Origin of the sequence: Psychrilyobacter piezotolerans (genome assembly GCF_003391055.1) — a bacterium.
GTDB lineage: Bacteria > Fusobacteriota > Fusobacteriia > Fusobacteriales > Fusobacteriaceae > Psychrilyobacter > Psychrilyobacter piezotolerans.
This window is the reverse complement of the sequence record NZ_QUAJ01000017.1, coordinates 1-57,671: the sequence shown is the minus strand read 5'-3', so window position 1 is coordinate 57,671 and position 57,671 is coordinate 1. Positions and strand designations below refer to the sequence as shown.

51 protein-coding genes and 1 riboswitch (1 of these 52 running past the window's edge) are annotated in these 57,671 nt (G+C 34.0%); of the genes, 13 read left to right on the top strand and 38 right to left on the bottom strand.

The features are described from left to right. The 5 genes from DYH56_RS10215 to DYH56_RS10195 form a co-directional block, all read right to left on the bottom strand. A protein-coding gene (locus tag DYH56_RS10215) for a glycoside hydrolase family 130 protein (RefSeq protein WP_114642768.1) crosses the window boundary here: on the bottom strand, positions 1–889 show its 5' portion. Its footprint begins 44 nt before the window's first position; 889 of the gene's 933 nt are visible here — the first part of the coding sequence; its start codon is at positions 887–889; the stop codon falls past the left edge of the window. Then, entirely contained in the window at positions 886–1,953 is a 1,068-nt protein-coding gene (locus DYH56_RS10210) for a glycosyltransferase family 4 protein (RefSeq protein ID WP_199533015.1), read from the bottom strand. The genes DYH56_RS10215 and DYH56_RS10210 overlap by 4 nt, the downstream gene beginning before the upstream one ends. Positions 1,954–2,112: 159 nt before the next feature. Beyond that, the gene (locus DYH56_RS10205; protein ID WP_114642767.1) at positions 2,113–2,619 is read right to left on the bottom strand and encodes a hypothetical protein; all 507 of its coding nucleotides are present in this window, start codon (positions 2,617–2,619) and stop codon (positions 2,113–2,115) included. A gap of 11 nt (positions 2,620–2,630) precedes the next feature. After that, the gene (locus DYH56_RS10200; RefSeq protein WP_114642766.1) at positions 2,631–3,764 is read right to left on the bottom strand and encodes an aldo/keto reductase; all 1,134 of its coding nucleotides are present in this window, start codon (positions 3,762–3,764) and stop codon (positions 2,631–2,633) included. Beyond that, on the bottom strand, positions 3,764–4,189 hold the full coding sequence (locus tag DYH56_RS10195) for a DUF1893 domain-containing protein (RefSeq protein WP_114642765.1): 426 nt from the start codon (positions 4,187–4,189) through the stop codon (positions 3,764–3,766). The genes DYH56_RS10200 and DYH56_RS10195 overlap by 1 nt, the downstream gene beginning before the upstream one ends. Before the next feature lie 232 nt (positions 4,190–4,421). Between DYH56_RS10195 and DYH56_RS10190 the strand changes: the two genes are divergently transcribed. Then, positions 4,422–7,832 (top strand): DUF748 domain-containing protein, encoded by a 3,411-nt coding sequence (locus tag DYH56_RS10190; protein WP_114642764.1) that lies wholly within the window; start codon positions 4,422–4,424, stop codon positions 7,830–7,832. Positions 7,833–7,915: 83 nt separating this feature from the next. Here the strand turns inward: DYH56_RS10190 and DYH56_RS10185 are convergent, their stop codons facing one another. The 3 genes from DYH56_RS10185 to DYH56_RS10175 form a co-directional block, all read right to left on the bottom strand. After that, on the bottom strand, positions 7,916–9,454 hold the full coding sequence (locus DYH56_RS10185) for an alanine/glycine:cation symporter family protein (protein ID WP_114642763.1): 1,539 nt from the start codon (positions 9,452–9,454) through the stop codon (positions 7,916–7,918). Positions 9,455–10,250: 796 nt separating this feature from the next. Then, positions 10,251–11,213, bottom strand: a complete 963-nt coding sequence (locus DYH56_RS10180; RefSeq protein WP_158539119.1) for a toxin-antitoxin system YwqK family antitoxin — start codon at positions 11,211–11,213, stop codon at positions 10,251–10,253. 223 nt (positions 11,214–11,436) lie between these two features. Next, complete coding sequence (locus DYH56_RS10175) at positions 11,437–11,751, bottom strand: nucleoside triphosphate pyrophosphohydrolase (protein ID WP_114642761.1); 315 nt, start codon at positions 11,749–11,751, stop codon at positions 11,437–11,439. 461 nt (positions 11,752–12,212) lie between these two features. Between DYH56_RS10175 and DYH56_RS10170 the strand changes: the two genes are divergently transcribed. Next, positions 12,213–12,401 (top strand): hypothetical protein, encoded by a 189-nt coding sequence (locus DYH56_RS10170; protein ID WP_114642760.1) that lies wholly within the window; start codon positions 12,213–12,215, stop codon positions 12,399–12,401. Positions 12,402–12,526: 125 nt separating this feature from the next. Here the strand turns inward: DYH56_RS10170 and cas5 are convergent, their stop codons facing one another. Genes cas5 through cas6 form a run of 4 tightly spaced genes read right to left on the bottom strand, consistent with a single transcriptional unit; the run spans position 12,527 to position 16,570 of the window. Next, on the bottom strand, positions 12,527–13,615 hold the full coding sequence (gene cas5 / locus DYH56_RS10165; protein WP_114642759.1) for a CRISPR-associated protein Cas5: 1,089 nt from the start codon (positions 13,613–13,615) through the stop codon (positions 12,527–12,529). A 2-nt stretch (positions 13,616–13,617) separates the two neighbouring features. Then, a complete protein-coding gene (cas7i, locus tag DYH56_RS10160) occupies positions 13,618–14,517 on the bottom strand; it encodes a type I-B CRISPR-associated protein Cas7/Cst2/DevR (protein ID WP_199533016.1) in 900 nt (299 codons plus the stop codon). Beyond that, positions 14,514–15,854, bottom strand: a complete 1,341-nt coding sequence (gene cas8a1, locus DYH56_RS10155) for a type I CRISPR-associated protein Cas8a1/Csx8 (protein ID WP_114642757.1) — start codon at positions 15,852–15,854, stop codon at positions 14,514–14,516. Before cas8a1 ends, cas7i begins: the two co-directional genes overlap by 4 nt. An 8-nt stretch (positions 15,855–15,862) precedes the next feature. Then, positions 15,863–16,570, bottom strand: a complete 708-nt coding sequence (gene cas6, locus DYH56_RS10150) for a CRISPR-associated endoribonuclease Cas6 (protein WP_114642756.1) — start codon at positions 16,568–16,570, stop codon at positions 15,863–15,865. Between the two features lie 1,189 nt (positions 16,571–17,759). Between cas6 and DYH56_RS10145 the strand changes: the two genes are divergently transcribed. Then, positions 17,760–18,416: an MBL fold metallo-hydrolase gene (locus DYH56_RS10145; RefSeq protein WP_199533014.1), complete on the top strand. Its 657-nt coding sequence runs from the start codon at positions 17,760–17,762 to the stop codon at positions 18,414–18,416. Between the two features lie 141 nt (positions 18,417–18,557). Here the strand turns inward: DYH56_RS10145 and DYH56_RS10140 are convergent, their stop codons facing one another. The 6 genes from DYH56_RS10140 to DYH56_RS10115 all read right to left on the bottom strand — a co-directional run bounded on the left by DYH56_RS10140 (position 18,558) and on the right by DYH56_RS10115 (position 20,875). Continuing rightward, on the bottom strand, positions 18,558–18,749 hold the full coding sequence (locus DYH56_RS10140) for a hypothetical protein (protein ID WP_114642755.1): 192 nt from the start codon (positions 18,747–18,749) through the stop codon (positions 18,558–18,560). A 115-nt stretch (positions 18,750–18,864) separates the two neighbouring features. After that, entirely contained in the window at positions 18,865–19,056 is a 192-nt protein-coding gene (locus DYH56_RS10135; protein ID WP_114642754.1) for a hypothetical protein, read from the bottom strand. Between the two features lie 113 nt (positions 19,057–19,169). Beyond that, positions 19,170–19,361 carry a hypothetical protein gene (locus tag DYH56_RS10130; RefSeq protein WP_114642753.1) on the bottom strand — a complete coding sequence of 64 codons (192 nt, stop codon included), beginning with the start codon at positions 19,359–19,361 and terminating at the stop codon, positions 19,170–19,172. 113 nt (positions 19,362–19,474) lie between these two features. After that, positions 19,475–19,783 carry a hypothetical protein gene (locus DYH56_RS10125; protein ID WP_114642752.1) on the bottom strand — a complete coding sequence of 103 codons (309 nt, stop codon included), beginning with the start codon at positions 19,781–19,783 and terminating at the stop codon, positions 19,475–19,477. 212 nt (positions 19,784–19,995) lie between these two features. Continuing rightward, positions 19,996–20,433, bottom strand: coding sequence for a MarR family winged helix-turn-helix transcriptional regulator (locus DYH56_RS10120; RefSeq protein WP_114642751.1), 438 nt, complete (start codon positions 20,431–20,433; stop codon positions 19,996–19,998). Between the two features lie 232 nt (positions 20,434–20,665). Beyond that, positions 20,666–20,875, bottom strand: coding sequence for a hypothetical protein (locus DYH56_RS10115; protein WP_114642750.1), 210 nt, complete (start codon positions 20,873–20,875; stop codon positions 20,666–20,668). Positions 20,876–21,118: 243 nt separating this feature from the next. Here DYH56_RS10115 and DYH56_RS10110 point away from each other — a divergent pair, with 243 nt between their 5' ends. Then, complete coding sequence (locus DYH56_RS10110) at positions 21,119–21,358, top strand: hypothetical protein (protein ID WP_114642749.1); 240 nt, start codon at positions 21,119–21,121, stop codon at positions 21,356–21,358. A gap of 143 nt (positions 21,359–21,501) precedes the next feature. Here DYH56_RS10110 and DYH56_RS10105 read toward each other — a convergent pair whose 3' ends face one another. Beyond that, a complete protein-coding gene (locus tag DYH56_RS10105; RefSeq protein WP_114642748.1) occupies positions 21,502–21,699 on the bottom strand; it encodes a hypothetical protein in 198 nt (65 codons plus the stop codon). A gap of 382 nt (positions 21,700–22,081) precedes the next feature. On the opposite strand from DYH56_RS10105, the gene DYH56_RS10100 reads away from it, so the two are divergent. The 4 genes from DYH56_RS10100 to DYH56_RS10085 all read left to right on the top strand — a co-directional run bounded on the left by DYH56_RS10100 (position 22,082) and on the right by DYH56_RS10085 (position 25,882). Further along, positions 22,082–22,495, top strand: a complete 414-nt coding sequence (locus DYH56_RS10100; protein ID WP_114642747.1) for an ankyrin repeat domain-containing protein — start codon at positions 22,082–22,084, stop codon at positions 22,493–22,495. Positions 22,496–22,688: 193 nt separating this feature from the next. Beyond that, positions 22,689–22,973 carry a hypothetical protein gene (locus DYH56_RS10095; protein WP_114642746.1) on the top strand — a complete coding sequence of 95 codons (285 nt, stop codon included), beginning with the start codon at positions 22,689–22,691 and terminating at the stop codon, positions 22,971–22,973. Between the two features lie 157 nt (positions 22,974–23,130). Beyond that, positions 23,131–23,709: a glutamine amidotransferase-related protein gene (locus DYH56_RS10090; RefSeq protein WP_114642745.1), complete on the top strand. Its 579-nt coding sequence runs from the start codon at positions 23,131–23,133 to the stop codon at positions 23,707–23,709. A gap of 16 nt (positions 23,710–23,725) precedes the next feature. Then, positions 23,726–25,882 carry a M20/M25/M40 family metallo-hydrolase gene (locus DYH56_RS10085; RefSeq protein WP_114642744.1) on the top strand — a complete coding sequence of 719 codons (2,157 nt, stop codon included), beginning with the start codon at positions 23,726–23,728 and terminating at the stop codon, positions 25,880–25,882. A gap of 96 nt (positions 25,883–25,978) precedes the next feature. Here the strand turns inward: DYH56_RS10085 and DYH56_RS10080 are convergent, their stop codons facing one another. The 8 genes from DYH56_RS10080 to DYH56_RS10045 form a co-directional block, all read right to left on the bottom strand. Further along, complete coding sequence (locus tag DYH56_RS10080) at positions 25,979–27,745, bottom strand: NADH-dependent [FeFe] hydrogenase, group A6 (RefSeq protein ID WP_114642743.1); 1,767 nt, start codon at positions 27,743–27,745, stop codon at positions 25,979–25,981. Between the two features lie 8 nt (positions 27,746–27,753). Further along, positions 27,754–29,553 (bottom strand): NADH-ubiquinone oxidoreductase-F iron-sulfur binding region domain-containing protein, encoded by a 1,800-nt coding sequence (locus DYH56_RS10075; protein WP_114642742.1) that lies wholly within the window; start codon positions 29,551–29,553, stop codon positions 27,754–27,756. Between the two features lie 12 nt (positions 29,554–29,565). Next, positions 29,566–30,045 carry an NADH-quinone oxidoreductase subunit NuoE family protein gene (locus tag DYH56_RS10070; protein WP_114642741.1) on the bottom strand — a complete coding sequence of 160 codons (480 nt, stop codon included), beginning with the start codon at positions 30,043–30,045 and terminating at the stop codon, positions 29,566–29,568. A 293-nt stretch (positions 30,046–30,338) separates the two neighbouring features. Beyond that, entirely contained in the window at positions 30,339–31,505 is a 1,167-nt protein-coding gene (iadA, locus tag DYH56_RS10065; RefSeq protein WP_114642740.1) for a beta-aspartyl-peptidase, read from the bottom strand. Between the two features lie 87 nt (positions 31,506–31,592). Further along, positions 31,593–33,077, bottom strand: coding sequence for a YfcC family protein (locus DYH56_RS10060; RefSeq protein WP_114642739.1), 1,485 nt, complete (start codon positions 33,075–33,077; stop codon positions 31,593–31,595). Between the two features lie 90 nt (positions 33,078–33,167). Then, complete coding sequence (gene cuyB, locus DYH56_RS10055; RefSeq protein ID WP_114642738.1) at positions 33,168–33,857, bottom strand: cysteate racemase; 690 nt, start codon at positions 33,855–33,857, stop codon at positions 33,168–33,170. A gap of 21 nt (positions 33,858–33,878) precedes the next feature. Beyond that, a complete protein-coding gene (locus DYH56_RS10050) occupies positions 33,879–35,297 on the bottom strand; it encodes an aspartate ammonia-lyase (RefSeq protein WP_114642737.1) in 1,419 nt (472 codons plus the stop codon). An 88-nt stretch (positions 35,298–35,385) separates the two neighbouring features. Further along, entirely contained in the window at positions 35,386–36,576 is a 1,191-nt protein-coding gene (locus DYH56_RS10045) for an NAD(P)-dependent malic enzyme (RefSeq protein WP_114642736.1), read from the bottom strand. Positions 36,577–36,772: 196 nt separating this feature from the next. On the opposite strand from DYH56_RS10045, the gene DYH56_RS10040 reads away from it, so the two are divergent. Continuing rightward, positions 36,773–37,411, top strand: coding sequence for a GntR family transcriptional regulator (locus DYH56_RS10040; protein WP_114642735.1), 639 nt, complete (start codon positions 36,773–36,775; stop codon positions 37,409–37,411). Positions 37,412–37,687: 276 nt separating this feature from the next. On the opposite strand, the gene lipB is transcribed toward DYH56_RS10040, so the two are convergent. The 8 genes from lipB to arsB form a co-directional block, all read right to left on the bottom strand. Continuing rightward, positions 37,688–38,338: a lipoyl(octanoyl) transferase LipB gene (gene lipB / locus DYH56_RS10035; RefSeq protein WP_114642734.1), complete on the bottom strand. Its 651-nt coding sequence runs from the start codon at positions 38,336–38,338 to the stop codon at positions 37,688–37,690. Continuing rightward, positions 38,338–38,475, bottom strand: coding sequence for a hypothetical protein (locus tag DYH56_RS15985; RefSeq protein WP_158539118.1), 138 nt, complete (start codon positions 38,473–38,475; stop codon positions 38,338–38,340). Before DYH56_RS15985 ends, lipB begins: the two co-directional genes overlap by 1 nt. 344 nt (positions 38,476–38,819) lie before the next feature. Further along, entirely contained in the window at positions 38,820–40,268 is a 1,449-nt protein-coding gene (gcvPB, locus tag DYH56_RS10030) for an aminomethyl-transferring glycine dehydrogenase subunit GcvPB (protein WP_114642733.1), read from the bottom strand. Continuing rightward, positions 40,269–41,603 (bottom strand): aminomethyl-transferring glycine dehydrogenase subunit GcvPA, encoded by a 1,335-nt coding sequence (gcvPA, locus tag DYH56_RS10025; protein ID WP_114642732.1) that lies wholly within the window; start codon positions 41,601–41,603, stop codon positions 40,269–40,271. Continuing rightward, positions 41,603–41,977: a glycine cleavage system protein GcvH gene (gene gcvH, locus DYH56_RS10020; RefSeq protein ID WP_114642731.1), complete on the bottom strand. Its 375-nt coding sequence runs from the start codon at positions 41,975–41,977 to the stop codon at positions 41,603–41,605. Before gcvH ends, gcvPA begins: the two co-directional genes overlap by 1 nt. Before the next feature lie 27 nt (positions 41,978–42,004). Then, complete coding sequence (gene gcvT, locus DYH56_RS10015) at positions 42,005–43,105, bottom strand: glycine cleavage system aminomethyltransferase GcvT (RefSeq protein ID WP_114642730.1); 1,101 nt, start codon at positions 43,103–43,105, stop codon at positions 42,005–42,007. 10 nt (positions 43,106–43,115) lie between these two features. Further along, positions 43,116–43,976, bottom strand: coding sequence for a lipoyl synthase (gene lipA / locus DYH56_RS10010; protein ID WP_114642729.1), 861 nt, complete (start codon positions 43,974–43,976; stop codon positions 43,116–43,118). A 333-nt stretch (positions 43,977–44,309) separates the two neighbouring features. Then, positions 44,310–45,383, bottom strand: a complete 1,074-nt coding sequence (arsB, locus tag DYH56_RS10005) for an ACR3 family arsenite efflux transporter (RefSeq protein WP_114642728.1) — start codon at positions 45,381–45,383, stop codon at positions 44,310–44,312. Positions 45,384–45,604: 221 nt separating this feature from the next. Then, a riboswitch (purine riboswitch) is annotated at positions 45,605–45,703 on the top strand. Positions 45,704–45,755: 52 nt separating this feature from the next. On the opposite strand from arsB, the gene ade reads away from it, so the two are divergent. Both ade and DYH56_RS09995 read left to right on the top strand, forming a co-directional pair. Continuing rightward, positions 45,756–47,489: an adenine deaminase gene (gene ade / locus DYH56_RS10000; protein ID WP_114642787.1), complete on the top strand. Its 1,734-nt coding sequence runs from the start codon at positions 45,756–45,758 to the stop codon at positions 47,487–47,489. Between the two features lie 308 nt (positions 47,490–47,797). Continuing rightward, positions 47,798–50,143 carry an aminotransferase class I/II-fold pyridoxal phosphate-dependent enzyme gene (locus DYH56_RS09995; RefSeq protein WP_114642727.1) on the top strand — a complete coding sequence of 782 codons (2,346 nt, stop codon included), beginning with the start codon at positions 47,798–47,800 and terminating at the stop codon, positions 50,141–50,143. A 151-nt stretch (positions 50,144–50,294) separates the two neighbouring features. On the opposite strand, the gene DYH56_RS09990 is transcribed toward DYH56_RS09995, so the two are convergent. The 3 genes from DYH56_RS09990 to ltrA form a co-directional block, all read right to left on the bottom strand. Further along, positions 50,295–50,990 carry a flavin reductase family protein gene (locus DYH56_RS09990; protein WP_114642726.1) on the bottom strand — a complete coding sequence of 232 codons (696 nt, stop codon included), beginning with the start codon at positions 50,988–50,990 and terminating at the stop codon, positions 50,295–50,297. A 273-nt stretch (positions 50,991–51,263) separates the two neighbouring features. After that, positions 51,264–52,301: a M48 family metallopeptidase gene (locus DYH56_RS09985; RefSeq protein WP_114642725.1), complete on the bottom strand. Its 1,038-nt coding sequence runs from the start codon at positions 52,299–52,301 to the stop codon at positions 51,264–51,266. 249 nt (positions 52,302–52,550) lie between these two features. Beyond that, positions 52,551–54,227, bottom strand: coding sequence for a group II intron reverse transcriptase/maturase (gene ltrA, locus DYH56_RS09980; protein ID WP_114642724.1), 1,677 nt, complete (start codon positions 54,225–54,227; stop codon positions 52,551–52,553). A gap of 1,030 nt (positions 54,228–55,257) precedes the next feature. Between ltrA and DYH56_RS09975 the strand changes: the two genes are divergently transcribed. Together DYH56_RS09975 and DYH56_RS09970 are read left to right on the top strand one after the other, a co-directional pair. Then, the gene (locus tag DYH56_RS09975) at positions 55,258–55,692 is read left to right on the top strand and encodes a hypothetical protein (protein ID WP_114642723.1); all 435 of its coding nucleotides are present in this window, start codon (positions 55,258–55,260) and stop codon (positions 55,690–55,692) included. A 517-nt stretch (positions 55,693–56,209) separates the two neighbouring features. After that, on the top strand, positions 56,210–57,370 hold the full coding sequence (locus DYH56_RS09970; RefSeq protein WP_114642722.1) for a leucine-rich repeat domain-containing protein: 1,161 nt from the start codon (positions 56,210–56,212) through the stop codon (positions 57,368–57,370). The last annotated feature ends 301 nt before the right edge of the window (positions 57,371–57,671 follow it).

Below are 57,671 nucleotides of genomic sequence, written 5' to 3'. Positions count from 1 at the left end.
TGGCTTCTCCTACACACATGACACTGTCGGCTCCGCCCCAGTAAATTTTTATTGTTCCATCCCCTTCATCCACTGCTCCACAAGTAAAGACTACATTGGGCACATAGCCTGTTACCTCCCAGGGATCTTCCGGCTCCAGAATCCACTCGTCTGAAACTCCCAGTACAATAGAGGGATCTTCCAAATCATGAAGGGCTGCCCCCAGTCTGTAAACAGATCCTGACATGGTTTTAAATACACCATGATATATATTCAGCCATCCTTTTTCAGTCTTTATGGGAGTGGCTCCAGGTCCTATCTTCATCTCATCCCAGTGGTATTTATGGGGCTGCATTATTAATTTAGATCTCCCCCAATGTATTAGATCCGGTGAGTACGATATCCAGATCGACCATTTAGATATCTCTGAATGAGGCCTGTCCAGCCTCACATACTGTCCACCTATCTTTTCTGGAAATATTACTACATTCCTCAGATCTGCCTGGGTTATAAGAGCAACTCTTTCTACCTCTATGAAATCAAGGGTTTTTGCCAGAGCTATCCTTACTCCGTATTTGGAATAGCAGCTATAGGTCAAAAGATATTCCCCGTCTATTTCACTGATTCTCAGGTCTTCTACACCATATTCCTCATACTGGGAAAATATCGATCCCTTGTCTTCACAGGGTGTCAAAAAAGGTTTCGATTCCACTTTGAAATCATAACCGTCATCACTTTTAGCCATTCCAATAATCGATCTTCCATTTAGCAGATGGGAACGAAATAACATAATATATTTACCTTTATATTTAACAATCCCTGCATTGTGAACTGTAGCCACAGGATATGGCACATCATCCTTGGTCAGTATGGGATTTTTTTTATACCGAGTTACCACTTCTCTCTTCATCTATTACCTCCTCGTTCTTTGAGGATCTTTTCATAGACTTTTATATATTCATCTACCATTCGGCCCACTGAAAATTTTTCCTCTACAGTTTCTCTGCACCTCTTCCTCTCAATATTTGGGAGTTTGTCCAGGGCTGCCAGAGCTCCATCTACATCATCCACAAGAAATCCATTGACCTCATCCTCTATAAGTTCAGGCATACTGCCTTTGTTATAGGCTATTACAGGTGTCCCGCAAGCCATGGTTTCAACAACAGATAATCCAAAGGGTTCCTCGAAGTATATAGGATGGAGAAGAGCCTGGGCTCCCCCTAGCAGCTTATCCCTTTCTCTGGGACCAACACTTCCTATATAGGTAATATCTCCACTGAGGTGGGGTTCTATCTCACCTTTAAAATACCCTTCATCCTGAATAATTCCTGCCATTATGAGTTTTTTATTGGATCTTTTAGCAATTTCAATAGCTTCTTTAGGGCCTTTATCTCTATGCAGTCTTCCAAAAAATAACAGGTAATCTTCCGGCAGATCTCTATAGGTAAACTGGGTCAGATCTATCCCGTGATACACAGTATCTATATAATTCAGGCTGCTACTCCGATCCGAATCGCTTATTGAAACATAGTAGGTATTCTCACCATATTTTTCATATACAGGAAGGATCTTTTCAGAGGAAAATCCATGGATCGTGGTAACTACCGGCGTATCCACTAACCCGCTATAGGTCAGCGGAAGAAAATCAAAATTGTTGTGTATAATGTCGAATTCATCGGCACTCTGAAATACCTTAGCTATATGGAGACTTTCCCAGACTTTGGGATCTATATTTTTATCCTCTTCATACCCGACCTGACACACCGACCTTAATTTCCCTTCTGTTATAGACTCCCCTGTTGCAAATAGGGTTACATCCACTCCTCTTTTTACTAATCCTTCACAGAGTAAGGAGACAATATTCTCCCAGGGACCGTAATGCCTGGGAGGGGTTCTCCATGCTATGGGGGAAATCAAAGCCACCTTCAATGGGGATTTTTCCTGAGCTTTATTATTTCTTTTATTTTTATCCATCTTGGATCACCTCATTTTCAATTTTTCCTAATAGATTTTATACAAAAAAAAACGATATTTCTTTTTTTTAGCAATTAAAAATTTAATTTTTCTATCGATATATAAATCTATTGACCTTAAAAAAAAGCCGGGCAGCTGCCCGGCTTTTTTTTGTTTACCTTACTCTTTAACCGGAAAGAACCTGAGAACCACGAGAACCAGGGCTGTATTGAGGATCATCCCTGGAACTCCCAGAATAAAATTCTTTATCCAGAGGTCTAGGGATAGACCGGGATAAAAGAAAACCAAAATTATAGAAGAGATGCGTCCCAATAATAAAGGAATCCCTGTTCTAAGGAGAGTTTTGGAAGTTTTTCCCCTGAGATAGAAAGCACTCATCCCTAAAACAGCTGCCTCCAAAGTGAGGAGCTGCAACATGGGCAGAGGGGCCCTCATGGGCATCCCCGTAAGGATATGGTTAGCTAAGGGAGTGAGAAGTGCTATTCCCATAACTCCCGTAGATTTAAGATATTGAGAAGCCAGAATAACTCCTAAAAATATTGGAAGAAAAACAGTTCCATTAAATCCTGCCAGATGAAAGAGATAGGGAGCTAGAAGCGAAAAGGTCATAAAAAGTGCAAAGGTCACTCCCTTCCCCTTGGAAACTTCAAAATTTCTTACATTCATAAAAATCCCTCCTATTTTTCAAAGGCTTTTACAGCCTGAGACAGCTTTTCTATTATAGAAATCTTCTGGGGACAGAGGCTCTCGCACTTTCCGCATTCAATGCAGTTGTGAGCCTTCTCATCCTCCTTTAGAAACATATTATAATCTTTTCTGGCACCTTCCATATCATCAAAGATAAAGGCGTCGTTATATAACTGGAAAACTCTGGGGATATTTACACCAGAGGGACAGGGAAGACAGTATTTACAGTCGGTACAGGGAACTTTCATTCTGGTCCTGTATATATTCCGGACTTCTTCAATGACGGATTTTTCCTTCTCTGTGAGGGAAGAAGGTTCGGCTTTGGATGCCACCTCTACATTTTCCACAACATGCTCCAGAGCAGTCATACCGCTCAAAAGCAGTGTTACCTGGGGATGATCCCACACCCACCTGAGGGCCCATTCCACAGGGGAGTAATTCTTTTTCTGGGAGTCCAACAACAACTTCACCTCTTGGGGAACCCTCCCTGCTATCTTACCGCCTCTCAGGGGTTCCATAACGATTACACCCAGTCCCTTTCCAGCAGCATAGAGAAGCCCATTTTTTCCTGCCTGAAACTCTATGTCCATGTAGTTATATTGAATCTGGCAAAAATCCCAATTATAGGAATCGACGATTTCCTTAAAAACGGATAGGTCGTCGTGGAAGGAAAATCCCACATTCCTCACCCTGCCGTCTGCTTTAGCAGCTGACAGAAAGTCAAAGATACCGCATTTCTTGACCTGCTCCCACCTTTTTTTATCGAGGGCATGAACAAGATAATAATCGATGTGATTGGTCCTCAGCTTTTTTAACTGTTCATCCAGGTAGTAGTCCATATCCTCTCTCTTTTCTATGAGCCACGAAGGAAGTTTGGTGGCCAGCTTTACCCTGTCTCTGAGACCATATTTTTCTAAAAATCTTCCTACAAAGGGTTCACTCTCCCCCTTATGATAGGGCCAGGCTGTATCTATATAGTTTACTCCCCTTTGAATGGCGTAATCCATCATTCTTTCCGAAAGTTCCTCATGGATGGATCCGTCATCTCTCAGGGGATATCTCATACACCCAAAACCTAAGATAGAGATCTTTTCCCCTGTTTTTGGCATCTTCCTGTACTTCATTACTTACCTCCTAACTTCATCAAAAATTTCTTTATAATATCCAGTCCCACCTGGGGATCCTCTGTATTTGAGAGCAGTTTTTCCAACGGGCACATGCCGTCTCCCCTGCGATTTATTATATAGGGGACCACAGTTCCCCACTGGACAGTCTGTCCCCCCTTCTTCAAAGAAGCAAGGGCATCCCGGGAGATGACACCACCGTATAACTCCTTGCAGCAGCAAAGGGAAAGAACCATGGCCGCCCCTTTTCCGATTATCCTGTCAGCTACAGAACTTCCTTGGGTAGTTTCTTTTCCAAGGAAAAAAAATTCCAGGGCGGGTTTTATCCCCCTTTCCTCTGAGACAAAGATTACCTTCCTATCTTTTACTGCTGCAAAGACTGTATCGGATTTTTCTATGAGTTTTATGGCTCTTTCAATATCCATGGCACCTCCATTAGCCTTTCGTACAGAATAATTTTTTTCTCTGCCTGATTTATACTACGAAGATGATATTTTTCATTTTTTTATTTTTGTGCTTATTCAACAATAAATTACAGAACGGGAAAATATTTAGAGAAGAAGTATATTATTTCATTTATTTTAGAAATTAGGCAGGAAAAAACAAGTCTTTTCCCTAAATTATAATGAAAGATCTTTGTTTTTTAGGAGGCTGGTTATGAAAAAAATATATAAAATAATTCTGCTATCTATGGGTGTGCTTATATTTCTTTTGGTAGCAGGTACAAACCTGTTTTTAAAGGGGATTGTCATCTCATCTTTAGAAGATACTTTAAGCAGAAAGGTAAGTATGGGGAGCCTTTGGCTGAATCCTTTCACAGGAACTCTTTCCTCTCATGATGTGATTATATGGAACGGAGAAGAAGAACCGCTGCTGTCTCTGGAATCCATAGAGGTAAATGCCGATCCTCTTAAACTTTTTGAAAGAAAATTGTCTATAAGTGAGGTTCGCCTTATCGAACCCACCCTAAACCTTATTGGTTTAGGAAATGACTCGAAAGCAGAGAAAGAAAGTTCTCCACAGACAGAAGAGGAAGATCCAGGGGCATCTTCACAAGGTTTCATAAGGGAGGTGGAAATTAAAAATATCGCTGTAGAAAGGCTGACTTTCATAAGAGCCGGGGAAATATTGAAGTCAATGAATACAATAACTTTCAGGGTACCTGACTTCACTTATGAAAATAATGAGCTGGATCTTTCTGCAAGTTTAAATATTTTAGGGAGTGGTCTCCTTGATATAAAAATTAAAGCCAATACAGAAACCGGTATATTGGATACCTCCTTGGCCTCAGAGGGGTTTGAATTCACCAATACCTTCTCCCCTGATGAAGAGGATGAGCTTAAGCTGTCTGGAAATCTCAATGGAAAAATCTTTCTCCAGGGAAACTACCTTAAGAAGGAGTTTCAGGTAAGAGGAAATGTCTCTGGTTCAAAGGTTCTTGCTGAGGACAAAAAAGGAAATCAGCTTCTTAATTCTGAAAGTATAATTATAGACCTCGCGAGTCTCACATTTCCTGAAATCTCTTTAAACCTTAAAAAATTGGAAATAGAGGATACCCAAAGTAACCTTTCCATCCTACAAGAAGAAAAAGCCATTCCTCTCCCTGAGGAAAAACAGCAGGTTAAATCCCTTCCTGCAGAGGAAAGGGCCTATCTCCTAAAGGATATAATCATCGGTGAGATTACAGTTAAAAGATCCTCCCTGACCTACGGCGACCTTGCATTTACCGATATAGATTTAAGTCTCAAGGACCTGAGGAATATTCCCGAAAATAAGGCATCTGCTTCTGCGTCCTTTACCCTTAACGACTCCATAGATTTTTCATCCCAGTCTCTTGTTGAGGTCTTGGATTATTCCACGAGCTTTGATCCTCTTAAATCTCTTATCCTTAAGGGGAGTTTTATCTTGGATACCCCATCTTGGGAGCTTCCTGACTCCGTTAAAAAGACGCTCTCATATGAGGCTGAAGTCAAAAAAGTTAACCTGAAAGGGGATTATTCCTTCAGCTATCCCAGGGTCATATTAAAATCGGATATACTTAGTGAAAATCTGAAACTCATAGGAAAGAAGGAGACATTTCACGATATCCTGCTTAAATCCCTTTATGGTAACTGCTCTCTTGCTTACAATCTGGATGACAGCTCCTACTCCCTGTCTGGCCCGCTGAATCTCAAGGATTTCAACATTAAAAATAAGAAGGGGCAGGATTTTTTTATGGGAGATCTCTCTGTTGAACTGGGAGGTTTGAGTAAGGAGATGATCACTCTGGATTCAGTGATACTGAACAGCTTTTTTTTAGATTTAAATACGAAAATTTCTCCTGAGGAATCCAAAAACTTCCATGGAGAGGAAACAGGTTCCGGAGAAAACAGCCCACCTTCTAAGGAAGAGGCAATTGAAGTTGTAATAGGTAATCTCAAACTGAGAAGTGGTCGGGTACTTACAAAAGATCTATCTTTTGAAAAGGTCTATCTAGATGGAAATAATGTTTCCAATAAAAAAATTAATTCAAATTTTGTCCTGGATGCCCTTATGGATGGTTTTACCCCCTTAAAGGGAGATCTAAATGTAAAGGTAAATGACATGGATACTTTTTCAGACCTCAAGGCAAAGGGCAATATATCGGTTTCAAATTTGGATCTTAAGATCTTAAACTCCTACACAAAGGATTTCCCCTATGAAATTAGAGGGATTGTCAATTATTCGTCATTTTTAGATTATTCAAAGGACAACATAAGTTCCAAGGGGGATTTTTCAGGATCCAACCTCCGCATAAAAAAACCTGAATCTATGGATATCTCAGTAGAAAACATCCGATCTAAACTAAACTTTAATTTTAAAAAAGAGGGGATTTTTCTTTCAAACAGCAGTTTCTCACTTTCAAATCTCAAAGGAGAGATCCAGGATGAAACTAAGGTTCAGCTGGCAAAGGGTGATATAGTGGTTAAGGAGTACTCTCCAAAAATAATACAATTTAGCTCAATTTCCCTTACTTCTCCTCTGATCGATCTCAAGGAATCCCCCGAAGAAGCCGGTGGTTCCGGTGGTTCCAGCGATCAAAAGAAGGAAGATGAACAGCCCCTTCCCGTAATATTTGCTTCCAAAATCAATGTTAAAAATGGAAAAGTTATTTACAGGGGGCTGGAAAAAACATCTGTCTACGAAAATATAGGATTTTCAGCTGCAAACTTTACCACTCAAAAAAATAAAAATTCCTCTATAGATGCAGGTTTGTCCCTTGCAGGCATCCAAAGGGTAGAACTCAAGGGAAATCTCTCCCTGAAGGAGGACTGGGATTTTTCTCCCAAGACCATCACCTTCAGCGGAACCCTTAATGTGACAAATTTAAATATCCCTACCTTCAACAATATCCTCCAGAAGAATCTTCCCAACGAGTTTGACGGAGGGATTCTGTCATCCAGGGGAAGGGTTAATCTGAGAGCCGCTCAGCTGAATTCGGAACACGACATAACCATCTCAAAGGTGGATCTGGGGAAAACTACCGGTTATTCCAGGGGGATTCCTTTGGGATCTGTAATAAAGGTTCTTTCCGATAGATATGGGAATATCCGTATTACCCTTCCTGTGACTGGTGACCTCACCAATCCAAAGTTAGGTATCACCTCTATCGTAACCAGCAGTATTATGAGCGGTCTGGTAAAGGCGGCCAGGTCTCCTCAGACCATCATCTCCAAGGTTCTTACCTTGGGAGATGACGAAATCAAGACCATTTACTTTAACTATCTTTCGGGAGAGCCTAATCAACCTGAAACAGATAAACTAAGTGAGATTATAAATATACTTACAGAAAATCCTAAACACAAGGTAACCTTTACCCTATACACCAATGAGAATGTGGAAATAAGTCTTCTTACCACCAAATCCATCACCGGGATCCTCTTAGGTCAAAAGATGGATCCAGAAAGGACTCTGGAAAATCTCATGGAGGAGAGAAAAAAGTATATTTTAGACTTCTTCTCGGACAGAGTATCTTCTGAAAGGATAGAGGTAAAGGTTTCCAAGGAAAATAAATCCCTGCCCCAAGCTGAGGTGGAATTTAAAGAATAAAAATAATCAAAAAGCAACGTGACGTTGCATCCAGAAAATCAAAAGAGGCACAACCCTTTTGGGGTCAGCCTCTTTTGTTTATCTTATGATATTTTTAATTCTGTTACACCTTCTTCAACCGTTACCCTTTCTCTTCCTTCTCTTCTTATTTCATCCCAAACCGCAAACTCTCCTTGAATTCCAATCTGATTTGGATTAAAGTCCCAATCATCTTCTCTATTTTCTTTCATCCTTAGTTTATAATCTTTCAGGCAGGCAATAGCAGGTTTATGCATAATTAAAATTCCTACGATATTTATCCAAGCCATTATTCCTATTCCAATATCTCCAAAAGTCCAAGCCATTCCTCCTGCAGCTATAGAACCTGAAAATGTAAATCCAAGGTATACTAATTTTAAAATAAATCTGATTTTTTTCCCTTCTTCACTGCCATTAGTTAAATAAACTAATGCTGTATCTCCATTCCAGAAAAATGCTAATAGTGTAGTAAAGGCAAAGAATACAATAGCTATTGCTACTATATATGCACCATACCCAATTCCAATATCTAAAGCTGTAGATGTATTAGCTGCTCCTACTGTTCCCATACTCATATTAGAAGTTGCACCTTTCCCTGCATAAATTGCCTCACCAGTAGCTCCATCAAAGACCTTATATGCTCCTGTAATGATAATCATCAAGGCTGTAGCTGTACATACAAATATAGAGTCAATATAGATAGAAAATGCTTGTATCAATCCTTGTTTAGCAGGATGTGAAGTATCTGCTGCTGCTGCTGAAGCTGGTCCCGTTCCCTGCCCTGCTTCATTTGAATAAATACCTCTTTTTACACCCCAGGATATTGCTGCTCCTGCAATCCCTGCAAAGGCCTCTTCTTTTCCAAATGCAGATTTAACAATTAAAGTCAGTGACGGGATGATGTCCCCTGCATTAAGTGCTAACACTATCACTGCAATGATGATATATACTACTGCCATAAATGGAACTACTATCCCGGCAAACTTCGCTAATCTTTTAGCTCCTCCAAAAACAATAACACATAGGAATCCTACAATAATTAATCCTGTAATCCACTGAGGAACTCCTACTGCTGTTTTCAAACTTCCTGCAATTACATTTGATTGAGTAGACGGCATACATATCAACATAGCCAATACTGTAGACATTGCAAACAGATTTCCATACCAGGTTTTCCCGCCCAACAATCCTTTTTTAAAGTAATAAGCAGGTCCTCCTCTGTATCCACCTTCAAATTTTTCTTTATATAATTGTCCCAATGTAGATTCAATATATGATGATGCAGCCCCCAATAATGAAATCATCCATAACCAGAATATCGATCCAGGTCCCCCTAACGCTATGGCGGTAGCTACCCCTGCAATATTTCCAGTTCCTACCCTTCCAGAAACAGACATACACATTGCTTCAAATCCACTTATTGAATCCTCCGATTTTTCCCCTTCCTTAACATCTTTTCCCAGTAACAGCCTTATCATTTCCTTAATCATCATAAATTGAACACCGCTTGTTTTTAAAGTAAAAAATAATCCTGCACCTAAACAAAGATATACGAGTACCGGTGACCAAACAATACTATTCAACCCATTAATTAAAACTTCCATTAAAACCTCCAAAATAATTTCAACAATAAATATAATTTTCTAAATTTCATTTATCTACTAATAAAAGTTTAGCCTACTTTTCATAATTTTCAAAACTAAAATCGAACATCTAATCTCGTTTTAGATCACTTTGTTTTGGAGAAATGTTATAGGTTGTGATTTTTTTGTCAAAAAAACAGCAATCTAAAATCAAGGACAGGAGAGTCCTAAATTTTGACACTACAGACTTTAAAAATAGTACAAAATAAAAATACCCCAGTTCATGCAGCTGGGATATTTTTATTTTGTACTATTTAATTTCAGGTATTTATTTATACGTTTATTTCTTAAGTTTTTGGTTGATTTATCAAAAATTCTCTAAGTTTATATATAAATAACGTTGCTCTCCACCAATTACTATATCAGCCTCTATAGCGGTGTTTAATCTAACCTAATAGGAGACTTTTATTATTTTTTTTATTTCCCCTAATTTCGTATTCTAAAATAGTACTAAAATATGAATTCATCTATTTTATCTTATTTTTAGATTCAATAGTTTCGTAGAACTTTTTTGATTAAGTGAAACAGATAACAATTAATCCAGAATATTATTTTTTTATTTTCATCCATTTTTAATATCATTTTAATCTCATTCTAACCAAATTCTAATCTAAAAAGGTTTATTTCTTATTCTTACGTTTGTTTTTTTAGAATACAACTTTTTTAAAAAGACCAAATTATAAAATTTGGTCTATATATATATATAATTTTTTTGGAAACCTCTTTATCAGAGAGAGACTTACCATGTTTACCTTGCTTATAATTGGTTTTCATTTTCATAGTACTTAATTGTTTCCCCCTCTAGTTTTCCCCCTTTATAGTTTGCTTTAAATCTGATTTGACTATTTTCGTAGTGATAGATCGATTCCCCTTCTAATTTTCCATCTTTATAATTCCCCTTTGCTTCAATTTGGCCATCTTCATAGTACTTAATCGTTTTCCCTTCTTTCTTTCCATTTTTATAATTTCCTTTAAATTTGATTTGACTATTTTCATAGTAAGAAATCGTTTCTCCTTCTAGTTTTCCATCTTTGCAATCCCCTTTAAATTTGATTTGATTGTTCTCATAGTAAGAAATCGTTTCCCCTTCCGCTTTTCCATCTTTATAATTTTCTTTTGTTTCGATTTGACCATTCTCATAATAAGAAATCAATTCCCCTTCCGCTTTTCCATCTCTATAATTTCCTTTTGTTTCGATTTGACCATTCTCATAGTAAGAAATTAATTCTCCTTCCACTTTTCCATCTTTATAATTTCCTTTTGTCTGGATTTTACCATTTTCATAATAAAAAATTAATTCTCCTTCCGCTTTTCCATCTTTATAATTTCCTTTTGTCTGGATTCCACCATTTTCATAATAAAAAATTGATTCCCCTTCTAGTTTTCCGCCTTTATAATTTTCTTTTCCATTGATTCGTCCATTTTCGTAGAAAGAAATCGATTCTCCTTTTAGTTTTCCATCTTTATAATTTCTTTTAAATTTGATTTGTCCGTTTTCATAGTAACCAATCATTTGACCTTTTTGTTTTCCATCTTTATAATTTCTTTTTGTTTGGATTCCATCATTCTCATAGTAATTAACTACTTTCCCTGTGTACGGAGTTTGTTGATTTATTTCATAATATACTCCATTTCTATTTTGCAGCTGTTTTTCATTAATTTTTTTCCCATAACTAATTAAATTGATACTATTCATTAACATTGACAGTATTTTTTTCATTTTCCCCTCCATAAATTTCTTTATAAAAATCTTGGGTTGTCATAATCACTTACCACATTCCAATATTTTTATATTTATATATGAATATAATTATATAAATCCTTTTATTATTTATTGAATTTTATTGAATGCTTAAATTAAAAAACTCCCCAGGAAAAATTCTGGAGAGACCAAGCCTTGCATTTAATTTGACAATCTAGGAATATTGGAGATGGCATAAACTTTAGAGTTCTTCCACTTTTTCTAAAATTATTCTGTTTTTAAAAGCTCCTCGCTTTTTATTTTTTTCTAACCTGACTTTTTCAATCTCATCTTTATTAAAACCATGATAATCTGTTAAGGCCCCTAACACTTCCAATATATCTGCCATCTCCTCTACAGATGGAGTTTCATAAAATTCTTCTACTTCCTCATTAATTTTATCTTTCAGAACTTCTAAATATTCTTCTTCCTCTGCAATATGACAGCAAGATTTTTTCCCATTCTCTTCAATTATTTGAGGTATCTTATCTCTGACTAATTTATTATATATTTTCATATCTAACCTCCTAATGTTTAATATGCTTTTATAGTTCTATCCAATATCTTCTGACCCCATCTACTATATTTTCAAAAACTCCTATATTCTTTTCTATGATTTTTCTTGAAACTGCATTGGCACCATTTCTTTAACTAAATTAAAAATTTCCACAGGCTCATCTAAGTCTGATTTTTTTAAATAAATATTCATAGTTTATCTCCTTTAAAATTATAAAACTGCTCAGCATATAACCTCCCTGCCAAATATAAATAAAATATATTCCAAAACACAGTATTATATATATAATTTATCTTTTTTAGGGTTTTATTCGTAAAAAACAAAAATTCAATTGACTAACCTTGTTTTATGATATATAATATATATTATTGAACACAAGCAAGATAAATTACATAAATAAACCGTACTTGAATTGTTATTTAAATTAATGTGTATATTTTTATAATTTATGGAGGTGTAAAATGAACAGCAAACAAAAAAGCGAGATGACTATAGAAGAAAAGGATAATAAAATAATTTTTAATATATTATTTATAACAGGTCTTCTTATAATAGCAGGCTTTATTTACAGTATCGTCAATAAACCGCAGCCAGCAAAAGCAAGTATAAAAAGTGCATTTGAAAAAAATCATCAGGTAAAAATAACTTAATTTAGATCTATCCAAAATACCTTTTAAAGAGGAGTAATTCCAAATTACTCCTCTTTATTTTAATAATTTTATACTTTTCCATGCACTTTCTGGTATCATATCTCCCTCGGTCGTAAGGGTTTTGTCTATATAAAGTTAACAATATAATTTTCTGTTCCACCATTTTCTTTTTCTCTCGTATCTATATAAATACCCTCACTCTTATCATCGATACTGTACCCCGATGTATAAATAACTACTTTTTTATTGAACACCCTTTTATTTTCCACGATTTCATAATCTTTATTTAAAAAATATTTGGTTCCATTTTTATTTTTTAATATTATATCCTCTTCTTTTATCCGCTCATGATCTAAATATGCAGAATTTTCACCGATTAGATATTCTAAATCATTTTCAAATTTTTGAGTCAATTCCACAATTTCACACTGCTCTATATCCACAAAATCTTCACTCCTACCGATGGATTTTAAGTTGTAGATATTTTCCTTTATAATTTTTAGAGTCTCATCATCTGTTTTAATATGAATTATTAAATTCACGTTGTGCAGAATTTCATAATATTTCAGGGAAGTAGTCAATGAGTTATATTTTGAAATTTCCTTTGTATAGTTATTATATTCAAATTCTTTTACCCTTTCATTGATTTGTTTTTCTTTTCTTTTAATCTCTTTTTCCCTCAAAGTAACCATTTTAAATCCCAATGATTTTTTATCCATACTTTTTTTCTTAGTTAACAAAGTTTTCTTTCTGACTTTAAATATTTTTTTTAGTCTGTCTATCCTTGTTCTCTTAAAGTTTGAAATTTCATCATTCAAATCTTTTAAACCTCTGTATTCATCCATTAAATCCTGGTTTTTTATTTCTATGGTAATCCCTTTTCTAAAACTATTTCCCATACCTTTTTTAGCCACTGCCACCTTATCAAAGGCCACGGATATAAGGTTATTATTTTTCATCTTTACTAAAATTCCCCTGTCATCCATAATGGAATTTAAAAAACAATAATCCGTATAGGGCTGTTTCATCAGGGAGCTGTAAGTTCCCTGAATAGACAGATCCATGGGATGATATTCCTTAAATTTACAGGCATTATGCAGTGCTCCTATCACTGTTGAAAAGGGGGGAAGGGGATAGGTCATCTTGTTGGTTATACTTTCCTCCTTCCTGTAGTGTGCCTTATTTTGAGTTAATACAATTCGAAGTGCTTTCATGGCTATATTCCATAGTATTTATTGACTTCATCTTTTAAACCATCAAAGAACTTAGCTATACTCACAGGTTTTAATTCCTCAACTATATCAGCCTCATTATCCATACTCCCCCCCTCTAGAAGTCCTACCTTATATCCTCTGGCTATCCTATCCTTTAAATCATTGGTTATCTTTAATTTTCCATTTTTTACCCTTACAACATTTTCAAACTGGTGGGTCATCCTGTCTGATAACCCTCCTACAACGAATACAGGCTCTGCGTTATCTAGGTTTCCTTTTACAATTAAATTAAGGTTTTCAATAGTTTTCAGCATAGAATTAACCCTTTCTGCCTTTTCCTCCCTGCTGGCTTCTATATCAAAATTTTCATCCTTCCCGATCATAGAAAGATCAAATGTAATGGAATACATTTTCAGAGATTTATCATATTCATAGTTATAGGGCATAAGTCCTGTTTTTTTAGCAGCTTCTTTATCCTGAAGAGTTATATTATTAGCTTTAGCATATGTTCTGGCTAAATGAAGGTTGTTGTGAAATCTAGTTTCATTTACAAAGGGATCACAGGCAATGGCATCTGTCAGATAAAATGAACTCTTCCTTACGAATGTAAGTTTTTTTTCCCCTACAGAGGTATTCATATATCCGCCCTCCAAGGCTCTGCAGTTGCTTACATTTAATTTTTCATTTACTTCTTTTTGAGTAGCCCCGTCTACAGTTACTTTCAGATCATCATACATCCCGCTTTGTACCATCAATGAGTTCTTCAAGCTTTCCCTGCTTCTAGTGGCATAGGTATTTCCATTTTTAAAAACTTTTTGTATAGAGGATACATTTCCCAATCCCTCTCCATAGTTTGATGTTATGTTGGCAATTACTGTCAATGTTAATGCATGTTTCATTATTTTTGCTCTCCTTTAAATTTTTTTTTCTCTCCCAATGTATTTATAAATGTGTACGCTAAGTTTTTATTATCTTCAAAATTTTCAAACAGGTCTATGGCTACCTCTATACTCACCTGTGTATATATAGAAAGGTATAACAATATCTCACATACCCCGTCATAATCCTTTAATGTGATGGCTCTTATCAGTCTCTGCTCATAGGCCCTTACCTTATTTGGATTATTCTTCAATGCTTTTCTTATCTGTACAGCAGATGCGTAAGCTGTCTTTTGTTTATCGGTCACACCCCTGTAGATCAGTTCATTTATTTTTATCAAATGTGATATCAAGTACGATTTATTCCCTTCTTTTAATAACATATCTATCAAATCATCCAGCTTTACTTCATTTAAAATATTATCGGTTACAATTTTTTCTATCTTTATAAAATCATTTTTTATCTTACAAGGTTTTCTTAGAGCCTTTAATTGTTTATCATTTATTTTATCGAATACCTTTCTGGCTTTTTCTCTGACATAGATAGTCTCAAAATAATCTTTTTCCCTTTCCTTATAAATGATCTCTACATCATAATCTATAAAATTAACACCTTCCTTTACCCTGTAAAATAAGTTACTCCTCATATTTTTTCCTGCCTCTGTCCGATCATGGGAGTCCCAGCTATTAGTTTTTATGAGCTGCTCCAGGGTGAAATTATTATTTATAAAGAAGGCTTCCCTTGTTTTGGAAAAAGCAAAGGGTATAAAATCAAATAACTTATCATCGGAATATACAAAGGTAGATGTATCTCTCATATAAGAAACAGATTTTCCTTTTTTAGACATATCCAGAGAATACCCCCTGATCCTGCAAGAATTTCTATCTTCTTTTAAAAGACTATTTTCATTACAGAAATTATAATATAAACTCCTGCCACCCTTAAAAGTATCATTAATTAATTTCAGTCTGTTTCTATCTATAATTTCCTTTATATCCATATTATTCTGGCCATTATATTCAATTCCCTTAAAAGTTTTTAACATTATGGTATTAGTGGATGTATTTTTAGAGAGTTTTTCATTTACTTTCTCTATCCTCTGATCCTCCTCACTCCAGGTAGTTTCCAATAGGTCCTCAACCTTTTTGTGATGCATTGAATCTCTAAAATAACCTTCTGTAAAGATTAGATATTTTTCGTCTGTTATCTCTTCAATATTAAATTCTAAATAATCATCTGTCTGATTATAGCCAAGATCACAACCCTTTAAATATTTGCTTACCCCTACAATGGCTGCACTCCACCGCCAATCCGATGGATAAAGCCGGGTATTAAACTCTCCCTCTATGATTTCCTTCATAGCCCCTCCTATTCTATAACTTCCAGCATCCCGAAGCCGGCTGATGATCTGCTGCCAAATCCTGATTTGTATAAATAATTTAGTATTTTTTTATCTGCCTTCACATAGAAGGTACCTAAGGTCACCGGGAAGTTAGATTTATAAAAACTCACTACGGTACGCCTTGTTTTTATCGGTACTACCTCAAATTCTTCCAATGATGATTTATAAAATTTATCCTTTAAATTATACAGAGTATTTTTCTTTAAAATTTCCATTCCTTTTTTATCAAAATCATGATACCAGCTGTTTTTCCCTTCCCTGACTTCCCTTATCACAATAGGTGATAGTGCCTTAAATATAACCTCATCTCTGACTATTTCTATTTCTTCTCTTTTATGAATACTCCTTACTACAAATGAATTTTCACCCATGGAGAATTTTTTCCCCTTGCTGCCTATGAGTGCATTTAGAAAATGGAGAGCTTCCATCATATTTTCAACCGATAAAAATACTTTTATACCGTCATTTTTTAGATATACCCTGTCTTTTTCTATTTTTTCAACTGGCAGATATACAGAAAAAGTAAAATTTCTCCTTTCAGGATCATCATATATAGCTTTTTTTATCTCCCTATTGTATTCTTCCAATGATCTTTTAAAAAATGAGAGTATCTTCCTCCTATAATCTGTTGAAATCACTTTTTTTTCTAATTTACACCTTATTTCAAACCTCATACTGCCTCTCCCCTATAATTAAATATATCCCTTAATTTTTACTTATAAAGTAAAAAAAAAGAACCTTAGGTTCTTTATTCTTTAATAGATATTCTTCCCACAAATAACCATAACTACTCAATAATTTAATCTATAAATATAAACAATAAATTATTTCTTTTAAATTGAGTGTACTTCAAAAATATGGATTAATCAATAGTTTTCTTTGAAAAAACTTAATTTTTAATATTTTTTTTAATTAAATTTTAACATTTTATACATTTAAGGCTCATAGGTACATATGTATATAAATATACATCGGAAAAGTATTATATATATTTATTGAGGTCAATGGTTATTTATTTGCATTCCACTATGGTTAGATTAATAGTTTTCTGGATCTTGTCAGACCACTGGTCTTTGATTTACATTCCACACTGGTTAGATTAAATTTATAACTAAACATGGTTTCGAACTTGATTTGAATATATTTAGATTCCACACTGATTAGATTAATATTGTTTGGTTGTCATTTAAAAGAAAAAAATACATTTACATTCCACCGTGGTTAGATTAATATTGTACTTGTTTTATTCCAATAAGAGTATACCTCAAAAATTCCACCTCTGTCGACCCCCTCAGAAAAAATATAAATTAGTTAAATGGATTTTTATTCTTCAATGAGTCTTTCTTCCATAGAAATATTATTTGATTCAATGTCTACTCTAACATAATTTATTTATTTTTAAAATTTTTTAATATTTTAAAATTTCCTAGATCATAAAAAAGGTCTAAAGTGAGGTATCACTCTAAACCTTAAAAAATATTTAGTTTTAAATTATTTTATAAAACCTTTTCTATATATTCACTGTCTTTCATCAGTTCTTTTTCCTCTTTTCTTTCTCCAACCTTGTTTCTTTGATATTTATCTATGTATAATTTTTTTCTTTTTATCTAGACAGCCCATCATAGTTTTTATTTTTTCTTTTTCCGCAAACTCCTAATTATATATAATTTTTTAACGGAGGTCCTTTTTTATTTTAGGTTTCCTCCAAAATTTACTGCTATCATAATTCATCTCCTTTTATTTATTTTAATAACTTAAGTTATTATAACATAATTGCATTTTTTCTCTTATAAAAAAATCACATAAATACATTCAAAAGAACAAATGTGATATTCTGATTTATTTTTAAAAAATTCTATTGCATTGGGTGCAGATTTAAAAAATATAAGTACCATTGTTATTTCACATGGTCATGATGACCACACAAGAGGATTGAAATACTATTTTAAAAAAAATGATAAACAAAATATTTCTATTATCGCTCATCCAGATGCATTTAATGAAAAAAAATTTGATAATTTAAAAATTTGTTCTCCCATTTTAAAGGAAGAATTAAAAGAAAAATGTAATTTAATTCTTTCAAAAAAACCTATTAAAGTTAGTAAAAATATAACATTTCTAGGAGAGATACCTCAAATGAATAATTTTGAAAATCGAGAAGCTATTGGCACACAAATTGTTAATGGAAATTCCGTTGACGATTATGTAATGGATGATACAGCCCTTGCATATAAAAATGAAAATGGTATTTATATTATTACAGGATGTTCTCACAGTGGGATATGCAATATAATAGAGTATGCAAAAAAAGTATGTAATGATGACAGGGTATTGGGAGTTATAGGAGGATTTCATTTATTTGAAGTGTCTGAACAGATCAACGAAACTATCGATTATTTTAAAAAAAATAATCTAAAGGAATTATATCCTTGCCACTGTACTTCATTTTCTGTTAAAGCAGAAATAAATAAAACTTTACCTGTAAAAGAAGTTGGAGTAGGTTTAGAAATAAACTGGTAAAAAAACAACGTGACTTTGCATCCAGATAGGCGTAATCTAGGGGTATTTTGGTGACACCCTTGCGGGTATCATTTCTTATATAATAAAAAAAACCAGATCCTTTCTGGTTTTTTCTGTTTTAATTATCTATGTTTAATGGCTTTAATTGCTAAAAATATTACTTAACATTACTGAATTTCCTGGATTCAATTTAACCTGAGAACTTTCCTGTTCCTGAATTTGTTCCTTTTTAACATTATCAAAAATGTTACTTAGTTTTACCGATGATCCTTTCTCACTAGAAAAAGATAAAGCACCCATTACCAGCATCATACCTAATATTAATTTTTTCATGTCTACGCCTCCTACAGCTATTTATTTATTTTTAAACTTTATAGTTAAAATTATTCACTTTCGGACAATAATTTTAAAAAATTTTCTTTCATATTATTAATTATATCCAATAGCTTTAATTGCCAAAAATATTACTTACCTTTACTGAATTCTCCGTATTCAATTTATCCTGAGAACTTTCCTGTTCCTGAATTTGTTCCTTTTTAACATTATCAAAAATGTTACTTAGTTTTACCTCTGTTCCTTTTTCACTTGAAAAAGATAAAGCACCCATTACCAGCATCATACCTAATATTAATTTTTTCATTTTTACGCCTCCTAGAGCTATTTATTTATTTTTACCTTTACGTTAAATTTATTCATTTCCGGACAATAATTTTAAAAAAATTTCTTTCATATTATTAATTATATCCAATAGCTTTAATTGCCAAAAATATTACTTACCTTTACTGAATTTCCTGGATTCAATTTATCCTGAGAACTTTCCTGTTCCTGAATTTGTTCCTTTTTAACATTATCAAAAATGTTACTTAGTTTTACCTCTGTTCCTTTTTCACTTGAAAAAGATAAAGCACCCATTACCAGCATCATACCTAATATTAATTTTTTCATTTTTACGCCTCCTACAGCTATTTATTTATTTTTACCTTTACGTTAAATTTATTCATTTTCGGACAATAATTTTAAAAAAATTTCTTTCATATTATTAATTATATCTAATGACTTTAGTTGTCAAACATATTATTTAACATTACTTCTCTTTTTCTCTTTAACTCCTCCTTATTGTAGCTAGGTTTTCTCCTCAATTTGAAATCATCAAAATCCTGTCTGTCTACACCTCTGTTTCTATCGTTAGAAAGGGATCTCTTGTTATTGAAAACCAGATCATCAAAATAATCTACTCTGCCGTTATCACTATCGTTAGAAAGGGATTTGTTATTATCAAAATCGTGCCTGTCTACACCTTTGTCTCTATCCTTAGAAAAAGATAAAAAAACCGTTACTAACATCATACCTAATATTAATTTTTTCATATTTATGTCTCCTGCAGCTATATACTTTTTTTCAAATTTTAAAATTCATTCATTTCCGTATGATTACTCTAAAAAAAATATCCGATTCCGAATGTTGTTCTTAAATTAAATGGGGATTAATATCCCCAGAAAATTTATTCTTTATCGAACAAATTAAGTGTATCCGATTCCGAATGTTATGTCAATGTTTTTTTAAAATATTTTTTTGAGCTCTATTTCAATGTTTTTTTAATATTATCTTTCATCTCCAGAAGTATCGTTTTTAATTCTTCCTTCTGCTCTTCAGAAAGTCCAACTGTGATTTTTTCTAAAAATTCAGCTGCTATTTCATCAAACTCCCTTGCATATTTCAACCCTTCTTCAGTAAGCTTTACATACAGGTGTCTCTTGTCTAGGGTACAGTTTAATTTCTCAACAAGTCCCTCCTCAGAGTATTTACGTAAAATATCACAAAGTGTAGATTTAGACTTTCTCCATAGATGAGCTATATCCTTAAACTCCAGCTGATTATTGATGGAAAGTATCATAAATAAACCCACATGTTTTCCTTCAATTGGTATATCTCTTTTTTTTAATTCAACCTTTAAGTAGTCGGCGAAGTCGTTACCTATATGATATATTATTCCCATTATAGAACTTGCTAAAACCATATTATTACCCCCGTTTTATCTATTTATAACATTATATACGGTTTCGAATGAATTGTCAAATGTTTTAGCCTATCAGAAAATACTAATAGTATCTTTAAAAAAAGCCTTATTTAAAATTAGAGGAATTAATAAATAAAATAGTAATTTACGATCCAGCCTGTGTCTAGAAAGGTAATAAAAAAGATCCCATTTAGGATCTTTAATTTTTTTATTTGATAATGTTATAGTCTTACTAAAAATTTTTATTAAGCATTTCACCTGTTTTATAATTAAAACATTCAATTTTTAAATCAGGATATTTTTCTAAAAGATTACCATAAGCTTCTAATGCTAATTCTTCTTTATTAACCACTCTTTTTTCTGTTATAAAGGTTCCTTCTTCGGTTATTTTTTCAATTACTCTAACGATGTAACCATTGTTGTTCTTTCTGGATATATTCATGACGGCACCTCTCCTTTGTATACTACATTGTATCACAGATATCATAAATGTCATAAGTTTAAAATAAATATTTATAAAACTTGGCATTCTATAGTAGAACACCGTCTATTTGTATTGATTTTATAATCATGGGAGTAATACAATTTTGAAAACTTTAAAATAAGAAATAGAAGGAATATTGAAAAATTGTTATATATTAAAGTTAACTTATTGTTTATTTTATAAAATCAGGAGGTTGGGAATATGAGTAGTAGTTCAGTAGAGGTTGAAGTCGAAAGTTCTAATTACTATGTTAATAAAAATCCACAAGACAATGGAGATCATGAGGTACACAGGGAAGATTGTGAAAAGTTACCTAGTCCAGCAAATAGGGAATATCTTGGACATTTTGATTGTTGTGAAGATGCAGTAGAAAAAGCTAAACAAATATTTTCACAATCCAATGGATGTCTTTATTGTTCAGAAAAATGTCATACCAATTAAAATCATCAATTATCTCAGATAAAATCCATAATAAAACAAAGACAAAAATTAAAAAAATAATAAATAAAGGACACTAATTTTTTTAGTGTCCTTTTAAGGTCGATTTTATTGACTTCTCTAAATGTTGATCCCTCCAACTTGTATTAATAATAATACTCATCAAACTCTGCTTCATATGAATCATCAGGATGATCTAAATCATATTTTTCAAGGATTTCTTCTTTCATTTCTTCTATCTCAAACCATTCAGGAGTATATATTTCTTCTTCACGTTCAAAAAGTTCTAAATACTTGTTAAAATCCTCTGGTGTCATAATCTCTTCTAATTCATCTAAATCCATAATTTATTCTCCTTTTTTAAATTTATTAAAAAGTTTTATTCTCCTTTATTATAGAAATATCAGGTTGATTTAGGAGGTCTTCTTCTTTTTATTGTCATTATAGTACTATATTTTTATGGATTAATCAATTGTAAATATTTAATTTTTTCATACAAAATCATCTATAAAATCCTGATGTGATTTTACTCAAAAATTAAGTTGACTTTTTAATTGTAAAAGCATAAAATATCTTGCTAATAATCATTTATATACAATATAAATGATTTTAACATAGAAATTATGTGCTATGGAGGAAGAAATAAATAGAGGTTTTATTTACAGATGAGCGGGTAAATTTAAAAAACACACTACTTTTAGGTGTTAAGAACTTTAGGGGGCATTAATGGATATTTTAAAATATTTAAATGAAGAAAAATTAGATTATTTTTTGAAAATTTTTGACTTTGAAACTTTAGATATTGGAGATGAAGAAGGAAATACACTTCTTCATAAACTTGTAAAGATAGGAAATATTTATGGGGTTGAGGTCTTAGCTGATCTTGGAGCAAATGTAAATGCTAGAAATAAAAAAGGCGAAACTCCTGCTCACATTGCAGTAGAGATAGATGATAGTGAAATATTCCAGATTCTCATGGATTATGGAGCAGACCTGAGTATCAGAAATAATTCCCAAAGGACTCTCGAACAGCTTGCTAAGATGAAGAATATGATGGGGATATTAAAAATTATTCAGGATTATAGTGAAGATTATGGATATGTTGAAAAGATGAAGTGTCACAAAAAATTAGAAGATTAATTTAAATATAGTTTTATTTTTTTCGAAAATAAAATAACTTTTTTTAAAATTAATTTTCAACAGAACCAGAAAGATTTATTAAACTAATTTTATAACTCATTAGTATTTATTTTTTATATTGACATTTTTGATTTTTTAGTATAAATTAATAGAGCGAATTTCAAAAAAATGAATAGGTAAAGGGGTTAATAAAATGATTTCGATCGGTAAATCTAGTATGGCTTATAAAAATTATTCATGGAAAATTTATGACGAGGGAGACCCTAAGATAACAGGGAAACTGGACTCTACTAATTTTGATAAGAATGAAGGACATGAGATGCTATATATTATCAAAAAATTGACAGAAATATGGAAACTTGAAGACAGATACAGTATAAGAAAAATAGAAACAATGATTTATAAATCTTTACCAGAAGGTAAAAAAGAACAAGAAGAGGTTAAAAACTGGGTACGAGACAACTGGGATTATTATTAGTATTAAATAAAATTATGGCGGATAATGGAGGATAAAATTTTAAACATAGCTGCTGTAATTTTTTTTATGTCTATTAATTTATTTTATACTTATACTATCTTAAAATAAAATAACATAATATTTTTAGTTTTTATAAAAATTTTAAAAGAGGTGTAATATGCTTTTAATTATCGATAATCAGAGTAGTTTTATAAAAAAATTTAAGAGATATTTTTTATCGGAACAAGATTTTGATTATATTTTTTTTGATCATAATCAGCCTCTTAATTTATCTGCAAAAGCGAAGGTAAAAGGGATAATATTATCGGGGGGGAGGGGGAATCCATATGAACCTTTAAATCTCACATCGAATTTTATAGCCTTGATGAATTTTGATGTCCCTGTCCTTGGACTTTGTCTCGGTCATGAGATACTAACAGTAGCCAATATGGGAAGGATAAAAAAATTATCTGAACCTCAGAGAAAAAAGGAAAAAATTACTATTACAGATCCAAATGATCCAATATTTAAAGGTTTGAATAAAACAGAGGTATATTTTACCAGAAGACATAATTATTATGTTGCTGAATTACCGGAAAATTTTATTAGAATAGGTGAATCAAAAATCTGTCAAAATGAAATAATAAAACATAGAGAAAAACCAATTTATGGTTTCCAATCACATCCTGAAGCATCGGGAGAAGATGGAATTTTAATTATAAAAAATTTTTTAAAAATTTGCGGGTTTGAAATATAAAATTTTGGAGGAAGAAATGAGAGTAGCAATAATTTATAACAAAGATTTCAGTAATGTAATAAATGTCTTTGGTATGCAGAATAAAGAGATATATAATCCTTCAGTTGTAAAGCGTGTAGCAGATGCCCTTGAAAAAGGCGGTCATAATGTAGAGATTATAGATGGGGATATGCATGTTATAGATAATATAAGAGATTTTTTCCCTAAGGTACAGGACGGGGAAAAATTTGGAATTGTCTTTAATATGGCTTATGGAATACAGGGAGAAAGCAGATACACGCATATCCCGGCAATGCTGGAGATGCTTGGAATTCCCTATGTGGGTTCATCTCCATCGGGACATGCAATTGCACTGGATAAAATAATTACAAAGATAATATTGCAAAAAAATAACATTCCTACACCGGATTTCTGGGTGTTTTCATCTGTTGATGAAGATATGAGCGATGTAGAGTTTCCGGTAATTGTAAAGCCTAAAATGGAGAGTGTTTCATTTGGTTTGAGAGTTGTATATAATTTGGAAGAATTAAGAGATGCAGTCGGATTTATAATAGATGAGTTTAAACAGCAGGCTCTTGTTGAAAAGTTTATCAGAGGAAGGGAATTTGCAGTAGGAGTTATCGGTAATTCACCGGTAGAAGTGCTGCCTGTTCTTGAGATTGATTTGAATGGTGATCCAGATGCAATCCAAACGGTAGATGATAAAAAATTTAAACCAAAAGATAAAATATGTCCTGCTGATATAGACGAAGAGTTAGCAAAAAAAATGCAGGATCTGAGTCTTAAAGTTTTTAAAACTTTAGGATTGAGAGATTTTTCCAGAGTTGATATCAGACTGGATGAAGAAAATAATATTCATATACTAGAAGTAAATTCAATGGCCAGTTTAGGAGCAACCGGTTCATATGTTACTGCGGCCAAAGCGGCAGGCTATGATTTTGATTCCTTGGTAAATAAAATGCTTGATGTAGCCTCTTTCCGATATTTTTCAAAGGAAAATATCGGAATAGACCATAAGATAGACGGTAAAAAGATAGCCCTGCCAATCAGAGCAAAGAGTTTTTTAAGAAGCAGATTAGACCAAACAGAAAATCTTTTAGAGGGTGTAATAGACATAAATACCTATTATAAAAATATAGAGGGTGTAAATAGATTTGGAAATATCATAAAAAAAAGCTTTAATAATTTAGGCTTTAGTTATGAGAGTTTTCCACAGACAGAAGTTGGAAATATCTTGTTTTTTTCAAACAGTGATGATGGAGAATATGATTATCTTTTAATTGGAAATCTAGACAACAATGTAAAATTAAAAAAACAAAAATACTTTATGAAAACTGAACACAAGATTTTTGGAACCGGTGTATGGGAGCATAAGGGCGGAATAGTAATGATGCTTCAATCCCTCCAAAGTCTTAAATATCTCAGAATGTTAAAGAAAATGAAGATAGGAGTTTTGCTTACAACTGATGAAACGGTACAAGGCAGATTTTCAAGGAATATAATTAAAGAAAAATCTAAAAAAGCAAAATATATATTCGGACTTCATGGTGGGTTCCCTGATGGTGGGATGGTAACGAGCAGATCAGGATCAGCATCATATACCTGCAATATGAATTTAAGAGAAAATAAAAACTCAGAAGATGTTTCAAAAGCTGTAGCTGTATTTTCAAAACTAGTTTCAGACTGGACGAATTTATCCAATGAAGAGAAAGGGATCATAATATCCCCAAGAGAATTTAAAATAGAATCTAATATAACGGAACCTTTTGCTCATGCCGATCTTGAATTGAGTGTAAGATTTAATGACAACGAAATGTTTAAAGTTTATGATGAGAAAATCAGAAAGATAGTTCCTGCAAACAAATATAAGAAATTCATTGATTTTCATTTGGAAGGCGGACAAAAAAGACCTGCATTAACTGCAACAGAGAAATCAGATGAAATAATGTCAATAATAAAAAATATTGCAGATAATTTTGATATAAGGATAAATGGCGAGCACCGTTGGAGTTCTGCCGATATATCAAATGTTGAAAGTGGGAAATATGTGATTGATGGATTTGGCCCAAGCGGGAAAAAAGAATATATAGGAAATGAATATATATTAAAGCATAATCTCCTTGAAAAATCACTCTTATTGGCGACAACTTTAATGGAGTTAGAAAAAATTTAAAGAATTTATAATTAATTTTGAGGCATGACCCTTTTGGGTCAGCCTCAATTTTTTATTGCTAAATCTAATAATTAACCGATTAGAGAAACACATTATTTAGTTTTTCTTTCTAGGAAAGTATTTCGTATGCAAAAGTTCGTGTGCTTTATGACTCATAGGTTCTCCCAGATGTTTTTCATAGAGTTCTTTAATATAAGGATTTTCATGGGATTTCCTTATTTTTTTATTATTATCTACAGCCTGTATCCCCTCAAATCTTTTTCTAATAATTTCAAAATCACCATGGTGGTAAGGCTGACCTCCTCCTCCTATACATCCACCTTTGCATGCCATAATTTCTATAGCGTGCAGAACCTCTTCTCCATTCCTAATTTTATCTAATAATTCCCTGGCTGATCCTAATCCATGGGCTATGCCAATTCTCAGGGGGGATCCATCTATTGTCAGTTCAGGAACTTCAGCTATCCTTACCCCCTCTAATCCCCTCAATTGGGAGAAGTCAACATTTTCTAAACTGGTTCCTGTAATCCATTCATAGGCAGTTCTCGTAGCCGCTTCTATTACTCCCCCTGTCCTGCCAAATATATCGGCAGCTCCACTTGAAACTCCAAAGGGATTATCAAAAGGCACATCCTTCAATACTTCAAAATTAAACCCGCTCTGCTTTATTAAATTAGCTAATTCCCTGGTTGAAATAGACAGGTCGGTATCCCTATTTCCATCTTTTGAAAATTCATCCCTGGAGGCCTCGTATTTTTTAGCCAGACACGGCATTATAGAGATAACAAATACATCTTCTCTTCTCAGCCCCATATCCTCAGCCCATATTTCTTTTATCACACTACTGAACATTTGCTGGGGAGATTTAGCAGTAGATGGGATATCCAGCATTTCAGGATAATTATGTTCTATAAATTTCACCCATGCCGGGCAGCATGATGTGAGCAGGGGAAGTTTTACATCTTTATCCCCAGCCAGGTATTTTTCTATTCTGGTTTTTAATTCTGCTGCCTCCTCCATAATAGTCAAATCTGCAGCAAAATTAGTGTCAAATACATGATCAAATCCCATCTTTTTCAAGACATTGACCATTTTCCCGCTTACATCTGTTCCTGGTTCAAACCCAAATTCTTCACCGAGAGCTACCCTCACAGCCGGGGCGATCTGTGCTACCGTTGTTTTACTGGGATCAGCCAAGGCCTCCACTGCCTCCCAGGTATAATCTCTCTCATGGAGAGCTCCAACAGGGCATACAGCTACACATTGACCGCAAAAAGTACAGTTAGTGTCCTCTATATCCAGTTCATGGGTAGGGGAAATAGCTGCTTCAAATCCCCTGTTAACAGCAGACAGCACATAACAGGTCTGGACCTTATTACACATAGTTTCACACCTTCTACACATAATACACTTATCGATATCCCTTATTATTGCAGCTGAATTATCTATTCTATAAGTTGATTCTTCCCCTTCAAATCTGATATTTTTTATTCTGAATTCATCCGCTAATTTTTGTAATTCACATTCTCCCGATTTTGAACATGTCAGACAGTTTTTTGGATGATTAGATAAAAGTAACTCTAAAATTGATTTTCTTATTTCAATGAGTTCCGGAGAATTAGTAACTATTTCCATACCTTCAGATACCTTAGTTTCACATGATGGGTAGAGATTTTCCTGCCCATTTACCTCCACAACGCAAATCCTGCATGAAGCACAGTCATTGATATAATCCATTTCACCTATTTTTAAGTGACAGAGAGACGGGATATGTATTCCTGCACTCTTGGCAGCGTCTAAAATTGTAACCTGTTCGGGTGTTTCTATTTCTATACCATTAATTTTTATCTTTACAGTTTCCATCTTCCCTCCTATCTCTTCTCAATTGCATTGAATTTACAAGCATTGTAACATGCGCCGCATTTAATACACCTGTCTTGAAAAACAAAATGTTTCTCTTTTGCCCTTCCCATAATAGCTTCTGTGGGACATGCCTTTGCACAGGCAGTACAGCCGATACATTTATCTGTAATGGTAAACTGGATGAGGTTTATACATACAGTAGCCGGACATTTTTTCTCCTTTACATGGGCTGTATATTCCTCATGAAAATTTTTAAGGGTAGATAGGACAGGATTTGGAGCAGTTTTTCCAAGCCCGCATAAAGATGCTCTTTTTATTGTATTGGACAGATCCTTTAATAAATTAAGATCATTTAAACTGCCTTTTCCATCTGTAATTCTTTCTAAAATTTCATATAACCTTTTAGTACCTATTCTGCAGGGTGTACATTTACCACAAGATTCTTCCACAGTAAAACCTAGGTAAAATTTAGCTACTGCAACCATACAGTCATCTTCATCCATTACTATCATTCCACCGGATCCCATCATAGAACCTTTGGCTATTAAGTTATCAAAATCTATAGGGGTCTCCAGGTCCTTTTCTGTAAGACAGCCTCCAGAAGGCCCGCCAGTTTGAACAGCTTTAAATTCTTTGTTTCCTACAATCCCGCCGCCAATATCAAAAATAACCTCTTCCAAGGTGGTTCCCATAGGAACTTCTATAAGTCCGACATTTTTTACCTTTCCAGCCAATGCAAAAACTTTAGTCCCGGATGATTTTTCCGTACCAATATTTTTAAACCAAAGGGCCCCCTTTTTAATTATAGAGGGGATATTTCCATAAGTTTCTACATTATTTACATTTGTAGGTTTTTCCCAGTACCCGGCTTCAGCGGGAAAAGGTGGTTTTAAGGTGGGTTCTCCTCTTTTTCCTTCCATGGAATGGACTAGAGCGGTTTCTTCCCCGCAAACAAATGCCCCTGCTCCATATTTTAAACGAATTTTAAAGTTGAAATCAGTTCCAAATATTTTTTCCCCCAAAAGTCCGTGGGTATTTGCATCCATAATTGCTTTTTCAAGTCTTTTAATAGCCAGAGGATATTCCGCTCTAATATAAATAATTCCCTGATCGGCTCCTATGGCGTATCCGCAAATTGCCATAGCTTCTATAATAGTATGGGGATCTCCTTCTAATACGGATCTATCCATAAATGCTCCCGGATCCCCTTCATCAGCATTACATACTACATATTTTTGATCTGCTTTATTATCAGCTGCAAATTGCCATTTTAAACCTGTAGGATAACCTCCTCCCCCTCTTCCCCGGAGGCCGGAAAGTTTTATTTCATCTATTACCTCCTGTGGTTTCATCTTTGTTAGAACTTTATTTAAAGCAAAATACCCGTTATTTCCTATGGACTCAACTATATTTTCAGGGTCTATAAATCCGCAATTTTTTAAAACTATTTTTTTCTGCTTCTTACTTATAAATACGTCGGTTTCACGGGTTTTATTATATTTGATATCCTTTAATATTTTTTCAGCTTTTGCAATATTGAGATTTCCAAAAATATTGGGTTCTCCTCCTGGAAGGGTAACTTCTATTGTCGGTTCGGAATGGCAGAGCCCCATACACCCTGTAGAGATAAGTTTTATAGAATCATTCCCTTCCCTCTCTATCTCCTCTTTGAAGTACTCAAAAATAGTGTCAGCTCCAGCAGTTATAGCACAGGTAGACATAGATACTTTTATAATAGTTTTATTTTCTTTATCAGCTAAATATTTTTCTTCTCTTATCTTATTCAAATCATTAATTCCATTAATCACCTTGTCTCCCCCCTAATTATATTCTTTTAGTATATTGGCCACTTCATCAGCCTTAACCCTTCCATAGACTTTTTTTCCTACAGTCACTATGGGAGCCATTCCACATGCCCCTACACATCTGAGGATATCGATGGAAAATTTCCCATCATTTGACGTTTCTCCGATTTTTAATCCTAACTCCCTCTTAAATTCATTTAAAATATTTTCAGAACCATTAACATAACATGCAGTTCCCATACAAATTGAAATAGGATGTTCCCCTTTCGGTGTCGTAGTAAAGAATGAGTAAAAAGTTATTACACCATAAATCTCTGAAAGGGGGATATTCATTTTTTCCCCCACATGGGTCTGCACTTCCAAGGGGAGATATCCAAAAAGATCTTGTGCTCTATGCAAAACTGTGATTAGTTCTCCTCTTTGATCTTCTAAAGAATCAATAAACTCATCTAATTTTGTAAAATATTCATCTTTTAATCTGTTATTACATCTCACTATAATTCCTCCTCGTTTATAATTAGAACTTTCATCATAAATATTAAAACACTATACTTTAATAATACTTTAGTATCTGTAAAAATCAAATAAAATAAATTTTTAGGCCATTCACACAAGGCTTTTACTTATATTTTAATAGGATAATAAGCTTGGTAAAAAATAGAGCTCCTTGAAAAGGAGCAAGACATATTTTAATTAACTGATAAGAATGATTGCTCAAAAAAACTGGAGAGATTGGAAAAGGGCAACCCTTTTGGTTTGCCCTTTTTTAAAAATCATTTTAATTTTTCTTAGTTTTCAAAAGTTCCATAAACTACAGGCACCTTTTTTTCAACCATTATATTTCCCAAAGCCAATACTGTATCTATATCTAAATTTTCATCCAAAACTACCAAGTCAGCATCAAAACCTTCTTGAATAAATCCTTTTCCAGTTAATTTAAATATTGTAGCTGGATTTGAAGTGATAACTTTTATGATCTCTTCTAATTTTAATCCTTCCTCTTCCATTCCTTCCTTTACAGCTTCGAAAAGTGTTTTACATTTACCTATTTTAAGTCTGATTAAATTTCCTTCTGAATCAAATTCAGGCAAGCTTCCCTGTCCATCTGAGGTATAAGTAATTTGAGAAATATCTACTCCAGCTTCTATGGCCAATTTTGTAGCTTTTCCACATTTAATCTCTCCATCGGCTAAATATTCAGGTGTAGTCGAAGTGGTGAAGTCTAAATATCCACCTTTTTTTCCATACTCTATTCCAGCTTCAAATAGATACGGATTTCTATTCATATGAGTAGGTACAAATTGTTTCATAGGAATATCTCCCTTATTTAGAGTATCTAAAAGTAAGTTTGTAACGTTCTTACTATCACCCATATGAACTCCGATGATTCCAGCTTTCCCGGATAGAATTCCTCCTAACCTCGTTTCAGATGCTACTCTCAAGAGTTCATCCACTGTAGGGTGGGATGATCTATGGTCTGCAACTGATAACTCTCCACATCCGATTACTTCCTCTATTAGGATGATATCATCTGAAATCTTTCCTGTAAGGGTTCTGACAGGTATCTCATAAGATCCTGTCAATACAAATGCAGATACCCCTTCTTCTTTTAAGCCCTTTGCTTTAGCTATTAAATTTGTTATAGTTCTAGTGGTACCATCGGTTCCTAAGACACCTATTACCGTAGTAACACCAGCAGTGGTCATATCTGTCAATTGAATTTCAGGAGTTCTCGTTTTAAAACTACCCTCTCCTCCTCCTCCGCAGATATGAACATGGGCATCGATAAATCCAGGGACTACTTTTTTTCCTTTTAAATCTATGATTGTAGCTATACTTTCATCTATCTTTATAGAGTCAGCTATCTTAGCTATCTTTTTATCTGCTATTAAAATATCTTTTTTTCCTATATACTCCGGTGTGTAGATCTCTGCATTTTTTAATAATTTAATCATTGTATTCCCCCTGAAATGTTTTATTAATACACTAACATTATCAAAATGGAGTTTATAGAATCTATAGACTCCATTTTAAATTAAACTTTACATCATTGTTCCTATTGCTAATAATAACATAGTAATCAATATAAATGAAACGAATAATGGCATTACAAATTTAAGCCATTTAGTATAAGATACTCTCGCTATTCCCAGTGCTCCCATTACCACTGCCGATGTAGGAGTAACTATATTTAATACCCCTGAAGCAGATTGATACGAAGTTACTACTATATTCTTTGCTAATCCTGAAAACTCTCCAAGGGGAGCCATGATAGGCATAGATAAAGTGGCTAGTCCAGAGGTCGAAGGAACCAGGAAAGACATAGGCAGGTAGAATAAGTATGAGATAATTGCAAATGCTGTCGATCCCACACCTGTCAAAGCCTGTTCTCCCCAGTATAATACCGTATTGGTCATTCCACCAGCATTCATTACTATAGTAATTCCTCTAGAAACACCTACTATTAAGGCTACTCCTAAAAGATCTCTCGCACCATTTACAAATACAGATACTATTTCTTTTTCTTCCATCCCAAAAATTTTCCCTATTAAGACTGCCGAAACCATGAATAAAACAGTCATCTCTCCAAACCACCAGTCACCTAAAGGAACCATTCCACCTAAGAGTTTACCTATTACAGGTAGTGTGATGAAGAAATTATTCATATCTTCAAAGATTGTTATGTTAAATTTATATGCCCAAGGTATTACTCCTAATATCATAACAAGGAATGTCCCGCCAAAAATTCCAAGAATTATCTTTCTTTTGGAAGTTAATTCAGGTGTTTCTTGAGATTTAGTTCCTAAAAAATGATCTTCATTGGCTTTTTTAAGATCAAATATTATAGATTTACTTGGATCTTTTTTAACTTTTTCAGCATATCTCATCACGTAGATAATGGCAAAGGTAAGTAAAACAGCCATCATAATCAGTCTTAATCCAAGTCCGTCACCTATGGATATCCCCGCAAATCCAGAGGCTACTCCTGTAGCAAATGGGTTTACCGTAGAACACAGTACCCCTGTCCCGGCTCCAAGAAGGATTACTCCTACTGCTGTCATAGCATCATAGCCGGCTCCAATAAATACAGGTATCAATAAGGGATAAAAAGCGATGGTTTCTTCTGCCATTCCAAAAGAAGTTCCCCCTGCTGCAAATATCATCATAAGGATAGGAATCATTATCTTTTCCCTTCCCTTTAATTTTTTTATAACCTGCCCTATTCCTGCATCGATAGCACCTGTCTTCATTACTATACCTAAGAATCCACCAATTACCAATACAAACAATGCAATATCCTTAGCTTGATAAAAACCATTGATAGGAGCATTTATTACTTCCCATAACCCCTGTGGATTAGACTCCACTACCTGATAAGTTCCCGGAATTGGCTGTGGTTTAGATGCTGACGGGTCTACAAGATCATACTGTCCTGCCGGAACTATCCATGTTAATACCGCCACTATAGCTATTATACTAATTAAAATAGTATAGGCTGTTGGCATTTGAAATTTTTTCTTATTCATTTTTTACCCCCCTAGATTAAAAAAAATAATTATTACTAAATAATCTTATGTCTGATTACAGACTACGATGCTATAGTCATTCTTGCTTTGTTATACCCCTACAACTCTTTTTCCCATTAATCTTATTGTGCTAATAGCCAATATTTTAGTCGGATCTAAAAATTTACCCTTTATTCCCAATTGTTCAAAAGCTACAGGTAGTTCTGTGCATCCTAAAATAATATTATCTATTCCTAATTTACGAAAATATTCTATGACAGAATCTATATCTACTTCATCTATATTATCTTTCCCTTCTTTCACCCTATAGATCAATTCCATTACAATTTCTTGCAACTCCATAGGTGGTACCTCTACTTTTATTCCATATTTATCAAAGGTATCTTCATATATGTGCCCAGAATAAGTTCCCTTAGTTGCTAAAAGACCTACCTTTTTTACATCTTTTAATTCTTTTGCTACTTCATCTATCATATTTACAACTGGTATCTTTATTGATTTTTGGATTTTCTCGTAAAAATAATGAGCAGTATTACACGGTATAACTATAAAGCTGACTCCCATATCTTCTAGCTTTAAAGCTGAATCAATAAGATATTTTTCAGGGTTTTCTCCTTTGCCCAAAATATAAGCGGTTCTATCGGGAATCTCCGTATTATTGTCTATTAAAGTATGCACATGATCACTGTCTTTTTTTGCATCGGTATATTTTATTATTTTATTGCATAAATCCATTGTGGCAAGGGGTCCCATCCCGCCTAAAACTCCTACTATCTTCATTATTTTTAACTCCTCTTTTTATTAGTTCTTTTTCATTAATTCTTTTCCAGAGATCCCAGGATTAGTCATGTTATATACATCTAAAATAACATCTAATTCTTCATTAGTTAATAACCCTTTTTCTATTGTAAGTTCCCTTACAGTTTTTCCTGTTTTTAGCGATTCCTTAGCTACCTCAGCAGCATTTTTATACCCTACATGGGGATTGATAGCAGTGATAATTCCGATTGAATTCTTAACCACCTCTTCGGTTCTAGCCACATTAGGAGTGATTCCCTTGATACAGTTATGGTTAAGTGTTTGTACACCGTTTTTTAAGATTTGGATAGACTGGAACAAATTAAAGAATAACACTGGTTCGAATACATTTAACTCCAGTTGTCCCGCTTCAGCAGCCTTGGTTATTGTAAGATCATTTCCAAAAATTTGAAATGAAACTTGATTCATTACCTCGGGAATAACAGGGTTAACTTTTCCAGGCATGATGGATGATCCTGGCTGTTTTTGTGGTAAGTTTATCTCAAAGAATCCGGCTCTAGGTCCAGATGCCATCAATCTAAGGTCATTAGACATCTTTGATAAGTTTACAGCACATACTTTTAATGCCGATGATAACCATACAAAGCCATCTAAGTTTCTAGTCCCGTCTACAAGGTCTGTACTCTGCTTGAAGTCCATTCCAGTTACTTCACCTAATTTAGCTGCAATATCCTTTACATATGTAGTGTCTGCATTTAATCCGGTACCTACAGCTGTAGCTCCCATATTAACAAAGTAAAAATCTTCCAATGTCTCTTTTATCCTCTTGATATCTCTTCTTATAGGTCTGGCATAGGCTTTGAATTCTTGTCCTAATCTGATAGGGATAGCATCCTGTAAATGGGTTCTTCCCATCTTGATGACATGGTCAAATTCTGCTCCTTTTTCGTATAAAGATTCTTTTAAATCTTCCAATTCACTTAACAGTGATTCACAGAGTTGGATTACAGTCAATTTTCCACTGGTAGGAATAACATCATTGGTTGACTGCCCGTAGTTCACATGGTCATTGGGAGTAACAAATTCATATTTACCTAATTTTCCACCCATCAGTTCATTGGCTCTGTTGGCAATAACCTCGTTGATGTTCATGTTCATAGAAGTTCCTGCCCCGCCTTGGATAACGTCGGTAATGAACTGGTCATGGAATTTACCGTCGATGATCTCTTCACTGGCACAAATCATCGCTTCAGCAACGTCTTTTTCTATTACCCCAGCTTCTAAGTTCATAAGTGATGTAGCCTTCTTCACCATTGCCATTGATTTAATAAATGTAGATGATAATTTGTATCCTGTGATACCGAAGTTATTTCTTGCCCTCAGTGACTGGATTCCGTAGTATGCATTTGCAGGGACTTCCATTGTTCCCAATGAGTCTCCTTCAGTTCTAAATTTAATCATTTTAAATTCCCCTTTTTAATATTTATGTTTTTAAATTCAACTATTTCCCTACTTAATAGTATGACCCTACTAATAAGTTTTATTATATTTATTGTTTTCTTATTAAGTTATTCTCTATAGCTATCTTCTTAACAGTTTCAGCTACCACCGATGCTACTCTGTCATCAAATGGACTAGGAATGATATAGTCTGCTCTTAATTCCTCTTCCTTCAATACATTGGCAATACCGTATGCAGCTGCTATCTTCATCTCATCGTTGATTACCGTAGCTCCGGCTTCTAAAGCCCCTTTGAATAATCCCGGGAATGCCAATACATTGTTTACCTGGTTAGGGTAATCCGATCTACCTGTTCCTACCACTGCTGCTCCAGCTTCTAATGCATCTTCAGGCATGATCTCAGGTGTAGGGTTAGCCATAGCCAGGATAATAGGGTCTGCGTTCATAGATCTAACCATATCTTTAGTAACCATATCGGGTCCTGATACCCCTACAAATACATCTGTTCCCTTCATCATTCCGGCAACTGAATCTTCCTCTAAGTTTTCTGGAGTATCTATGATATTTTGATCCAATAATTCCTTTACTAAGAACCTGTATGAATCATATTTAGCCTGGGTTACAACACCCTTTGAGTTGTATGCATATAGACTCTTAACTCCTAATCCCTTAAGCATTCTGGCGATAGATGACCCGGCAGAACCGGTACCGATCATAGATACTCTTAAATCAGAGATATTCTTTCCTAATAATTTAGCCGAGTTTATTACTGCAGCTGTAGTAACTATCGCTGTACCATGCTGGTCATCATGGAATACAGGAATGTCTAACTCTTCAATTAACCTTCTTTCTATTTCAACGCATTTAGGAGCCGCTATATCTTCTAAGTTTATACCACCAAAAGAAGGTGCTAATAACTTGCAGGTTCTGATAATTTCTTCAGTATCTTTAGTATCTAAACAGATAGGGAAGGCGTCTACTCCGCCAAATTCTTTGAATAAGATTGCTTTTCCCTCCATTACAGGTAATGCTGCTTCGGGACCGATATCTCCTAATCCTAATACTGCTGTTCCATCTGTAATTATAGCTACCATGTTTCCCTTAGCTGTATACTTATAAACATCATTTTTATTCGCAGCAATCTTCTTACAGGGTTCTGCTACCCCTGGGGAATAAGCTAGACTTAAATCCTCCTTAGTTTTTACACTTACCTTTGAAATAACTTCAATCTTACCCTTGTTTTCAATATGTAACTTTAATGATTCCTCATATACTGACATAGTTGCTCTCCTTCATTCTTATTATTTTATTGATTTTATATAGCTCGTTTCAAACGAATTACAGACAAAATGATCTTTTGTCGTGATATACTCGTGTATACACAGATATACTACTATAAAAAATAATCTTTGTAAAGAGAAAATTTGACTTATAGTATTTAGACACGTATAATTATGTTCTGAAGGGGAGGATGACATGTCTAAATATATGAACTTAAAAGAAAAATCGTATGAAATTATTAAACACAATATAATAAATTTAATTTATAGACCTGGAGAATATCTAGAAGAAAAAAAATTGAGCAGTTCACTGGAAGTCAGCAGAACTCCCATGAGGGAAGCCTTGAGCCGTCTAGAAGACGAGGGGTGGGTAAACATATATCCAAGAAAAGGAATCTATGTGGCTAAAATAGATGAAACTTTAATAAATAACGTATTTGAGGCTAGAAAAACTCTAGAAATTTCATCTTTAAAACTCACTGCAGGCAGACTTCCTCAAATGAAATTAGAGCTTCTAAAGGAAAAGTTTGCTGATCTTACTGTGGATGATCCAAAAAAATTAGAGATTATAGATGATGAATTTCATAATATGATAATTAGTTTTTATGATAATTTTTTTCTAAAAAAAGCCACTGTAAATATTATGGAGCATGCAAAAAGAATTAAGATGTTTTCTTTAGATAGAAAAGTGAAAGAAGTAATTTTAAAATCTAAAGAAGAACATATAATTTTGATAGATCTTCTTTTAGAAGAAAAGATAGAAGAAGCAGAACAACTTCTCTATGAACATTTAGAAAGAGCACAAAGATACTATTTAAAAATACTGGTAGTATAGAAAGAGTATTTTTATTTTATTCATATATTAAAGATAAGCAGTATTATCTTGTACAAGCTCAGCAATAAATCAGAGGAAGAAAAAAATATGGAATTTTAGTTTCTCATATTATAGGCTCAAAAAAAGTGGCAACATCTCAGCTGTAATAATCATACAGCTGAGATGTTGCCACTTTTTTGTAATAAGAATAAAACTCTTGGGGGCCCTAAAATCCTTATTACGTTTTAGGAGAGTTATAACTTATACAACAATATATATTTTATCCTTTATTTATTTTTAATAATTTTTTAGTCGGACATTAAATATCTTAGAAAAGTTTAATTTGAAGAGATCAACTACATCTTCTCTTGTAATTTTTTTACCTTCGTTTAATATTGAAGTAACTCCTAAATCCCTTAGGCCGCAAGGATTGATATTATTAAAATAGTCTAGAACAATTTCATGATTTATTGCAATACCATGAAGTGTTCTCCATTTTTTCACTTCTACTCCTATGGCACAAATTTTCCCTTTTTTGGTGAAAATACCGACAATCCCTTCTTTTTTATGAACTTTTACTCCCAGTCCTTCCAATGTTAGAATTACAACATCTTCTAAAGATTCAATATACCATTTAATACTTTTTTTGAAATGAGATAAATTCAAGATAGGATAGATAACTATTTGACCGGGACCGTGAAAAGTTACCTTTCCACCCCTTCTAATATCAATAAGCTCAATTCCCTTCTCCACTCTTTCCTCTTTTGAGATAAAAACCTCACTATCTTCCCCTCTAATACCCTTAGTTATAGTGGGGTCAGGCTCAGTTATAATAAGGTATCCAAAATTTTCTTTATCAGAAATTAAGTTATCGAAAAATTTCATTTGTAAATTATAGGATTTTAAATATGGTGTCCTTCCTGTGTCTGTAACCCTTATATCCTTCATTATCTATTTATGGAAAATTCTGCTGCTAAGGCCTGAACTTCTTCCCTATAAATTTTCTTTTCTTTTCCTTCCATAACATCTGCAGCTATACTAGCAATCCTTTCCACATCGACATTCCTAAGACTGTTTTTAGACATCATAACCCCTCCAAATATTTATATCTAAAAATTAAAAGAGCTTTATTTTTTCTTTCTTTAACATCTCCTTTTATAAACTGGACTTTGATCTTATCGTTAAGTAAAAATTCTTCATCTTTTAAATCTTCAACATAATTTTTAACTTCTTCTACCTCATCCTGAGATAGATCAGCCTTTACTCCAAATGCCAGAGATAATGCCGCATTTCTATCTCATGTATCACACATTTTTGCATCCCTTTCAAGAAGAGATTCCAATATGTTATCTTCTATAGCTTTTTTAACCGATTTACCATTTAAAAAACCCATTCATTCTCCTCCTAATTATTATCTTCGAATTATATATTACCAAGAGTGAGTAACTACTATATCTCTTGCAGCTTTTCCTTCGTCAACTCTTTTTATCAATGTGTTTCCAGGAGCTGATAGAACAGCCTCAGGATTTTCCTCCATCTCTTTTCTTATATTAATCATAGTTTCTATAAATTCATCCATTGTTTCCTTACTCTCTGTTTCTGTAGGCTCTATCATCATAGCCCCTTTTATAATAAGAGGAAAATAGATTGTCGGTGGATGATACCCAAAGTCTAAAAGTCTTTTTGCAATATCAAGTGTAGTTATCTTTTCATGGGCTGGCTCTGTTAATATAAACTCATGTTTACATACTTTATCAACTGCCACAGGGTAATGCTCTTTTAATCTTGCCATCATATAGTTTGCATTAAGAACTGCCGTTTCACTTGCAGTTTCTAAACCGCTTCCACCCATTGTCAATATATATGCGTATGCTCTTAAAATAACACCATAATTCCCATAAAAACTACGAACCTTACCTATACTATCTGGTCTGTCATAATTAAGTCTATATTTATTATTCATTTTTTCTATAACAGGTACAGGCTGGAAATCGGCAAGTTTACTTTTAAACCCGATAGGTCCGGCTCCAGGCCCCCCTCCACCATGGGGGGTAGAAAAAGTCTTATGAAGATTAAAATGCATTACGTCAAACCCCATATCTCCAGGTCTTGCTTTACCCATTATTGCATTCATATTTGCCCCATCATAATATAGCAATCCTCCGGCTTCATGGATAAGTGTCGATATTTTTTCGATATTTTTTTCAAAAATTCCAAGGGTACTGGGATTGGTTAACATAAATCCTGCCAGTTCATCGTTTAGATGCTCCTTTAAAACTTCTATATCCACGTCACCCTCAGGGGTTGATTTGATCTCAATCACATTTAAACCTACAATTTGTACTGAAGACGGATTTGTTCCATGAGCGGAATCAGGTACGATTATATTTTTTCTTTTAAAGTCACCATTTTTTTCATGGTAAGCTTTTATCAACATAAGTCCTGCCATCTCTCCATGGGAACCTGCTGCTGGCTGGAGAGATACCTGATCCATTCCAGAAATTTCGGCTAAGTGTTCAGCTGCCTCATGCATCATCTCAAGAGCTCCCTGTACACTTTCTTCAGGTTGGTAAGGGTGAAGATTTACCATCTTAGGGTTTCTAGCAATCACTTCATTTATTTTGGGATTGTATTTCATTGTGCAGGATCCCAAAGGATAGAACCCTGTATCTAATCCAAAATTTTTATTAGATAAACGGGTATAGTGTCTTATTACTCCATTTTCACTCACTTCTGGTAATTTTACATCCCTTGTTTTTAATAGATTCTTTGGTATTATCAAGTCAAGAGGAGAATTATCTACCTCTAATTCTGGAAGGGCATAACCACACCTTCCCTTTTTAGAAATCTCAAATATAAGTTTATTATATTCTTTCATCTATATCTCACCCATCCTTTCAACAAAACTATCGATCTCTAATTTACTTCTTTTTTCAGTAATACAGACTAAAGATGTATTTTTTAATTCCGGGTATTCTTTTTCCAGAGGATACCCGCCTAAAATACCATCCTTTAACAGTTTTTCATTAATAATTTCAGGAGATTCTTCTCCCTCTATTACAAACTCTCTGAAAAAAGGCCTGTTAAATTTTAGTTTATATCTATCTGTTTCCACAATTTTTCTCAATGTATAATTAGCTTTTTTATAACACTGCTCAGCGACCTTTTCTAATCCCACCCTTCCTAAAAGGCTCATATGAATAGTGGCGGCTAAAGCATTTAATGCATGATTTGAACAGATATTAGAAGTAGCTTTATACCTTCTGATATGCTGTTCCCTTGCTTGAAGAGTCAGGACATAACACCTTTTCCCGTCTTGATCGACACTTTCCCCAACGATCCTTCCAGGCATCTTTCTAATAAGTTCTTTAGTTATTGTCATAAACCCCAGATAAGGCCCGCCATATGTAAGTCCGGTTCCAAAACTCTGGGCATCTCCAATAACAATATCTGCTCCAGATTCCCCAGGGGTCTTAAGTATTCCCATTGCTACAAGATCTGTGTAGACAATATACTTTGTTTTTTTATCTATAATATTTTCCCTAATTTCATCCAGATCTTCAATTATTCCAAAAAAATTAGGACTTTGTACCATTACTCCTGCTGTTTTATCTGAAATTTTATCTTTTAAATCTTTAATACAGGTCGCACCTTCATCCAGCTCTATCTCTACTACCTTTATATCTCTAAATTTGCAATATGTTTTCAGAACTTTTCTTGTTTCAGGGTTAACACTCTTTGAGACAACTATCTCTTGTCTCTTTGTAACGGTTGCCGCTACCATAGCGGCTTCAGCTGCTGCCGTGGCTCCGTCATACATAGAAGCATTGGATGCAAACATCCCAGTTAAGTCAGCTATCATAGTTTGATATTCAAATATACACTGTAATGTTCCCTGGCTGATTTCAGGTTGATATGGTGTATAAGCTGTATAAAATTCAGACCGGCTGATCAAATGATCAACTGCAGCAGGGATATAGTGATCGTATGCTCCCGCTCCCCTAAAACATATAAGATTAGATAAATTTTTATTACCTAATTCCTCAATTCTTTTTTTCAATTCTATTTCAGACATAGGTGCACCAATATTTAATGGTTGACTTTGTTTTAAATTTTTAGGGATATCATCAAAAAGTTCATCAACGCTGTTAATACCAATTACATCTAACATCTCTTTTCTATCTTCCTCCGTAGCAGGGATATATCTAAACATTAATTATCCTCCTCACATAATTCATTATATGCTGATAGATCTAATAATGAATCTAATTCTCCTTTATCCGAAAGTTCGATCTTTATAATCCAAGTTCCATATGGATCTTCATTTAATAAAGTAGGGTTATCTTCTAAATCCTCGTTAATTTCGATAATTTTTCCCGATACAGGCATATATGAATCTGAAGCTGCTTTTACAGACTCTATAACACCAAAAGCTTCTGCAGCTTCAAATTCATCATCAATTTCAGGCAGTTCCACATATACAATTTCTCCCAATGATTTTTGTGCATGATCAGTAATTCCTACAAGTGCTGTGTTCCCTTCTACCTTAATCCATTCATGTTCCTTTGAATAAAGTAAATTCTCCATTATTAATTCCTCCTCTGAGTTTTTTATTTATTTTTTATATTTTTTATCTAAAAACTTTTTACTAATTATTTGGGCATCTACAAGTTTTTTTCTGATTTCTATTTGAATATGTGTTCCTAACTTAGCATATTCTGTATCCATAAGAGCAAGGCCGATACTTTCTTTTTTTCCAGGAAGCTGATAGCCTGTTGTAACAGCTCCAATTTCTTTTCCATGGGCAACGACTTTGTATCCACCTCTGGCAATGCCTTTTCCAATTAATTTAAATCCTGCTGTTTTTCTTTTTAATCCTTCTTTTTTTTGTGCTACAAGGATATTCTTTCCTATAAAGTCTCCAGCCTCTAACTTTACAAAAAAACCAAGTCCCGATTCAAGGGGGGTAACATCTTCTCTTAATTCATTCCCATAGAGAGGCAGCCCTGCTTCAAACCTAAGTGTATCTCTGGCTCCGAGTCCTATAGGAGAAAGATCCTCTCCACCAACATTTAGCAGTTCTTCTACAATAGAAACAGCTGCGTTATTACTTAGATATATTTCAAACCCATCTTCTCCGGTATATCCGGTTCTTGAGACCAGGCATTCTACTCCAGATAATAGAACTTCAGAATTAAATGTAAAGAATTTTATCTCATTTAAGTCAATATCTGTAATCTTTTGAAGGATCTCCTGTGCTTTAGGTCCTTGAATTGCAATTTGTGAAACTTCTTCAGATATGTTTTTTGTTATAACATCAAAATCATGGGATTTTTCTTCTATCCATCTATAATCTTTTTCAATATTAGATGCATTTACTACCAATAATATCTTTTCATTGGAATACTTATAGACAAGCAGGTCATCGACAACACCGCCTTTTTCATTGCACATAAATGTATACATCACTTGATTATCATTCAGAGTACCTGCATCATTGGCAACTAAGTAATCTACAAATTTTAAAGATTCTAAACCTTCAACAGTAATTTCTCCCATATGAGATACATCAAAGAGACCGGCTCTTTCCCTAACGGCAAGATGCTCCTCTTTAATCCCTTGAAATTGAATAGGGAGTTCCCAACCTGCAAAGTCTATTAATTTACCACCTAGTTTTTTGTGCACTTCATTTAATGACGTTTTTTTCAATTCCATTTTACCCTCCTTAATCATTATATAGCTGCCAGGCTTTATAAGAACTTCTCACAAGAGGCCCTGAAGCTACATTTTCAAAACCCATTTCTTCAGCTTTTTGTTTGTACCATTCAAACTCTTCAGGAGTTACATATTCATATACCGGATAATGTTCTGCCGAAGGTCTTAAATACTGACCGATAGTTAAGAGATCACAGGAATGTTCCCTCAAATCTTTAAAAACTTCAATAACTTCTTCCCGAGTTTCCCCTAATCCTAACATTATCCCGGATTTTGTTTTAATTTTAGGAGCTGTTGTCTTTGCACTCTTTAAAATGTCTAAACTTCTATTATACTCAGCTTCAGGTCTTATGAGATCATATAACCTTGGAATTGTTTCGATATTATGATTTAATACTTCCGGCATTGCTTTTAAAACTATTTTTAAAGATTCTTCCCTCCCTTTTAAATCAGGAATTAATACTTCAATTCTGACATCCTTATCTATTTTTCTTATCTCCCTTATAACCTTCGCAAAGTGGCTGGCACCTCCATCAGCTAAATCATCCCGGGTTACCGATGTAACTACTACATAATTTAATTTAAGTTTTTTAACAGCTTCAGCTATATGTTTTGGTTCATCACTATCCAAGTCCTTAGGTGAACCATCTTTTACATTACAAAATTTACACTTTCTTGTACATACCCCTCCCATTATCAAAAAGGTCGCAGTTCCACTGGAGTAACACTCTGCTCTATTAGGGCAATTAGCTTCTTTACATACAGTTTTTAAATTCAACTCCTTTAACATACTTTCTATATTTTGAAAACCTTTAACACTTCCTAAGTTTATTTTTAGCCATTCTGGTTTTGCTACTCTATTATTATTCATAAATATCATCTACTCCTATATTCATAATATTATTCACTATACCTTCTATATCCCATATCACCTTTATTTAAGTGTATTTCTATATTACAGCAAAGTAAATAATTAATATTTTTTTCACTCCATAATGAAACAGCACAGACTAAAAAAGAATAGAAACATTGTTATGCTCTACCTTAAAAAATTATATATAAATTTGGTATTGTTGTTTTTTTCACAGTGAAATTCATCATTTAGAGTAATTTTGAAAAAAATAAAAAGTGGGTGACTCAAGCAGAAAATCTACTTATATCTATCGGATATCACTTAGGTGGAAAAAGTTTAAAATTTATTATACTAAATCTGTTTTTTCGAGATATCTTCAGGAAACCATCCTTTTGTATAGTTAGCTATTTTTACCAGGGTCAGCATTACAGGAACCTCTACAAGTACCCCTACAATAGTAGCTAACACTACCGGCGATGACGCCCCAAATAACGATATAGCTACTGCAACCGAAAGCTCAAAGAAATTAGAGGCTCCAATCATTGCGGCAGGAGCTGCAATTTCATGGCTCAGCCTTACCTTTTTGCTGGTAAAATATGCAATAAAAAAAATAAAAAAGGTCTGAATACTCAAAGGAATGGCAATCAATATAATATGCAGGGGATTATTGAGAATGACTTCTCCCTGAAAAGAGAAAATAATTATCAAAGTCAGCAGTAACCCTCCAATTGTAAGATCGTTGAATTTGGGAATAAACTCCCGGTTAAAATATTCTATACCTTTTTTCTTTATAACATTCACCCTTGTCAGTACTCCTCCGACTAAAGGAATCACTACAAAAAGTAAGACAGACAGAAAAAGGGTAGCCCAGGGAATTACTATACCTCCAATACCAAGCAAAAAGGCAACAATGGGAGGGAAGGCTATTAAAATAATCAGATCATTTGTTGCTACCTGGACAACGGTATAAGCAGGATTTCCCTTGGTCAGATAGCTCCAGACAAACACCATAGCAGTACAGGGAGCCGCACCTAAAAGAATTGCTCCTGCCAGATAATCTTTGGCAAGTTCTGTTGAAATTAGTGACTTGAAAACCACGAACAAGAAAAAGTGTGCTATAGCATACATTGTAAAAGGTTTAATCAGCCAATTTGTAACCCAGGTAACATACAGTCCTTTGGGATTTTTACCGACATTTTTAACACTGGTAAAATCAACTTTCATCATCATTGGATAGATCATGAGCCAGATAAGGACTGCTATCGGTATGGAAACTTTGGCATATTCAAATTTTCCCAAAAATTCAGGGATGCCGGGCAAAAATTTACCTATCAGTACACCAGTAACCATACAGAGTATGACCCACAGGCTCAGATATTTTTCAAAAAATCCTATACCTGATTTTTTTTCATCGGTATTCTTCATAACCTTATTCCCCCCTTTGATCCTTCCATAGCCTTTCTTATGCTGGTTTCCAGTTTCTTTTATTTTTTCATCCCTTACCTACCATTTTTAATCGGCCTTGTCTTTTTACTTTAAATAGACGTATTTTCCTTTTTCTTTTGTCTTTATTCTGCAATATTACCGGCATCAATTGCCTCAAAGGTAATTAAAATTATAGTTGACAAGATTTAAAATAAAATATATAGTATACAAAATAAAATAATCGTATAACCCCGATAATTTGGTTCGGGGGTTTCTACGGGAAACCTTAATTTCTCATTACAAAATGAATGCTATACAGCATTTCATTTTTGTGGTGGGATTTTTTTATTTAACTATAAACGGAGGGAAAAAATGAATGACAAAATAAAGCATTTAATTGATGTAGCAGCAAAACGAAAAAAAGCAGAACTTGTGCTGAAGAATTGCCGGATTATTGATGTATTTTCAAGCGAGATAATAGAAGGTGATCTGGCAATTGATTCGGGGAAAATAATAGGGATTGGAGATTATTGCGGTTTACACGAAATCGATCTAAATGGTAAATATTTATCTCCGGGACTTATAGACAGCCATGTTCATATGGAAAGTTCTATGATTTCACCCGGTCAGTTTGCACGGGCAGTGGTCCCCAAAGGAACAACAAGTGTAATTACAGATCCCCATGAAATAGCCAATGTGTGTGGTCTGGAAGGTATTAAATTTATGATTAAATCCAGTGAAGATCTCCCCCTCAATGTTTATTATATGCTCCCTTCATGTGTCCCTGCAACACCATTTGAAAATTCAGGAGCAATACTGGAAGCTGGAGAATTAAAGGAGTTAATTGGTAATCCTATGGTCTTAGGCCTGGGAGAAATGATGAATTATCCAGGGGTAATACAGGGAGACAGTAAAATAGTAGACAAATTAAAATTAGCTCAGGATAATAATAAAATAATAGATGGTCATTCACCTGATATCAGCGGTGAAGAGCTGAATGCATATATAATAGGGGGAATAAAAACGGATCACGAGTGTTCTACTGTAGATGAGATGCAGGACAGGTTAAGAAAAGGGATCTATATTTCCATAAGGGAGGGGAGTGCAGCCAAAAATTTAGAAGCTTTAATAGGAGGAATAACTCCAGAAAATGAAAGGAGATGTTTGTTCTGCACAGATGACAGGCATCCAGAGGATATAATAGAAAGCGGGCATATTGACAATAATATAAGAACTGCTATAAAAAAAGGGATAGACCCCATAACAGCAATTAAAATGGCGACTATCAATGTCTGCGAATGTTATGGGATAAAAAACTTAGGAGCAATCGCTCCCGGATATGATGCAGACTTAATAGTTGTAGATTCTTTAGAAGATTTTAATGTATTGGAAGTTATAAAAAATGGAAAATTTGCTGCGAAGGATGGTGAAGCACTCTTCCAGGTAAAAAAAGAGGATATTACAAAGGTGAGCGGCACTGTGAATTTTAAAAAAATTCACGAAAAAGATCTAAAGATCAAACTAACAAGTAATCGTGCAAATGTCATGAGGTTACTGCCCCATAGTCTTTTAACTGAAAAAGTAATCCGTGAAGTGGAAGTAGATGATAAGGGATATTTCAAGTTTAACAGTGATAAAGATCTTCTAAAACTAGCAGTAATTGAAAGACATAATGCCACGGGAAATATAGGGTTCAGCCTGGTAGAAAACTTTAACCTTAAAGGGGGAGCCATAGCTTCTACTGTTTCAAATGATTCCCATAATATTTTAGTCATAGGAGATAATGATCATGATATGCATGCAGCTGTAGAGGAGATTGGAAAAATACAGGGAGGAGTGGTCATAGTGTCTAAGGGTAAGGTATTGAAAAAACTGGAATTACCAATAGCAGGATTGATGTCGGATAAGCCCATTGAGGCAGTAAAAGAAATTCTAGAGGAAATGCTTAAAACAGCTTATGATAGGTTGGGCGTAAATAGAGACCTGGATCCATTTATGACTTTAGCATTTTTAGCCTTACCTGTTATTCCAGAAATAAAAGTTACAGATAAGGGTTTATTTGATGTTGTTAATTTTAAATTTATAGATATAAGTGTTAATGATTAAAAGGATTGATAAAATACAACCGAACACAAAGTAGTATTATGTCACCTTCAAATTGTTATATTTAAATTCTTTTGGCCGCATGATATTTCTTCTGGTTTTTTAGGGTATTTTATCACCTTTAAATTATTAAACCAGAACCATTGATGCAGCAGAACCAGAAATTATGTCATTTTTTATTAAAAGTCAGTATTTTTTTAAAGGATATATATAATAGATGGTATATATATATACAAAAGAGATATCTTTTTTATGAAAAACAAGATACAATTCCCTGCTAGTATAATTTTTTTAAAAGGAAGTGATATAATTTGTATAAATTAAACCAAAAAGAAACCCCTATATTTAGTGTGTTAAAGGATGTATACGCAGCAAGAGAGGTAATCCCCTTTCATGTACCTGGACATAAACAGGGTGCAGGCGTAGAAAAAGAGTTTTATGATTTTATGGGACCTAACCCATTTAAAATCGATGTTACTATATTTGAAATGGTGGACGGATTACACAATCCCAAGACCCATATAAAAAGAGCATTGGAACTGGCAGCAGATGCCTATGGTGCAAGGGAAAGTTTTTTTTGTATTAACGGCACATCTGGAGCTATTCAGGCTATGATAATGTCTGCTGTAAAGGCCGGGGATAAGATCCTAGTTCCTAGAAATACTCATAAATCAGTAAATGCTGGTGTTATCCTGAGTGGTGCTCAACCTGTATATATGGATCCTGAAATAGACCATGAAAATGGAATAGCTCATGGAGTAGCACCTGAGACTGTAGAAAGAACTCTCAGAGAAAATCCTGATGCTTCAGCTGTCCTCATAATAAATCCAACCTACTATGGAGTGGCTACAGACCTTAAAAAAATTGTGGAGATAGTTCATGAATATGATATCCCTCTTCTTGTAGATGAGGCTCACGGTCCCCACTTGAGATTTTCAGAGGAACTTCCTCTCTCTGCTATGGAAGCCGGTGCAGATGCCTGTGCTCAGAGTACCCACAAGATAATAGGAGCTATGACTCAAGGATCTATTCTTCATGTACAGGGGGATAGAATCAGTTATGGAAAGATGAGACAAGTATTAAGTCTTTTACAGACTACATCACCATCTTACATCTTATTAGCTTCTTTAGACTGTGCGAGAAAACAAATTGCATTGGATGGAGCAGATCTTATCAAAAAATCCATTGAAAGAGCAGATATTCTAAGAGAAGAGATAAATAAGATCGACGGATTTAAATGTTTTGGCAGAGAAGTTCTTGACGGTATGGGAAAATATTCTTTTGATCCCACTAAAATAGCCATCAGTGCCAGAGACCTGGGCCTTACCGGATATCAATTAGAAAGAATATTTGTGGATAAATACAATATCCAGCCTGAACTTTCTGACTTTTATAATGTACTCTTAGTTACTACTTTTGGAGATACCCTTAAAAGTCATGAGAGTGTTATCGCTGCAGTAAAAGAGATCTCAAATGAAACAAAGCATGAAGGAGAGATTCCTACTTTTAAAGATATTCCAAATGTCCCAGAGATGGAACAAAACCCTAGAGAAGCATTCTTCAGTGAAAAAACCAGAACACGTTTAGAAGAAGCTGTAGGAGCTATAAGTGGTGAATTTATCATGGCATATCCTCCTGGAATACCAATTCTCTGCCCTGGTGAGAGAATCACAGAAGAAATAATTGATTATGTTGAAGATCTTAAGAAAGCTGGGCTCAGTGTCCAAGGTCTAGAAGATGTAAATCTTGAAAATATAAATATAATACAGGAGATTGACGCTGTTTATCTTTTCGTAGAAAAAGTTCAAAACTTTATTCTTGGAGTTCCTTTTAATTTAGGAGCAGCAGTAACAGGAACTGAATTTGCTATAGACTATCTTTTCGGTGAATATCCTGAACTTAAAAACGTCATAGAATTAATTGAACCTGTACGTGAAGATGAAAATCTATTCGATAAAAGACTTAAATTTGTAAACTCAGTTATATCTACATCAAAAGTTCTTGCAGAAAGAACAAGGGAATTAGTTACATCCGGATACAGGCCAATCGTGGTAGGAGGAGATCACTCTATCTCACTGGGTAGTATCTCAGGGTTATTGGCAGAAAAAAGGGATGCCGGTGTTATCTGGATAGATGCTCATGCAGATATGAATACTGCTGATACAAGTCCTTCAGGTAATATCCACGGGATGGTCCTTGCCGCTCTTATGGGCCATGGAGATGCAAAGCTAACTAGATTGAATAAGGGTAATTTCCTTGATCCAAAAAAAGTTTTATTGTTTGGTGCTAGAGATTTAGATCCTGGAGAATTAAATTTTATAGAAAAATATGGTGTTAATTTAATAACACATGATGAGGTCCTTGAGATGGGATTAGTAGCTGCCTTGGAAAAAGCAAAGGAAATGCTCCAGGTTGAAGAACTTCATATCAGTTTTGATTTAGATTCTGTAGATCCAAATTTTGCCCCTGGAGTGAGTGTTCCAGTTAACGATGGTTTTGAAAAAGAAGAGATACTTGAAATTTTCTCTATTCTCTTTGAAAACTACAAGATTACTTCTGTTGATATAGTGGAATTAAATCCTCTTACAGATAAAGATGGCAAGAGTGTAGACTTTGTAAAAGAACTTATTGATTTTTTAGATGGAGTGGGAAGGTAATATCGTCTTTCATGAATAACTTTAAAGGTAAAGACAGGCACTTTCTATGGGACTTGAATCCATAAATTAAATAAAAGAACCAGAAAATAATCTGGTTCTTTTTTTATTGTGTTTATAAAAAAATTCTAATTAATTTAATATTAATGAACTATTATTTTTTATTTTTCTTTTTTCCTGATTTTAAAGATTTCTTTGCTTTTTTAGATGGCTTCTTTTTCTCTGATTTGCCCCTTTGGGATTCAGATTTCTTTTCAACATTGGAAATATTTTTTATCTCTGGTTTATTCTTGGCTACTGAAAATCCGAACTTACCGATGGCATCTTTAGCCATGGGATAGTATTCTCCGTGACAGTAATTTATCAGATTTCCCTTCTCTAAACAGAGTTTTCCATTTTCATCTAAAAGTTTGGAATCTATATGGGATCCCATAACCTCTGCGATAAAAAGATCGTGGGTTCCGAGAGGAACGATACTCTTCACCTTACATTCAATACTGACAGGACATTCATCGATATAAGGAACATCTATATGCGTCCCTTCCACCATGGTAAAGCCCATTTCTTTTATCTTATCCAGTTGTCTTCCCGACCGCACACCACAATAATCGGTTTCCTTTGTAAGTCTTCTATGGGGAAGGTTTATTGTAAACTGCATCGTTTCTTTTATATACTCGTATGAGAGTCTTTCGGGTCTTATGGAAATAGATAGCATGGGAGGCGTGGTACAGACTGTCCCAGCCCAGGCCACAGTAAATACGTTATCCTTTCCTTCACTGCTTCTTGAGGTAACCATTACCACTGGTACCGGATTTAAGATTACACTGCCTTTAAATTTTGTTTTCTTCATAAAACCACTCCTTAGATCTTTAGATTGTACTTTTATTATATCATTAAATAGAACTTCTAAAATAGTTTTATTTTAAAAAAAAAAATAAAACTATTCCTAACTTTTATGATCCTAGATTGTCAAATTAAAAGGATAAATAGATTTAGTTTATGTAATTTTAGAAATGACATTATGGTCTTATGTCAATATAGTGGACAACTTTTCTTCGTATTTTTTTTTTTCAAAATTTAAAGGAATCATTGTAAACTTATTATTGCTAGTCTTCAAAGGAATTTATGGGAGATCCCTGGGATCCATATGTTTCATCTTTTCCCTAAACTCTTTCTGCCTGGCAAGGAGGATAAGGCTTTTGATCCGATTATTCATAAAGGGATGCGTACTGAACACCTCCATGCTGAGAGTCCCTGAATCCCCATCCAGCTGTGCCAAAAATTCCTCTACATCAACTGAATCGTCCAAACCCCACGCTAGTTTTAGCAGGGAAGAGGTCAGGGGAATTAGATCCCCCCTGCTGGCTATAAGGGCCACTGAATCGGCAGAGTATTCACATGAGCGGCTCCACTTATAGAAGAAGAGTCGGCCCAGTCCAAACTGAGTACTCATTAAACCGATAATCCGCACGTGTCCGAATAAGATGTGTCCCATTTCATGCCCGATTACCGCCTTTATCTCGGTTTTGGAAAGCTTCTCCACCAGGCTGGATGTAAGAACCACAGTATAGGGTTCGCCATAACCAAAGGTATAGGCATTCATTACCGGGTTTTGGTTTATAAAGAGATCTATTTTCACAGGGGGAAGGAGTTTCTGAACTTCTTCAAGTGCCTCATAGAGGTCTGGGCGCTGATGGGGGCCGATCTGAACAGCATTGGCAAGGATCTCCTTCCGCTTCAGGTTTGATGTTATATAACCCATTCCAAAGATGAGCAGAAAAAGGACTCCTGCTAAGTATCCCCCCAAAAGGAGGATGACTACAGCAAAGATAAATCCCAGAGCGAGATCACGGTTCTCGGTTTTACAGCGGTAGTCTTCCAAGTTGATGGATCTGGCTGAGGGAAAAAGACCGGTCAGTGCCAATTTATGTTCCCGTACCACAGTTTCTGGGCACATTTCAACAAAGAGTATGGTGGTAACTGTCAGGAGGAGCAGGTCATCTAAAAGTCCCAGGAGAGGCAGGAAGTCATCAGGCGGAAATGGTAAAAAAACATAAGCAAGTGGAATGAAAACTAAAAACACCTTCAGCCACTTATTTACTCTGCGATCCTCTACCAGTCTCCAGGTAAGCCGGAAATGATTTAATATCTTGACAATCATAGTTCTCCTCCTTTCTTGTGCAGGAAATTAATCCAAATTTTATTCTTTTACAAAGAGTTTTAAAAAAAACTCCTAAAAATTAAAACTTTATTTCTATTATTAGACCTCTTACGGTATTTATTTATTTATTTATTTATGACTGTCCTCCTCATTTTATTATGCATAGGTAAGACTTTGATATTATCTCCATCTTTTCCCCACATCCGCACCGTACGTGAAAGTTTCCCCTCATACGGCGGTCCATCAAAATTATATTAATTTAATTTGTTTACAATTTAGAATTTCTTTTCTAAGATTATCAAATTTAGGATTACTAAAACTAGGGTTCTTTTTATGCAGTTCAATATGGATTTCTTTTTTGAGAATAACTAAATTCTCAAGGTTGTCTTTTCCTCCATATTCTCTTGGGATAATGTGATGTACAGCAAATTCGTTGAATTTTACGTATTCTCCCGTTACATAGCAGATACAATTTACTTGTTGATATGCTCTTATTCTTTGTAATTGCCATTCTATATCATTAGCATGATTTTCCCCAAGTGGTATATTTTTGTATAGTTTTTCAATTTGGTTAAATTTATCTTGCTTAATGGTAGGATTTTTAGGTGTTTTCTTTGAAAACATCATTGGATTTCTACACCTTCTTGCTTGTATAGTGAAAAGAGTTATACCTTTTATACTCCAAGTTTTATAATTGTATCCACGGAACCTTTTGCGGTATCTCTCATCCTTATAATTTCTCCTAGCTATATCTTTTAGTCTGTTATATATTACTTTATCAGTATTATATCCAATCGTTGATAGACTAATAGTTATATTGGTAGCAATTTGGTAATAATTTTGAATACCTCTTACTTGACTGTTATATAACAAAATATATTTAATACTTTGTTTTTTATGAATTTCTTTGATAGTTTTTTTAAGCTTTGTAGTACAGCTTTTAATAGCACTATCTTTTATCCAAGTTTGAGCTACTCGTTTTCCATTCTTACCTTTCAAGACGGTTTTTATTGCAAATCCTAGAAATTCAGATTTCTGTTTTCTTAAATTTACAATTTTAGATTTCTTTTTAGATATATCAAGTTTTAGTCTATTCTTTAGAAAAAGTTTGGTGATTCTAAACATTCTTTCAGCACTTCCTCTATCTCTACACATTAATTTAAAGTCGTCTGCATACCTGATTAAGAAAACTTCTGTTAAGTTTGTCTTTTTTATTGCAGGGTATTTATTGCTATCTGGCTTATATGTGTGGTCAGTTTTAAAAGTTTGCCATTGATTGCTTATCCACCAATCTAATTCGTTTAAGCATATGTTAGATAAAAGGGGACTAAGTATTCCTCCTTGTGGAGTTCCTTTATTGGGTATTTCTACCTCTCCATTCTTTTGATGTATAGGAGCTTTTAACATTGCTTTGATTATACTAAGAACTTTCTTATCTGTTATCCCAATGGTTATGCATTGTTTTATTAGTTTATTATGGTTAATATTGTCAAAGAAACCTTTAATATCAATATCTACACAGAAGTGTAGTTTACTGACATTTATTAGAATATTATTCCATGCAATTGCATGTTCAGCTCTTCTGTTAGGTCTAAAGCCATACGAATGTTGGTTAAATTTTTCTTCACATATAGGCTCAAGAATATTCTTGAACATCATTTGTATTACTTTATCTTCGATTGTTGGTATTCCTAAGGGTCTAGTTTTGCCATCACCTTTTGGAATATCCACTCTTCTAACCCCATTGGGTATGAAATTTTCCAGTCTATCAAGGATAGTTTGGTATGGGTTCTGGGTTTCGATAAATTCATCAATAGAGATGTTATCTATTCCAGTTGCCTTCTTACCATTTTCTTTTATATTTTTTATTGCTACTTCAAAGTTTTCCTTTTTGATTATTTCTGAAAAGATACTTTTCTTATTCATTTGACTCACCTACTTAAATTTGGTTAGACAAAATTATTATCTCGGTTTACCACCATTCAAAAATTCAATTGTAATTGTATTAATTTATATATAATTTTTGACTTGGGACTATCCCTCCACCGTTTATTATCACGGTTTCATAGGTACTGTATCCCTACTTTCACAAAGATAAAAGAATTTCGATATTTTATTATATCTTATATCCACCACTCCAGCTTTAACTGTTTAAAGTAAGTGTTCTTTGCTTTCCACGTTCCATAAATCCTATCTTTACATATCCAACTTAGATGATTGCTATGAGCCTGTATGCTTTATTAATGCCTATAACACTAAAAGGTTTTTCATAGGGCAGATTCTTACTAAACCTCACATACTTTCCTTTTTAGGAATCCGTACATTACTCTATACGTTCGGTTTTTAGACCCGTAAATTCGCAATTTCGTCAGTGATTTTATCACATTCTCATCATATTAGCTTTATAGACCCCCAGTCTATCGGTAACCTAGTTTCCATTGAAACTACCTTTCCTAAGGTAAAACCTTAGGGCTACTTCTTAACTGACTTCAACGAGCTTTATACCCCTATATATTAAAGTATATAGATGCATATCGTAGTATTAGGGTAAGAGTTTCAAGACGTTACGCCATCATTCCTCTTATCGGACTTACAGTTGTTGTCTTTATTTTTATTACTTAAAGACCCTTACAACTTTTCATTGTAAAACGTGTCGCACCTCCCCAACAATATCATTCATTTCACTTATTATTATTTTACATACTTTAATAATTTCCTCTAAATTAAATATCTCATTTTTCTATATTTTAGATATTTGTATGGTCGGTCATTTTGTCAAACGGCTCACCTATTTTCTTTAAGCAATTTTGGCTCTGTGTTAACCGTGGAGGAATTAATAACTTCTTAGCATAATTACAATACTGCCACAATAATTATCTCTTTTAATTTTTTTGACAAGCCTAAAAACAAAAGTATAATACATATATAAATAATAATAAAAATGGAGGCGATTAAGGTGAAAAAGAAAATAATTATAGGTTTATTATTTATAACAGCTATGACTTTTGGACATTATGGATCTTATAGTGATGAATTTGTCACGGGTAAAGGATATGGTTCCGTGGAAATGATGGATAGTGGGCATGGTTTCGGAGGAATGATGGGTAGAGGATATAATTTCGAAAGAAGAATGGAAATAATGCTGAATGAAAATAATCTGAGTGAAAAGCAGCGTGCAGAGATATTTACAATGATCCAGAGAAGAAGAAATTCAACTTATAAAAACAGCTTAGAAATTAGAGAAAAAGAGTTGGCATTAGAGAAAAAACTAGCTGTAGATAAGGTGGATTGGATAGCAGTTGAAAAATTAAATAAAGAAATTTCAGATTTTAGAGCTAAGGAAAGGTTAGAGGAAATGAAATTTATAAAAGAGATAGAGGATAAATATTAGGTTAAGATGGAATATGGGGTGGGGAAGAATTTATAGGAGTTTTTTCTGGAGTAGAATTCAACAGACAATAAATTAATTTACAAAAAATAAAAAAACAGAATATTTATGATTCTGTTTTTTTTTATTCGGCCAAACCTTTTTGTTGTAGCAGTTATTAACTACTAGGTTTTTATTATTAAAGAAAGAAGTAATTTTTTCATTCGATTATTTCGACGTCTATTATTAAAAAAAAGTTTATTTTTTTTTATAATATTTTTCAATATTAGATTTTGATGGATTTAAAACTTTCGAAATTATATTAATTTTGCTAATCTTTTGAACGAATACTGCTTTTAATTTTTTTATAATTGCTGCACCAGAACCATATATTTATCCAAGTAATTAGAGTTTGTATGATAAATAATAACATTTCTTATGAACAATTTACTAACTTTAGAAGAGGAATTAAAAAAAAGTGATTGTATATTATAAGAGTAAATATTTTTTGTATCTTGACGTATCAATAGGAGGGATTAAAATGAGTTTATCGATATCAAAAGTAGTAGAAATTAAGTGGACAGCCCTAATGATAGATGACGAAAGCCTCAGGGATTTAATCTGGGAGACATTGAAGGCAGCGGCAGCTGAGGAAGGTGTCACTCTCTCATCTAACCCTTACAGATTATTCACACATGAGCTGATGCTGATAACAAAATTGACAGCCATCAATAAAGGAATTAAAAAACTGAACTGGATAGATCATCTGGTGAATCTCACAGAACTTAATCTCAGTCAAAACCAGATAGCAAGCCTTGATGGGGTCAAGTTTCCCGACAGCCTTACAACTCTTGATCTTAATAACAACCAGATAGGGAACCTGGAGGGAGTGAAGTTCCCCAATAGCCTGACAGAACTTAATCTCAAGCATAACCAGATAGGGAGCCTTGATGGGATAAAGTTCCCTGATAGCCTTACAACTCTAGATCTTAACAACAATCAGATAGCGAACCTGGATGGAATGAAGTTCCCCCATAGCCTTACAACTCTCCATCTTAATAATAACCATATAACAAGTCTGGAGGGGCTGGACTTCACCGGTTTCGATAATCTGACAGCTCTTGGTCTTAATAACAATCAGATAGTGAGTCTGGAGAGGGTGAAATTCCCTCATAGCCTTACAACTCTCCATCTTTTCAGCAACCAGATAACCAGCCTGGAGGGGCTGGACTTCACCGGCCTCCATAGCCTGACAGCCCTCGGTCTTAATAACAATCAGATAAGGAGCCTGGAAGGGGTAAAGTTCCCCCATAGCCTTACAACTCTCCATCTTTTCAGCAACCAGATAACCAGCTTGAAGGAAGTGGAGTTTCCCCATAACCTGCAGAGTCTTGATCTTCTCAGCAACCAGATAAAGAATTTAGAGGGAATTAAGTTCCCTGATAACCTGCAGAATCTCGATCTTCTCAGCAACCAGATAACCAGCTTGGAAGGGGTGAAGTTCCCTGATAACCTACAGAATCTCGATCTTTCCAACAACCAGATAGATACAATTGCTGGGTTTGAAAAAGCATTTTCTAAACTTAATAAATTTTTTCGGATTTGTATGAATAGCAACCCTATCACAGGGACTGTAGAATACCTTAGGGTAACGGCTAAGATAGAGGCAGATAATCCGCACATCAATTTTACTCCTAGGTAGATTAAAAGGTTCAGCAGATTTATATAATGATAATTGGAAGTTATGGTAAAGGTATAGATGATGGAGCAGAAAAATTAGATTTTAATTCATATAAACACTTTAAAAAAGACTAAGTTTTATATTTTTAGTCTTTTTTTTAATAATGTTATTTAAAAAATAAAAATATTGTAAAAATAAAAAAACAAAACTCATTTTAAATTAACTTTTAATTAAATTTAACTTAAGAATTAGATAAAAAACAAAATAATAATATTTGAAATTAGTTGTTATCTGTTTCACTTAATCAAAAAAAATCTACAAG

Bases quoted from the DNA above. Each gene is read 5' to 3' on its own strand.
- DYH56_RS10210 (WP_199533015.1), bottom strand. From the start codon at position 1,953: ATGGATAAAAATAAAAGAAATAATAAAGCTCAGGAAAAATCCCCATTG.
- DYH56_RS10205 (WP_114642767.1), bottom strand. From the start codon at position 2,619: ATGAATGTAAGAAATTTTGAAGTTTCCAAGGGGAAGGGAGTGACCTTT.
- DYH56_RS10200 (WP_114642766.1), bottom strand. From the start codon at position 3,764: ATGAAGTACAGGAAGATGCCAAAAACAGGGGAAAAGATCTCTATCTTA.
- DYH56_RS10195 (WP_114642765.1), bottom strand. From the start codon at position 4,189: ATGGATATTGAAAGAGCCATAAAACTCATAGAAAAATCCGATACAGTC.
- DYH56_RS10190 (WP_114642764.1), top strand. From the start codon at position 4,422: ATGAAAAAAATATATAAAATAATTCTGCTATCTATGGGTGTGCTTATA.
- DYH56_RS10185 (WP_114642763.1), bottom strand. From the start codon at position 9,454: ATGGAAGTTTTAATTAATGGGTTGAATAGTATTGTTTGGTCACCGGTA.
- DYH56_RS10180 (WP_158539119.1), bottom strand. From the start codon at position 11,213: ATGAAAAAAATACTGTCAATGTTAATGAATAGTATCAATTTAATTAGT.
- DYH56_RS10175 (WP_114642761.1), bottom strand. From the start codon at position 11,751: ATGAAAATATATAATAAATTAGTCAGAGATAAGATACCTCAAATAATT.
- DYH56_RS10170 (WP_114642760.1), top strand. From the start codon at position 12,213: ATGAACAGCAAACAAAAAAGCGAGATGACTATAGAAGAAAAGGATAAT.
- cas5 (WP_114642759.1), bottom strand. From the start codon at position 13,615: ATGAAAGCACTTCGAATTGTATTAACTCAAAATAAGGCACACTACAGG.
- cas8a1 (WP_114642757.1), bottom strand. From the start codon at position 15,854: ATGAAGGAAATCATAGAGGGAGAGTTTAATACCCGGCTTTATCCATCG.
- cas6 (WP_114642756.1), bottom strand. From the start codon at position 16,570: ATGAGGTTTGAAATAAGGTGTAAATTAGAAAAAAAAGTGATTTCAACA.
- DYH56_RS10140 (WP_114642755.1), bottom strand. From the start codon at position 18,749: ATGAAAAAATTAATATTAGGTATGATGCTGGTAATGGGTGCTTTATCT.
- DYH56_RS10135 (WP_114642754.1), bottom strand. From the start codon at position 19,056: ATGAAAAAATTAATATTAGGTATGATGCTGGTAATGGGTGCTTTATCT.
- DYH56_RS10130 (WP_114642753.1), bottom strand. From the start codon at position 19,361: ATGAAAAAATTAATATTAGGTATGATGCTGGTAATGGGTGCTTTATCT.
- DYH56_RS10125 (WP_114642752.1), bottom strand. From the start codon at position 19,783: ATGAAAAAATTAATATTAGGTATGATGTTAGTAACGGTTTTTTTATCT.
- DYH56_RS10120 (WP_114642751.1), bottom strand. From the start codon at position 20,433: ATGGTTTTAGCAAGTTCTATAATGGGAATAATATATCATATAGGTAAC.
- DYH56_RS10115 (WP_114642750.1), bottom strand. From the start codon at position 20,875: ATGAATATATCCAGAAAGAACAACAATGGTTACATCGTTAGAGTAATT.
- DYH56_RS10110 (WP_114642749.1), top strand. From the start codon at position 21,119: ATGAGTAGTAGTTCAGTAGAGGTTGAAGTCGAAAGTTCTAATTACTAT.
- DYH56_RS10105 (WP_114642748.1), bottom strand. From the start codon at position 21,699: ATGGATTTAGATGAATTAGAAGAGATTATGACACCAGAGGATTTTAAC.
- DYH56_RS10100 (WP_114642747.1), top strand. From the start codon at position 22,082: ATGGATATTTTAAAATATTTAAATGAAGAAAAATTAGATTATTTTTTG.
- DYH56_RS10095 (WP_114642746.1), top strand. From the start codon at position 22,689: ATGATTTCGATCGGTAAATCTAGTATGGCTTATAAAAATTATTCATGG.
- DYH56_RS10090 (WP_114642745.1), top strand. From the start codon at position 23,131: ATGCTTTTAATTATCGATAATCAGAGTAGTTTTATAAAAAAATTTAAG.
- DYH56_RS10085 (WP_114642744.1), top strand. From the start codon at position 23,726: ATGAGAGTAGCAATAATTTATAACAAAGATTTCAGTAATGTAATAAAT.
- DYH56_RS10080 (WP_114642743.1), bottom strand. From the start codon at position 27,745: ATGGAAACTGTAAAGATAAAAATTAATGGTATAGAAATAGAAACACCC.
- iadA (WP_114642740.1), bottom strand. From the start codon at position 31,505: ATGATTAAATTATTAAAAAATGCAGAGATCTACACACCGGAGTATATA.
- DYH56_RS10060 (WP_114642739.1), bottom strand. From the start codon at position 33,077: ATGAATAAGAAAAAATTTCAAATGCCAACAGCCTATACTATTTTAATT.
- cuyB (WP_114642738.1), bottom strand. From the start codon at position 33,857: ATGAAGATAGTAGGAGTTTTAGGCGGGATGGGACCCCTTGCCACAATG.
- DYH56_RS10050 (WP_114642737.1), bottom strand. From the start codon at position 35,297: ATGATTAAATTTAGAACTGAAGGAGACTCATTGGGAACAATGGAAGTC.
- DYH56_RS10045 (WP_114642736.1), bottom strand. From the start codon at position 36,576: ATGTCAGTATATGAGGAATCATTAAAGTTACATATTGAAAACAAGGGT.
- DYH56_RS10040 (WP_114642735.1), top strand. From the start codon at position 36,773: ATGTCTAAATATATGAACTTAAAAGAAAAATCGTATGAAATTATTAAA.
- lipB (WP_114642734.1), bottom strand. From the start codon at position 38,338: ATGAAGGATATAAGGGTTACAGACACAGGAAGGACACCATATTTAAAA.
- DYH56_RS15985 (WP_158539118.1), bottom strand. From the start codon at position 38,475: ATGTCTAAAAACAGTCTTAGGAATGTCGATGTGGAAAGGATTGCTAGT.
- gcvPB (WP_114642733.1), bottom strand. From the start codon at position 40,268: ATGAAAGAATATAATAAACTTATATTTGAGATTTCTAAAAAGGGAAGG.
- gcvPA (WP_114642732.1), bottom strand. From the start codon at position 41,603: ATGTTTAGATATATCCCTGCTACGGAGGAAGATAGAAAAGAGATGTTA.
- gcvH (WP_114642731.1), bottom strand. From the start codon at position 41,977: ATGGAGAATTTACTTTATTCAAAGGAACATGAATGGATTAAGGTAGAA.
- gcvT (WP_114642730.1), bottom strand. From the start codon at position 43,105: ATGGAATTGAAAAAAACGTCATTAAATGAAGTGCACAAAAAACTAGGT.
- lipA (WP_114642729.1), bottom strand. From the start codon at position 43,976: ATGAATAATAATAGAGTAGCAAAACCAGAATGGCTAAAAATAAACTTA.
- arsB (WP_114642728.1), bottom strand. From the start codon at position 45,383: ATGAAGAATACCGATGAAAAAAAATCAGGTATAGGATTTTTTGAAAAA.
- ade (WP_114642787.1), top strand. From the start codon at position 45,756: ATGAATGACAAAATAAAGCATTTAATTGATGTAGCAGCAAAACGAAAA.
- DYH56_RS09990 (WP_114642726.1), bottom strand. From the start codon at position 50,990: ATGAAGAAAACAAAATTTAAAGGCAGTGTAATCTTAAATCCGGTACCA.
- DYH56_RS09985 (WP_114642725.1), bottom strand. From the start codon at position 52,301: ATGATTGTCAAGATATTAAATCATTTCCGGCTTACCTGGAGACTGGTA.
- ltrA (WP_114642724.1), bottom strand. From the start codon at position 54,227: ATGAATAAGAAAAGTATCTTTTCAGAAATAATCAAAAAGGAAAACTTT.
- DYH56_RS09970 (WP_114642722.1), top strand. From the start codon at position 56,210: ATGAGTTTATCGATATCAAAAGTAGTAGAAATTAAGTGGACAGCCCTA.